Origin of the sequence: Macrococcus brunensis, from assembly GCF_004359615.1 — a bacterium.
Lineage (GTDB): Bacteria > Bacillota > Bacilli > Staphylococcales > Staphylococcaceae > Macrococcus > Macrococcus brunensis.
In genome coordinates, this window is record NZ_SCWA01000008.1 from 1 (window position 1) to 57,671 (window position 57,671).

Here is a 57,671-nt window from a genome sequence, read left to right on the forward strand (position 1 = left end):
TTCTCACCCTGTCTGGTGATGATGGCAGAGAGGTCACACCTGTTCCCATACCGAACACAGAAGTTAAGCTCTCTAGCGCCGATGGTAGTTGGACTTACGTTCCGCAAGAGTAGGACGTTGCCGGGCAAATAGAAAGAGACCTGTCAGGTCTCTTTTTTTTGTATTAATTTATTCATTAAATTCTCTATATCATTTCTGATTGAACCATCTTTTAGCCCTCCGTATCCTAAAATAAGCTGCTGTTTATATATCTTCTGATTGTGTTCAGCATAGTCACTGATTAAACTTACTTCGACATCCTCCGGTTTTACAAGTGGATAGTTGAAAGTGATGACACAGTGCATACCTGCTTGTTCCCCGCTGATTGCTATTTCCTGCTGAAAAGGTTTAAGTGCTTCTAATACCGCATCCAGTTTTTTCTTATAAGCTTTTCTTGTTCTGTTGATGTTACGTTCAAATTCTCCTGACTGCATGAAACGCGTGATGATATATTGAATGTGTCTAGGCACAGTCATATTGGGTTTATGCTTTAGCTCATGATATTTTTTGAGTAGTGGTTCTGGTAGTACGATATAAGCAACACGAATACTGGGGTATATTGATTTTGAAAATGTACTCATATAGATGACTTTCTGATGCGTATCGAGTCCTTGTAGAGCTTTTAGAGGTTGCCCTCTATATCTAAATTCACTGTCATAATCATCTTCTATAATATATCTATCTTGCTTCATAGCCCATTTTAATAATTCTGTTCTTCGCCTTGCTGACAGAACGGCTCCTGTTGGAAACTGATGACTGGGTGTTATATGAACAATATCAGCTGTTTGATGAAGGGCGTCGACGACTATGCCTTCTGCATCTACTTCAACGGGCAGATATGTTTTATTCTCGTACTTAAGTACTTTTCGGATAAGAGGATAACCAGGATCTTCGACTTGATAGGCTGCCTCGGGTAGTATGCGTGTCACAAGGGTAAACAATTGTTCAGTTGAACTGCCGATAATAATCTGTTCGTTGCGACAATTGACGCCTCTTGAATGATAGAGATAACGGCGGATTTGCTCTCTTAAGGCGTATTCACCTTGAGGATGTCCTCGGTCTAAAAGTTCGTCCATTTCAATTTCAAAAGCTTCTTTAGCATACTTTCTGAAAAGGTGATGAGGAAAACCGGAATGATGGCTGTCTTCGATTTTAAATGAAGGCCTGTCCCTCTTCTTTTCGGGTTGTCTATCTTCTATTCTGTTTTCTGGTGCGCTGTTCAGCGTTGCTATCGTTTCTACAAAATAACCCACTTGCGGTTTTGAATAAATAAATCCTTCATCAAGCAGCTGCTGATAGGCAATCTCTATTGTCGTACCACTTAAGTTCAGATGCTGACTTAACTTACGCTTAGAGGGAAGCTTTTCATTCTGTATCAGCTTGCCTGACAGAATATCCTGTTTAATAAACTGATAAAGCTGCTGATAAAGAAAAGTGTCTTCTGTAAACTTATATGTAAGCATTTCCATATGGTAAACTGACCCCTTAATTTTTATTAAAACTGATACTTTTATAATATCAGTTTATTCGCTACATTAGTAGGTGAAATGAAATTGAAGGAGTGTATCAAATGTCTAAAATTTTAGGTTCAGATAAAGTAAAACGTGGTATGGCAGAAATGCAAAAAGGCGGCGTCATCATGGACGTTGTCAACGCGGAGCAGGCTAAACTGGCTGAAGCTGCTGGTGCGGTAGCAGTTATGGCTTTAGAACGTGTACCAAGTGATATCCGTAAAGCAGGCGGCGTTGCACGTATGGCGGATCCTCGTATCGTTGAAGAAGTAATGAACGCTGTTTCTATTCCTGTTATGGCTAAAGGCCGTATCGGACATATTACAGAAGCTCGTGTATTAGAAGCGATGGGTGTGGATTACATCGATGAATCAGAAGTTCTGACACCTGCTGATGAAGAGTTTCATTTAAAGAAAGATGAGTTTACTGTTCCATTCGTATGCGGCTGCCGTGACTTAGGTGAAGCTGCACGTCGTATCGGTGAAGGCGCTGCTATGCTTCGTACTAAAGGTGAGCCGGGTACAGGTAATATTGTAGAAGCTGTCCGTCACTTACGTAAAGTGAATGCACAAGTCCGTAAATTATCAGTGATGAACGATGATGAGATCATGACGGAAGCTAAATTACTGGGTGCACCTTACGAAGTCTTAAAAGAAATCAAAACGCTCGGCAAGTTACCGGTTGTCAACTTTGCTGCAGGCGGTGTTGCAACACCAGCTGATGCTGCACTGATGATGGAACTGGGTGCTGACGGTGTCTTCGTTGGTTCTGGTATCTTTAAATCTGAATCACCTGAAAAATTTGCTAAAGCGATTGTACAGGCGACTACACACTACCAGGACTATAAACTGATCGGTGAATTGTCTAAGGAGCTTGGCGCAGCGATGAAAGGTTTAGATATCAATTCTCTTTCTCTTGAAGAAAGAATGCAGGAACGTGGCTGGTAAGATGAAGATTGGTGTACTCGCGCTGCAGGGTGCCGTTCGCGAGCACCTGAAGCATATCGAACTGAATGGACATGAAGGTATTCCGGTTAAACACGTCGACCAGCTGGAAGACATTGATGGTCTTGTACTACCAGGCGGAGAATCGACAACGATGCGCCGTTTAATGGATTTATATGGTTTCACTGAAGCGCTGCGCAAAAGTGAACTGCCGATGTATGGCACCTGTGCAGGCCTTATCCTTCTCGCTGACGAAATAGAAGGCTACGATGAAGGCCATCTGAAGAAAATGGATATTAAGGTACGCCGTAATTCATTTGGACGTCAAGTTGACAGTTTTGAAGCAGATCTTGATGTAACAGGCATTGAAGAACAGGTCAATGCGGTTTTCATTCGTGCGCCGCACATCGTCTCAGTAGATGATGATGTAGAAGTTTTAAGTGAAGTAGAAGATAAGATGGTAGCAGTGAGACAGGATAAGTATTTGGGTATTTCATTTCATCCAGAGCTGACTGAAGACATCAAGATTATGAAGTATTTCATCGAAGAAATGGTTGCCAAAAACAAGTAGAAATCATCGGCCTCGGCCGATGATTTTTTTGTAGACAACTAGCGGGATTTCCAGGCCGAAGGATGATATAATGTGTCATTATATTTAAAGGAGTTTTGTATAATGAGCTTATCACTCAAAGAAGCTATTGCAATGAGAAAGTCAGTTAAGGAATTTGATCCAAACGTCAAGATTCCACATGAAGAAATGCTTGAAATGATTAAACTTGCTGCTGAAGCACCGTCGTCAGTCAACTTACAGCCATGGCGTTTCGTCGTTGTCGAATCTGATGAAGCTAAAGCCAGTATCAAAGATTTAGTCCGTTTCAATACTCGTCAGTTAGAAACAAGTGCGGCATTCATCCTGGTGCTATCCGACAATCAGCATATCCATGATATGGAGAAAGTTTATGGTAAAAGCGTAGAACTCGGTTATATGCCGCAGGAAGTGATGACAACGAATGTTGCGGCACTAAAAGACGCATTGTCTCAGGCACCTGAGAGCTATATCAGAATGCAAGGTATGATGGATGCCAATTTAGCAGCTATGCAGCTGATGCTGATTGCAAAAGATCATGGCTATGATACAAATCCGATTGGTGGCTTTGAACGTGATGAAGTGATGGACGCATTAAGAATCAATAAAGAACGTTATATACCTGTCATGTTCATTGCGATTGGAAAAGGCACGAAAGCACCTCATGACAGCAGCCGTCATGAAATAGAAGAGATTGTCGCATTTAACAGTGGAGACGCTGAAGGAAAAATAGGCAAATAAAAAAGATGAAGCAGCCGTTGGCTGTTTCATCTTTTTTATTATAAGAAGAATCCTGCGATTGCAGCAGAGATAAATGAGACAAGCGTTGCACCATAAAGTAACTTAAGACCGAAGCGGGCAACAACATCACCTTGTTTATCATTCAATGACTTAATCGCTCCAGCGATAATACCGATAGATGAGAAGTTTGCAAATGACACTAAGAATACTGAAACGATACCAATCGAACGCTCAGATAATTCTCCTTTGCCATTTTTAACCATGTTCTGTACATCAAGCATCGCTACAAACTCATTAGAAACGAGTTTTGTAGCCATAATTGAGCCTGCACGTACGGCATCGTCCCAAGCGATACCTGTTAAGAAGGCAAGAGGGGCAAAGACATAGCCTAGTAAAGTCTGGAAGTTAAATTTTCCTGGCGTAACGGCGTCTACAATACCATTCAGCATAGCGATCAAGGCGATATAACCGATCAGCATCGCACCGACAATAATCGCTACTTTGAAACCATCAAGAATATATTCACCGAGCATTTCGAAGAATGATTGTTTTTCTCCTTCTTCGTTCATGATGACTTCATTTTCTTCTTCATCTGAGACGCGGTAAGGATTAATGATTGAAGCGATGATGAAACCGCCGAATAAATTTAAGACAATAGCTGTTACTACGTATTCGGGTTTGATCATCTGGAAGTATGCACCGACGATAGAGAGTGACACAGTCGACATCGCTGAAGCTGTCAATGTATACAACCGATGTTTAGGAATATAGGGAAGTTGCTTCTTCAGTGAAATAAAGACTTCAGATTGACCTAAGATGGCTGAAGCGACAGCATTGTAAGATTCGAGTTTTCCCATCCCATTGATTTTAGAAATCGCTAGACCTAAGTATTTAATGATGAAAGGTAAAATTCTTAAATATTGCAGGATACCGATTAATGCTGAGATAAAAGTGATGGGTAGTAAGACTTGAGTAAAGAAGTTATTCATGGCCTCACCCTTTTCATTCAAGTTTACCATATTAGGGAAAACAAAATTAACTCCTTCAGCAGCATATGCTAATAAGAAACCGAAGCCAGTTGCAAGTTTATCCACTAACCACACTCCACCTGGCGTTTTCAGCAGCAGGAAAGCTAGCAAAAACTGGATAACAAGCATAATACCGATGTATGGCCACCTGACATTTTTTTTATCTGAACTGACTGCCCAGGCAAGCAGAAGAAAGACGACGATACCGATAGCACCAATAAGATAGTTCATTTTTTTCCTCTTTTCTAGATAGATTAAAACATCATTAAATATCATACTACACTTTTTATGAAAGCGATATACATTTTCGATAGGGTAAACAAATTGTTTGCACTCGTTCTTCATTGTCCCTATAATAAAGTCAAAGATGGTCAAAAGAGGTGAAATCATGAAAAATATGTCTGATATTATAGAGCAGTATTTAAAGCAGTTACTTGAACAGAGTGGGGATGCAGTTGAAATTAAGCGCTCTAAGATTGCTGAGAAATTTGACTGTGTCCCCTCGCAATTGAACTATGTCATCAAGACCCGCTTTACTAATGAACATGGCTATGAGATAGAGAGTAAACGCGGTGGTGGGGGCTATATCCGCATTACGAAGATTGAATCGAACAATCAAGGCGCCTTTATTGATCACTTGAGTGCAATGACAGGACAGCATGTCAGCCAGCAGAAGGCAGAGCATATCATTGACGCTTTATCACATAATGACTTGATTTCAGACCGTGAGAAGCGGCTGCTTCTTGCCACAATTCATCGTGATACATTATATGTAGATGTACCGTATAGAGATTATATCAGAGCGAATATTCTGCAGAGTGTCCTGACAGTTGTTCGCTACCATTAGTGAGGTGCAGCATGAACTATAATGATGAAGAGTTTACAATTAACCAGCTTCTGAAACATCTGCTTAGAGAAGAGCAATCAGAACCGGTATGTCCGAACTGTGGCCTGGCGCTTAATGAAGCGCTGCATATCGGTAAGTTCGGCTGTCATACCTGCTATTCAACATTCAGTGACTATGTGCCGCAGATTGTCGAACGCGTGCAGGCTGGCAACCAGAAACATACCGGACAAGCACCTCTTAAGTCGGCAGAAAAAATTAAGCTGAAGAAACAGATAGAAGCGCTCGAGGCTAAACTCGAAGGATTGGTCGCTGAACAGGCTTTTGAAGAAGCGGTGACTGTGCGCGATGAAATTAAGGCACTCAGAGAAAGGGAGGATTCCGATGCTGGATAAACATTTAAATATGCAGCTTGGAGACTGGATGCAGCAGGAAGACCAGCCTATTATCCTGAGCTCCAGAATTAGACTCGCCCGTAACCTTGAGAATTTTGTGCATCCGCTCATGTATGATGATCAGACAGGTGAGCAGGTGCTGAACGAAGTATCTGCTGTCCTGGCGCCGCAGTTCGATGAAGTGAGACTTGCTGACCTTGATGTCAATGCCAGACAGATGCTGGTCATCAAGCATCTCGTGAGTAAGGAACTGCTAAATCAGCCTTATGGGGCCGTCTTCCTCAATGAAGATGAATCCGTCAGCATTATGATTAACGAAGAAGATCATATTCGTATTCAAGTACTGGGTTGTGACTTATCTCTTGATCAGCTTTATCTGAAAGCCAAAGAAATTGATCAGCAGATAGATGAGAAGATGACGTTATCTTTTGATGAAACGCTCGGTTATTTAACGACCTGCCCGACCAATATCGGTACGGGTCTTAGAGCGAGTGTCATGCTTCATCTGCCGGGACTTTCTATTATGAAGCGCATGACGCGTATTGCGCAGGCAATCAATCGCTTCGGTTACACAATTCGCGGCATATATGGTGAAGGCAGTCAGGGTCTTGGACATGTCTACCAGGTATCCAATCAGCTGACACTCGGTAAGAGCGAGGAAGCAATTATCAGTGACCTGAAGCAGATTGTGGAACAGATTATCGGTGAGGAAGAAGCGATGCGTCAACGGCTGTTTGATTATGATTATATCGAAACATCTGACCGCATCAACCGCAGTCTTGGTATTTTAAAATATGCACGTCTGATCAGTGCAGAAGAAGCAAGTCTGAGACTAAGTGAAGTGAAAATGGGTATAGATATGGGAATCATTCCCACACAGCCTTTTCGATTTAATGAACTGATGATGGCGATCCAGCCCCCTTTTCTGAATACAATCAATGAAGCACTTGAAATAGATGAAAAAAGAGCCAAGATGCTTAGAGAGCATCTTTAAAAGGAGGAAACATAATGTTTGGTAAATTAACAGAACGCGCACAGCGTGTCCTTGCACATGCGCAGGAAGAAGCGATTCGTCTGCAGCATAATAATATCGGAACTGAGCACTTATTGCTTGGTCTTGTCAAAGAACCTGACGGTATTGCAGCAAAAGTACTGGCAGAGTTTGATATTACAGAAGAAAAAATTATCAATGAAGTAGAACAGCTGATTGGTCACGGTACAGGACTTGGCGGTACGATTCAGTACACACCAAGAGCGAAAAAAGTGATTGAATTATCACTCGATGAAGCTCGTCGCCTGAATCATTCATTTGTCGGTACAGAGCACTTATTGCTTGGTCTGATTCGTGAAAATGAAGGCGTTGCAGCACGTGTTCTTGCTAATCTGGACTTAAATATTACGAAAGCACGCGCTCAAGTCGTGAAGTTGCTTGGCAGCCCGGAAATGAGTGCTAAAAATGCACAGGGTTCAAAATCACAAGGGACACCGACACTTGATGGTCTGGCACGTGACTTAACTGTTATCGCGAAAGAAGGAACGCTTGATCCGGTCATCGGTCGTAGCCAGGAAATTATTCGTGTGATTGAAGTGTTAAGTAGACGTACGAAGAACAATCCTGTTTTAATCGGTGAGCCTGGTGTCGGTAAAACAGCGATTGTTGAAGGGTTAGCGCAGGCAATCGTCAATAACGAAGTACCTGAAACTTTAAAAGGTAAACGTGTCATGAGTTTAGATATGGGTACGGTTGTCGCAGGGACTAAATACCGCGGTGAATTTGAAGAACGTCTGAAAAAAGTGATGGATGAAATCCATCAGGCAGGCAATATCATTCTCTTCATCGACGAATTGCATACACTGATCGGTGCAGGTGGAGCTGAAGGCGCAATTGATGCCTCAAATATTTTAAAACCGGCACTGGCACGTGGTGAACTGCAATGTATCGGTGCGACGACACTTGAAGAATATCGTAAGTATATCGAGAAAGATGCGGCGCTGGAACGTCGCTTCCAGCCAGTCACAGTCAACGAACCGAATATCGAAGATGCGATTGAAATACTGAAAGGGCTGCGCGACCGTTACGAAGCACATCACCGTATTAAAATTACTGATGATGCTTTAGTGGCAGCGGTTAAGATGAGTGACCGTTATATCTCTGACCGTTTCCTGCCGGATAAAGCGATTGATTTAATAGATGAGGCGGGTTCTAAAGTACGACTTCGCAACCATACAACACCGCCAAGCCTGAAAGAGATGGAATCAGAGCTCGAACAGATTAAAAAAGAGAAAGATGCTGCTGTTCATTCTCAGGAATTTGAAGAAGCGGCATCCCTTCGTGACAAACAGACAAAACTTGAAAAACAGCTCGACGAAACAAAAAAAGAATGGAAGAAAAGTCAGGGTCAGTCAGAATCAGCTGTTACTGAAGATGACATTGCACAAGTAGTTGCACAGTGGACAGGTATTCCGATTAATAAGATCGCTGAAACGGAATCTAAAAAGCTGCTCAACTTAGAAGAGATTCTGCATAACCGTGTCATCGGTCAGCAGGATGCAGTACAGTCTATTTCTAAAGCGGTACGTCGTGCAAGAGCTGGCTTGAAAGATCCTAAACGCCCAATCGGCAGCTTTATCTTCCTTGGACCAACAGGTGTCGGTAAGACCGAGCTTGCTAAAGCGCTGGCTGAAGCCATGTTCGGCGAAGAAGATGCCATGATCCGAGTCGATATGAGTGAATTTATGGAGAAACATAGCGTTTCAAGATTAGTGGGTTCTCCTCCAGGTTATGTCGGCCATGAAGAAGGCGGTCAGTTAACGGAGAAAGTTCGCCGTAAACCTTACTCAGTGATTTTATTCGATGAAATCGAAAAAGCGCATCCAGATGTCTTCAACATGCTCCTTCAAGTGCTGGATGATGGTCGTCTGACAGACGCACAAGGTCGTACAGTCGATTTCCGTAACACGGTCATTATCATGACGTCTAACGTCGGTGCACAGGAACTGAAAGACAACAAATTTGTTGGCTTCGGTGCAAGTACAACGGGTCCTGATTATGAGACAATCCGTAAAACGATGATGAACGAACTGAAAAATCAGTTCCGTCCAGAGTTCTTAAACCGTGTAGACGATATCATTGTCTTCCACAAGCTTGAAAAAGAACACTTGAAAGAAATCGTTACATTGATGGTCGGAAGCCTGGCGAAACGTCTGGAAGAACAGGATATTCATATCACTTTAACAGATGCAGCGAAAGAAAAAATTGCAGATGAAGGATATGATCCTGAATACGGTGCTCGTCCGCTCGCACGTGCGATTCAGAAGAATATTGAGGATGAGTTATCCGAAGAACTGCTGAAAGGTCAGACACTGGCAGGACAGGATGTCAAAATTGATTATGTAAACGATAAATTTGATATTCAGACTGTCGCAAGATCAGCTGCAGAATAAGATTAAACCCCTGAAGTATATGCTTCAGGGGTTTAATTGTATTACGCATAAAAAGAGTTTAGAATGGAAAGATAAACATACAGGAGGAACTTCATTGGCAAAAACAAAAGTAACATTTGAATGTATGGCTTGTGGCTATCAGTCACCCAAATGGATGGGTAAGTGTCCGAACTGTGGTGCCTGGAATCAGATGGAAGAAGTCATTGAACATAAAGCCAAAGGGCCGAAGACGGCTATTACAGACACTTCTGCTAATCAGAAAGTAGAAAAGCTGAAAGATGTCACAAAAGAAACAACCCCAAGATCGACGACCTATATTAAAGAATTTGACCGTGTTCTGGGTGGGGGAATCGTTCCTGGTTCACTGATTTTAATCGGTGGGGACCCGGGTATCGGTAAATCAACGCTCCTGCTGCAAGTCTGTGCGCTACTATCACAGCATGACAACGTGCTCTATATTTCTGGGGAGGAATCTGTCCGCCAGACCAAACTGCGTTCTGACCGACTTAGTGAAGACGCAGGAGAACTCAGTGTCTATGCTGAGACGAATCTGCAGATTATTCATGAGACAGTCAAGAAAATTGAGCCGAAATTTCTGGTTATCGACTCTATCCAGACGATATTCCATCCAGAAGTCACTTCAGCACCGGGTTCTGTATCGCAAGTCCGTGAATGTACACAGGAGCTGCTTCGCATGGCTAAGTCCATGAACATCGCGACATTCATTGTCGGTCACGTGACGAAAGAAGGTCAGATTGCCGGACCGCGTCTACTCGAACATATGGTGGATACCGTTCTTTATTTCGAAGGCGATACACATCATAGTTACCGCATACTGCGCGCTGTAAAAAACAGGTTCGGTTCAACGAATGAAATGGGTATATTCGAGATGCGTCAAGCCGGTCTGAAAGAAGTACTTAACCCGTCTGAAATGTTCCTGGAAGAACGGACAAAAAATGTGGCCGGTTCTACTATTGTCGCGACGATGGAAGGCACAAGACCTCTACTTGTAGAAGTACAGGCACTTGTGACACCGACGTCATTCCATAATCCGCGCCGTACATCTACAGGCATCGATCAGAACCGTCTCAGTCTATTAATGGCTGTCCTGGAGAAGAAGCAGGGACTCCTGCTGCAGCAACAGGATGCCTATATTAAAGTGGCAGGCGGGGTCAAACTGGATGAGCCGGCTGTCGATTTAAGCGTGGTCATCAGTATTGCTTCCAGCTTCAGCGACAAAGCAACGCGCGGCGATGACTGCTATATCGGTGAAGTAGGGCTGACAGGAGAAGTGAGACGGGTTGCACGTATAGAGCAACGTGTCCAGGAGGCAGCTAAACTTGGTTTTAAACGTGTGATTATCCCCAAAAATAATATCGGTGGCTGGGATTTTCCGCCAAACATCGAAATTTTGGGTATTACTAATATTGCGGAAGCAATTAGAATTGCTTTTAACTAAAGGGAGGTGAACATATGTTAAAACGTTTAATGACACTTGTTTTTATTGTTATTGGTGCTTCACTCGGTATTTTTATGGTGCCGGAAATTACGCGTATCTTTGATCTTAAACTGCATCCCATACTGATGAACACCTATGTTGATGGCCTTTTAGGTATCATTGTCTTCATGTTATTATTTTACTGGCTTATTGATAAAGTCGTGGCGCTGATTGAGAAAAGTGAAGGTTTACTTCTCAAAAGAAACTTGATGGAGATCATCTTTGCGACACTAGGAATGATGATCGGTCTGGCTATTGCCTCTATGATCAGTCTTATTCTTGTTTCGATCGGTTTTTCGCTTCTGCGTAATACGATCCCCATTATTCTGGCAGTTATTCTCGGTTATCTGGGCTTTCAGGTAGGGCTCAAGAAGCGTGAGGAGATTCAGAACATGCTGCCTGAACGATTACAGGGACAGAAACGAAAAGTAAACGATAGTTCTAAACTGCTGGATACATCGGCGATTATCGACGGGCGTATTTTAGAAATTGTGAAATGCGGTTTCCTGGATGGCACGATTATTGTGCCGCAAGGTGTTCTTGATGAATTGCAACTGATCGCAGACTCTACAGACGGCCTCAAACGTGATAAAGGGCAAAGAGGACTGGATATTCTCGAGGCGCTGCGTCAATCTGACCATCCGGTTAAGATTGTTCCAGGACATAAGGAGATTCGTGAAGTTGATCAGCTGTTAGTGAAGATGGCAGCGGAGTCGAAAGCGAGCGTTATTACAACAGATTACAACTTAAATAAAGTCTGCCGTGTACAAGGGATTAAAGTGCTGAACGTCAATGATCTTTCTGAAGCAATCAAACCAGTCGTCCAGCAAGGCGATCGATTTAAACTGCTGATTACTAAGACTGGGAAAGAAGAAAATCAAGGTGTCGGTTATCTTGAAGATGGCACGATGGTTGTCGTCGATCATGCAAAACAGAATATCGGTGAGGAACATCAGGTAGAAGTGCAATCTATACTTCAGACGGCTTCAGGCAGAATTATTTTCACAAAGAAAGTAGCGGATAAATAATGTATACAGTTATTATTCCTGCAGCAGGACAAGGCAAAAGAATGGGCAGCGATAAAAATAAAGTATTGCTTGAGCTGAAACACCGCCCTGTCATCTTTCATACTGTTTCGCGATTTGAGCAGGATACAAGTTGTAATGCGATTTATCTGGCAGCGCGTCAGGAAGAACTGACAGAACTGACAGATATTCTTCAAGGATTCACAAAAGTGAAAGGGCTGGTGATCGGCGGCAGTGAAAGGCAGTACAGTATTCATAATGTGCTGAAGACGATTCCACCCTGCGCTGTTGTGATGGTGCATGATGCAGCTCGTCCCTTTGTTTCACATGAAACCTTGACGCAGCTTTATGACGGGGCCCTTGCAAGAAAAGCGGTTATTGCTGCTGTACAGGTTAAAGATACAATCAAAGTCGTCAATGAGCTGGTCATCGATCACACGCTTGATAGAACGACACTCTGGCAGGTGCAGACACCTCAGGCCTTCACGTATGATCTGCTTCTGGAAGCCTACAATCAGGCAGAACGTGACGGCTTTCTCGGCACAGATGATGCCTCTCTTGTTGAACGTCTTGGACAGCCAGTTTCTGTTGTCGTCAGCGATTATGACAATATCAAACTCACGACGCCGGAAGATTTATATTTTGCTGAAGCGATCATGAAGAAAAGAGGGATAGAATGTTCAGAATAGGATTTGGTTACGACGTGCATCAACTGGTAGAAGGACGTCGGCTGGTCATCGGAGGGCTCGAAATTCCTCATACGAAAGGGCTACTCGGCCATAGTGACGCAGATGTACTGCTTCATGCGATTACAGACGCGATGCTCGGTGCCGCGGCTCTTGGTGATATCGGCAAACTGTTCCCGGATACAGATATGGCATTTAAAGATGCGGATTCAAAAATCTTACTGACGGAATCATATAGAGCGGTTAAAGAAAAAGGGTACACAATCGGCAATATTGATGCGACGATTGTAGCTGAAAAACCAAAGTTCCGTCCACACATTGATGCAATGCGTCAGGTTATTGCAGAATTACTTGAAACCGATATCGATCAGGTGAATATCAAAGCAACAACGAATGAGAAGATGGGTTACCTGGGCAGAGAAGAAGGAATTGCCGCTCAGGCTGTGGTATTATTGAATCAAACTAATTAAATTGGAGTGACATAAATGGATAAAGTAAGAGTCAGATATGCGCCGTCACCAACCGGCTTTCTGCACATCGGGAATGCTAGAACAGCATTATTCAACTATTTATTTGCGAGACATCACGGCGGTGACTTCATCGTCCGTATAGAAGATACAGATACCGCTCGTAATGTGGAAGGCGGCGAAGAATCACAGCTCCGCTATCTTAAATGGTTAGGGCTTGAATGGGACGAATCAGTTGATAAAGACGGCGGCTACGGTCCTTATCGTCAGTCTGAACGTGCGCATATCTACAATCCTATTGTGGAGCAGTTACTCGCTGAAGATAAAGCATACCGCTGCTATATGACATCTGAAGAATTAGAAGCAGAGCGCGAGGAACAGCAGGCACGCGGCGAGATGCCTCGCTACGGCGGACAGCACGCACATTTAACGAAGGAACAGGAAGAAGCCTTCATTGCTGAAGGACGTGAACCAAGTATCCGTTTCCGTGTGCCACAAGGCAAAACTTATACGTTCAATGACATGGTTAAAGGTGAAGTGTCATTCGAATCTGACGGCATCGGTGACTGGGTCATCGTAAAGAAAGACGGCATTCCGACATATAACTTCGCAGTAGCAATCGATGATCACTTCATGGAGATTTCTCATGTTATTCGCGGTGATGACCACATTTCCAACACGCCTAAACAGATGATGATCTATGAGGCGCTCGGTTATGAAATCCCCACGTTCGGGCACATGACGTTAATCGTCAATGAAGAACGCAAAAAACTATCTAAACGAGACGGCTCTATCATTCAGTTTATCGAGCAGTATCATGATTTAGGTTACCTGCCAGAAGCATTGTTCAATTTCATTGGCTTACTTGGCTGGTCGCCAGTCGGTGAAGAAGAGATCTTCTCTAAAGAACAGTTCATTGAAATGTTTGACGAGAACCGTCTGAGCAAATCACCTGCTTTCTTTGATAAAGTAAAACTCGCCTGGATCAATAACCAGTATATGAAAGAAAAAGATCTGGATACAGTCTTCGAAATGACACTGCCTCACATGGAAAAAGCAGAACTTATTTCAGCGAATCCATCAGAAGAAGAATTGAAGTGGGCTAAAAGTTTAGTGGAACTTTACCAGCAGCAGATGAGCTATGCAGGCGAAATCGTCGAACTGTCTGAACTGTTCTTCAAGGATGAATTACAACTGAGTGACGAAGCGACTGAAGTGGTAAACGGTGAACAAGTACCTGAACTGATGCGTGCCTTAAAAGAGAAGCTGAATGAACTTGAAACGTTTGATGCAGCATCGATTAAAGGGGCGATTAAAGCTGTACAGAAAGAAACAGGCATTAAAGGTAAAAACTTATTTATGCCGATTCGTGTAGTGGTCTCTGGACAGACACACGGTCCGGAACTGCCGAACACAATGGAACTGCTGGGTAAAGAGAAAGTACTTGAACGCATCGCACCTTACACAGTATAATAACGATTAGATAGGAAGACAGAGTAAATGATGAATGTCCAGTAGAGAGCGTCTGGCTGGTGAAAAGACGTGGCAGGATTGATTGAATGCACCTTCCGTAACTAACTTCATACTTAAATGAGTGAATGGCTCTGCCATTTGAAGAAGAGTGGAACCGTGTTGATGACAGACACCTCTGACGTTAAATCGTCTGAGGTGTCTTTTTATTTTAAGGGGATGGTGAATCATGTTCGCAAGAATTAAAGAGGATATTGCGATGGTATTTGAACAGGATCCGGCGGCGAGAAGCAGTGTCGAAGTGTTCCTGACTTATTCAGGTCTGCATGCAATCTGGTGGCACTTGGTCGCCCACAAACTTTATAACAGAAAACGCTTCTTCTCTGCCCGAGTCATCAGTCAGATATCCAGATTTATGACAGGTATCGAGATACATCCTGGTGCTAAAATCGGACGCAGACTGTTTATTGACCATGGTATGGGTATTGTAATCGGGGAGACTTGCACCATTGGCGATAATGTGACGATTTATCAAGGCGTCACGCTCGGTGGAACGGGTAAAGAATCAGGCAAACGACATCCCGATATCGGCAATAACGTCTTGATTGCAGCAGGCGCTAAAGTACTTGGGAATATTCAGGTCGGCAATAACGTCAACGTAGGCGCAAACTCTGTCGTGCTGAGAAATGTCCCTGACTACTGTACGGTTGTCGGGATCCCGGGCCATATCGTCAAGCAGCACGGCAAACGTGTAGGTAAGAGCTTTGACCATACAAAATTACCAGATCCATTGTATGAGAAACTAAAAGAACTTGAACGCCATATCGACGGCGTGAAGAATGGAGAGATTATTGATGATTACATTATATAATACGCTGACCCGTAAGAAGGAACCGTTTGTACCACTTGAAGAAGGCAAAGTGAAAATGTATGTCTGCGGACCGACCGTCTACAACTATATCCATATCGGTAATGCACGTCCTGCTATCAGTTTTGATGTAGTCCGTCGTTACTTTGAATATAAAGGTTATGAGGTCAATTATGTCTCAAACTTTACAGATGTGGACGATAAATTAATCAAGGCAGCGAAAGAACTGGGTTCAACGGTTCCTGAAGTCGCTGACCGCTTTATCGAAGCATACTTTGAGGATACACAGGCACTGAACTGCAAGCCTGCAACGGCGCATCCACGAGTGATGGATCATATGGATGACATCATCGTCTTTATCGACACGCTGATTGATAAGGGCTATGCATACGAAAGTGGCGGTGACGTTTACTTCCGTACGAGAAAGTTCGACGGCTACGGTAAACTCAGTCAGCAGTCTATCGATGAGCTGAAAGTCGGCGCGCGTATTCAGCAAGGTGAACTGAAAGATGATGCCCTTGACTTTGCGCTCTGGAAAGCGGCTAAACCAGGTGAAATTAAATGGACAAGTCCATGGGGTGAAGGGCGACCAGGCTGGCATATAGAATGCTCAGTAATGGCACGTAAGATGCTCGGCGATACGATTGATATCCATGCGGGCGGCAGTGACCTCGCATTCCCGCACCATGAGAATGAAATCGCGCAGTCAGAAGCACATAATGATAAAACATTTGCGCGTTACTGGATGCATAACGGTTTCATCAATATCGATAACGAGAAGATGAGTAAATCGCTCGGTAACTTTATTCTAGTACATGACATCATCAAAGAAGTAGACCCGGATGTGCTTAGATTCTTTATGATCAGTGTCCACTACCGTAACCCGATCAACTACAACATGGAGCTTGTGGCGAGCGCGAAAGCAGGTCTTGAACGTATTCAGCATGCTTATCAGGCGTTAAAAGAACGTCAGGCGATGTCTGTTGATATTGCTGATGATCAGACTGTTATTGAAGACATCAATCAGATTCTTGGCCGTTTTGAAGAAGCGATGGACGACGATTTCAATACCGCAAATGCAGTGACAAGCTGGTATGAGCTCGCTAAGCTTGCAAATGTCTATAATCAACGTACGACAACCGATCAGGCCGTGATCAGCCGCTTTATCGAAGTATTCGAGGCAATCAGCGGCGTCCTCGGGGTAACGCTCGATAAAAAAGAAGAACTGCTTGATGCGGATATCGAAGCACTGATCGAAGAACGTCAGACAGCAAGAAAGAATAAAGACTTTGCCCGTGCTGATGAAATCCGTGACTTGCTGAAAGACAAGAACATCATTCTTGAAGATACAGCGCAAGGCGTGAGATTCCGTCGTGGCTAATCAGGCGCATCTATATAATCCGCTCACTTTAGCCTATTTAGGTGATGCTTTGCTTGATCTGCATATCAGAACGCATGTCATCATGAAACTGCAGGCGAAGCCGAACACGTTACATCGTGCATCGACGTTCTATGTCTCAGCAAAGAGTCAGGCACAGACATTCGATGCCCTTGTCGCTGAAGCGTACTTTACGGAAGCGGAGCACGACGTCCTGATGAGAGGACGGAACGCAAAGAGCCATACGAAAGCTAAAAATACAGATGTTCTGACTTATAAGAAGAGTACAGCACTTGAAGCGGTCATCGGCTACCTGAAACTTTCAGGAGAAGAAGAACGGCTTCAGGCTCTGCTTGATAAAATAGTTGAACTCTGCGAGGAGAGAGAACCGAAATGAATGAAGATATCATTGTAGGTCGCCATGCGGTCAAAAGTGCAGCGCAGTCTGACCGTGAAATCAATAAAGTATATATTCAGGAAGGCATCAATAAACAGCAGATTAAACCGATTCTGGATATTTTAAAAGAACGTAAAATCATGGTGCAGCAGGTCCCTAAAAATAAACTGGACCAGATGAGTGACGTGCCTCACCAAGGCATCGCAGCACAGATTTCACCATACGAATATACAGAACTCGAGGATTTCCTGGAGACTGTTCAAGGGAAACTATCTACGCTGATGATTCTGGATGGACTGGAAGATCCGCATAATCTGGGTTCTATTATACGAACTGCTGACGCAATCGGTGTTGATGGTGTCATCATTCCGAAGCGCCGTTCTGTCACACTCAATTCTACAGTCGTTAAAGCATCGACGGGTGCAATTGAACATGTACCTGTTATGCGCGTGACGAATCTTGCGCAGACAATTGACAGACTGAAAGAAGCAGGATTCTGGGTCTGCGGTACAGATGCCAAGAAGTCTGTTGACTATCGTCAGATGGATGCGGGGATGCCTCTTGCTATCGTCATAGGCTCTGAAGGCGAAGGGATGAGCCGATTAGTGAAAGATAAATGTGATTTTCTTGTCCATCTACCGATGATCGGACATGTGAACAGCTTAAATGCTTCAGTTGCAGCGAGTCTTCTGATGTATGAAGTTTATAGAAAGCGCACACCGCTTGATTGATGAAAACACATTATACGATCATCGACGGTTATAACGTCATCGGTCAAAGCGAGGAACTGAAGGAAGTGGCAAAGGAATCGCTGGAAGAAGCCCGCAAGACGCTCTTGCTCTGGCTCGTGAACTATAATGCTAGACAGCAGACGAAACTGATGTGTGTCTTTGATGCCTACAATACAAATGGCGTGGAATCAAAGGAGTACTTTCACGGTATTCATGTCATCTACTCAAAGAGAGATGAAACAGCAGACGCTGTCATTGAACGACTCGTCTATGATCTGTATGATAAGCACATCACGCGTATCACTGTCGTAACGAGCGACTTATCCGAACAGCATACGATTTTTGGGTCAGGTGCCCTCAGGATTTCTTCAAGAGAATTTCTCCTTGAATTACAGGAAGAGAAAGTACTGCTGGAACGGGAATTACTAGATATCAACGAAGATAAACCACGCATACGCATCTCTATTGATGAAGAAACAAAAGAGCGCCTTGAAGCATTAAGAAGAGGGTATAAGTAAATATTTTATCTTAATGGTAACAATTGTAAAAGTGTATTCAGCATTGTAGAATAAAAAGAAAAAAGAGGTATTCTGTGGATATTCTACTGCTGTATATTTTTGAAAACCCTGCTGATTATCATGCTGAAAGTGATGAAAGTCTTGTCTCAAAAATCAATACGGGCAGTGAAGCAGCCTTTGAAACATTGACGGCCCGTTTAAAGCCTCTTATTCTACATTGCAGCAGCCGTTATCCGCATCTAGATAAACAGGAAGTCTATCAGGATGCGCTCATTCTGCTGTACCATTCAGCGCTAAAATTTAACGAAGAAAAATGCGGTAGTTTCAGACCCTACTACTTAAAGGTCCTGCACTACCGATTGATTGACTGGGCGAGGAAAAACCGCCAGTATCGTTTATCCATCAGTATGCAGCAGCCCATCCATGAACAGGTCTCTGAACAGACTCTGGAAGAAACACTTAGTGACTTAAAGCCTTCACCTGAGAGTGATAGTATTTATAAGGAATTATGGTTGCTCATCAATCCGGTTACGCTCGGCTTAAGTCCATTTGAGTATAAGCTGCTAAAACACCTGCTCGACGGACGGGATCTCGTTGAAGTAATGGAGCAGGAAAAGAAGTCAGAACGCGTTGTCAGAAACGCGCATGCAAGACTCAGAAGAAAGGTTCTCTCCCAGTTGATGCGTTGACAATTAATTCTTTAGGTTTTATATTAAATAAGATTAAGGTGAGTTAAAGTGAAAAAAGTAGCGATGAACTGTTCGAGATGCGGCAGCAGAAATTATACGGCGACAAAACAGGATTCAGCAGTAAGGCTGGAACTGAAAAAATACTGTAAGACTTGCGATGCACATACGATGCACAAAGAGTCAATTTAGGAGGCAATATCATGCAGAAAGAAAATTTCTTCCAGGGTGTCATATCAGAGATGAAAAAAACGACTTGGCCGACCGGCAAAGAAGTCGTTCGTGATACAACAATCGTTGTACTTACGGTTTTATTCTTTATTTTATTCTTTTATGCAGTCGATTTAGGTATCACAGAACTAATCAAGTTAATTAATTAAGGAGGCACATCATGTCAGAAGAAAGTAAAAAGCATTGGTATGCGGTTCATACGTATTCCGGGTACGAAAATAAGGTCAAAGATAACTTGGAAAAACGTCTTGAATCCATGAACATGCAGGATCAAATCTTCCGCGTTGTGATTCCTGAAGAAGAAGAAACAACGATTAAAGATGGTAAACGTAAAACATCACTCAAAAAAACATTCCCAGGGTACGTATTAGTAGAACTTGTGATGACAGATGAATCATGGTACGTCGTGCGTAATACACCAGGTGTAACAGGTTTTGTCGGGTCAGCAGGCGCAGGTTCTAAGCCAAACCCATTATTGCCGGAAGAAGCGAAATTTATCCTGAAATCAATGGGTATGGCAGAGAAGACCATTGATGTTGAACTTGAAGTGGGCGAACAGGTCCGTATTACAACAGGTCCATTTACTAATCAGGTAGGCGAAATCAAAGAGATGGATGCTGAAAAATATAAGTTAACGGTTCTTGTTGAATTATTCGGCCGTGAGACACCGGTTGAAGTAGAATTTGATCAAGTTGAAAAATTATAATAAAAAATTAAAATATACACTTGAAAAATAGTTTGAGAAATGATATTATCTTAGGGTCGTGTCTAAACACGATTGTTGAGTGGGAGGGTAAATCTCATACCCTGTGACCACATCACGATACTATAGGAGGTGCACATCGTGGCTAAAAAAGTTATTAAAGTTGTTAAATTACAAATTCCTGCAGGGAAAGCGAATCCAGCACCACCAGTTGGTCCAGCATTAGGTCAAGCGGGTGTGAACATCATGGGATTCTGTAAAGAATTTAACGCACGTACACAAGAACAAGCAGGTTTAATCATTCCAGTTGAAATTTCTGTATTTGAAGATCGTTCATTTACATTTATTACTAAAACTCCACCTGCAGCAGTCTTACTGAAAAAAGCAGCTAAAGTTGAAAAAGGTTCAGGCGAACCTAATAAAAATAAAGTTGCTACAGTAACAGAAGACCAAGTGCGTCAAATTGCTGAAGAAAAAATGGAAGACTTAAACGCAGCAAGCGTTGAAGCAGCAATGCGTATTATCGCTGGTACTGCTCGTAGCATGGGCTTTGAAATTAAATAATTAATTGTTTTAAGAAAAGCAGACGTCTGACGTCTGCTCTTGCGTTGTTAATGTGGGAGGAAATTCCGCTAAAACCACTAAAGGAGGAGAAATACAATGGCTAAAAAAGGTAAAAAATATCAAGAAGCCGTACAAAAAGTTGATGCTCAAAACTTCTATTCAGTAGAAGAAGCAATCAAACTTGCAAAAGAAACAAGCACAGTAAACTTCGACGCTTCAGTTGAAGTTGCATTCCGTTTAGGAATCGACACTCGTAAAAATGACCAGCAGATCCGTGGTGCAGTTGTTCTGCCAAACGGTACTGGTAAAACTCAACGTGTCTTAGTATTCGCTAAAGGTGAAAAACTTAAAGAAGCTGAAGCAGCAGGTGCTGACTACGCTGGTGATACTGAGTACATCAACAAAATCAACCAAGGTTGGTTCGATTTCGATGTTATCGTTGCAACACCTGACATGATGGGTGAAGTGGGTAAACTTGGACGTGTCTTAGGACCTAAAGGTTTAATGCCTAACCCTAAAACAGGTACAGTAACAATGGACGTAACAAAAGCGGTTCAGGAAATCAAAGCAGGAAAAGTTGAATACCGTGCTGAAAAAGCAGGTATCGTTCATGCGGCGATCGGTAAAGTATCATTTGATGAAGCTAAGTTAGTTGAAAACTTCAACACACTTAAAGATGTTTTAGCAAAAGCTAAACCAGCATCATCAAAAGGTGTTTACTTCAAAACTGTAGCAGTTTCTACTACTATGGGCCCTGGTATCAAAATTGATCCAGCTGAAATCCGTAACTAATTCATATTGACAAATATCAGATTACACGTTATAGTGTAATCTGTATTTATAACCTAAGACAGCAGGGGCCATGTGCTTAATCATCCTGCCGAGGTGAAAATTGACTTGAATCTTCAAGCACTTTTTACCATGGGTGAAAAGTGCTTTTTTAATTTATTAAAAAAGCACGAAAATCTTAATGGAGGTGTCAGAATGTCTAAAACAGTTGAAATCAAACAACAAAAAGCGGATTTGATCACTGAACAATTTAAAAATTCAGTATCTACAATCATCGTTGACTATCGTGGATTAACAGTTGCTCAAGTAACTGAACTGCGTAAACAACTTCGCGAAGCAGGCATCGAATTCAGAGTATACAAAAATACTTTAGTTCGTCGTGCAGCTGTAGCAGCAGGTGTTGAAGGAATTGAAGAATTCTTAACAGGCCCTAACGCAATCGCATTCTCTAATGAAGAAGTTGTAGCGCCAGCAAAAATTATTGCTGAATTCGCTAAAGAAAACGATAAATTAGAAATCAAAGCCGGCATCATCGAAGGTAAAGTGACTTCTGTTGAAGAAGTTAAAGCAATCGCTTCTTTACCATCAAAAGAAGGTCTTATCTCTATGGTACTTTCAGTATTACAAGCACCAATGAGAAACTTCGCTTATGCTGTTAAAGCAGTAGGTGAACAAAAAGAAACTGGTACAGAAGCAGCAGCTCCTGCAGCTGAAGAAGCACCAGCAACTGAAGAAACAGAAACAGAAGCATAAACAAAACTAAAACAAAAAATGGAGGAAATAAATCATGACTAAAGAACAAATCATCGATGCAATCAAAGAAATGTCAGTATTAGAATTAAACGACTTAGTTAAAGCTATTGAAGAAGAATTTGGTGTAACAGCAGCAGCTCCTGTAGCAGCAGCTGGTGCAGCTGGCGGCGCTGCTGAAGCAGAACAAACTGAATTCACAGTTGAATTAGTATCTGCTGGCGCTTCAAAAATTAAAGTTGTTAAAGCTGTTAAAGAAGCAACTGGCCTTGGCTTAAAAGAAGCTAAAGAAGTAGTTGATAACGCTCCTAAAGCAGTTAAAGAAGGCGTTTCTAAAGACGAAGCTGAAGAATTAAAAGCTAAATTAGAAGAAGCTGGCGCAACTGTAGAAGTTAAATAATTACCACTTCCATGAAAAAACCCGTTATGATAATAACGGGTTTTATTTTTATATAAAGGAGTGCAGCATGAGCCATTATTACAGTGAAGAACAGGATGTCGTATCAAACCCTGTCCATTTTACTTATACATATGAAACGCATGAACTGAAACTGAAGACTGACAGCGGGGTATTCTCAAAAGGCAGCATCGATTTCGGATCAAATGTGCTCGTCCGTGCTTTTCTGCAGGAAGACAGACGTTACTCAAAAATTCTGGACGTTGGTTGTGGTTACGGTCCGATTGGTCTCATGATTGCGAGTGTCTACACAGACAGTGCTGTTCATATGGTAGACGTTAACGCACGCGCCCTTAGTCTGGCAGAAGAAAATGCGAGCAAGAATCATATCGATAACGTCAACATCTACAAAAGTGATGCACTCAGTCAGGTTGAAGAAACTTTTGATGCTATCCTGACAAACCCGCCCATTCGTGCCGGCAAGGAAGTCGTCAACCAGATCCTTGATCAGAGTTATGAGCGGCTGGAAGACGCAGGTGCCCTGTATGTCGTTATTCAGAAAAAGCAGGGCATGCCATCAGCGAAAAAACGGATGGAAGGTTTATTCGGCAATGTAGAAGTCCTGACGAAAGATAAAGGTTATTATATATTAAAGAGTGTAAAAGGTTGACTGGAAAGTTGCCGTCTGTTATAGTAATAGAATGTTAAATTTTAAATTCAATAAGTATGTACTTTTCTAGCTCGTATTAGCAAGATGAAGATAGTCATATATTTCGAAAATGGAGTTAATATGGATTCCGTTTTCTTTTTGTCTTATGAGCTGGTGAGTCATTACAATCTTTGAGGGGTGAATCTGTTGACAGGTCAACTTATCCAGTACGGAAGACATCGTCAGCGTAGAAGTTACGCGCGTATCTCCGAAATTTTAGAATTACCGAACTTAATCGAGATTCAAACGAAATCTTATGAGTGGTTCCTTGAAGAAGGACTTCTTGAAATGTTCCGAGACATTTCTCCAATTGAAGACTTCACAGGCAATCTGTCATTAGAGTTTGTAGACTATAGACTTGGCGAACCTAAATATGACTTAGATGAAGCGAAAAACCGTGATGCGACTTATTCTGCGCCGCTCCGCGTTAAAGTTCGTCTGATCATTAAAGAAACAGGAGAAGTAAAAGAGCAGGAAGTATTCATGGGTGATTTCCCGCTGATGACTGATACAGGAACGTTCGTTATCAATGGTGCAGAACGTGTTATCGTATCTCAGCTTGTCCGCTCACCATCTGTTTACTTCAATGATAAAGTAGATAAAAACGGTAAAGTAAGTTTCGGTGCAACTGTCATTCCTAACCGTGGTGCTTGGCTTGAATATGAAACAGATGCGAAAGATATCGTCTTTGTTCGTATTGACCGCACACGTAAGTTACCTATTACTGTCCTTTTACGTGCATTAGGTTTCTCAAGTGATCAGGAGATCATAGACTTATTAGGCGACAATGAATATTTACGCAATGCGCTTGATAAAGACAATACTGATTCAGTTGAGTCTGCCTTACTTGAAATCTACGAACGTCTTCGCCCGGGCGAACCACCTACAGTAGATAATGCGAGAAGCTTACTGTATTCTCGTTTCTTCGACCCAAAACGCTATGATTTAGCGAGCGTTGGTCGCTATAAAATGAACAAAAAATTACACTTAAAACACCGTCTGTTCAACCAGACACTTGCTGAACCGATTGTAGATATCGAAACAGGCGAGATTGTGGCTGAAGAAGGTACACTTCTTGATCGTCGTAACCTCGATCAGATTATTGATGTACTTGAAAACAATGCCAACCTCAAAGTTTATGAACTTGAGAATGGTCTTTTAGATGAGCCGATTGAAATCCAGTCAGTTAAAGTCTATATCCCTGGTGATGAAGAAAAACGTACGACGACCATCATCGGTAATGCGTTCCCAGATGATGAAGTGAAAAGTATCACACCTGCTGATATTATTTCTTCAATCAGCTATTTCTTCAACTTATTACACGGTGTCGGTTTCACTGATGATATCGACCACTTAGGTAACCGTCGTCTTCGTTCAGTTGGCGAATTACTGCAGAACCAGTTCCGTATTGGTCTCTCTCGTATGGAGCGTGTTGTACGTGAACGTATGAGTATTCAGGATACTGAATCTATCACACCACAGCAGCTCATCAACATCCGTCCAGTGATTGCTTCTATCAAAGAATTCTTTGGTAGTTCTCAGTTATCACAGTTCATGGACCAGGCAAACCCGTTAGCAGAGTTAACGCATAAACGTCGTCTTTCTGCATTAGGACCCGGTGGTTTAACACGTGAGCGTGCTGGTATGGAAGTCCGTGACGTTCACTATTCTCACTATGGTCGTATGTGTCCGATTGAAACACCAGAGGGTCCGAATATCGGGCTGATCAACTCTTTATCTTCTTATGCGCGTGTCAATGAGTTCGGTTTCATTGAAACACCGTATCGTAAAGTAGATATCGAAGCGAATCGTGTAACAGATCAGATTGACTACTTAACAGCAGACGAAGAAGATGCTTACGTTGTGGCACAGGCGAACTCACGTCTTGATGACGAAGGTCATTTCCTTGATGATGAAGTTGTCTGCCGTTTCCGCGGAGATAACACAAAAATGGCTCGTACACGCATGGATTACATGGACGTATCACCTAAACAGGTTGTATCAGCAGCGACAGCATGTATTCCGTTCTTAGAAAACGATGACTCTAACCGTGCCTTAATGGGAGCGAACATGCAACGTCAAGCAGTGCCGTTAATGAATCCGGAAGCACCATTTGTCGGAACAGGTATGGAACACGTAGCAGCCCGTGACTCAGGTGCGGCAGTTGTTGCGAAGTATAAAGGACGTGTTGAACACGTTGAAGCCCGTAAAATCAAAATCCGTCGTATCGTAGAAGAAGGCGGTAAAGAAATCGAAACAGATTTAGATACTTACAAATTATCTAAGTTTGCTCGTTCAAACTCAGGGACATGTTACAACCAGCGCCCTATCGTAGCAGTAGGCGACGTCGTAACGAAAGGTGAAATCTTAGCAGATGGTCCTTCTATGGAACTTGGCGAGATGGCACTTGGACGTAACGTCGTAGTCGGTTTCATGACTTGGGACGGTTATAACTACGAGGATGCTGTTATCATGAGCGAGCGTCTTGTAAAAGACGACGTTTATACTTCTATCCATATTGAAGAATATGAATCAGAAGCGCGTGACACTAAACTCGGACCTGAAGAAATCACACGTGATATTCCAAACGTTTCTGATAATGCACTTAAAAACTTAGATGATCGCGGTATCATTTATGTTGGTGCTGAAGTTAAAGATGGTGATATCTTAGTGGGTAAAGTAACGCCTAAAGGTGTGACTGAATTAACAGCTGAGGAACGTTTATTACATGCGATCTTCGGTGAAAAAGCCCGCGAAGTCCGCGATACTTCATTACGTGTGCCTCACGGTGCCGGCGGTATCGTGCTTGACGTTAAAGTCTTCAATCGTGAAGATGGCGATGAATTATCTCCTGGTGTTAACCAGTTAGTTCGTGTTTATATCGTTCAAAAACGTAAAATCCACGTTGGGGATAAAATGTGTGGTCGTCACGGTAATAAAGGGGTTATCTCCCGTATCTTACCTGAAGAGGACATGCCGTTTATGCCAGACGGTACACCGATTGACATCATGCTTAACCCACTTGGGGTACCATCACGTATGAATATCGGACAAGTACTTGAATTACATTTAGGTATGGCTGCGAAAAACTTAGGTCTTCACGTTGCTTCACCAGTATTCGATGGTGCGAACGATGAAGACGTATGGTCAACAATCGAAGAAGCAGGCATGGCACGTGACGGTAAAACCGTTCTTTACGATGGCCGTACAGGTGAACCATTCGATAACCGTGTTTCTGTAGGTGTTATGTACATGCTGAAACTTGCTCACATGGTAGATGACAAACTTCACGCACGTTCTACTGGACCATACTCACTTGTTACGCAGCAACCGCTGGGTGGTAAAGCGCAGTTCGGTGGACAACGTTTCGGTGAGATGGAAGTATGGGCACTGGAAGCATACGGTGCTGCTTACACATTACAGGAAATCCTGACTTACAAATCAGATGATACAGTCGGCCGTGTGAAAACTTACGAAGCTATCGTTAAAGGTGAGAACATTCCGAAACCAGGTGTTCCAGAATCATTCCGCGTATTAATGAAAGAGCTTCAAAGTTTAGGACTCGACGTTAAAGTAATGGATAACAAAGACGAAGAAATCGAAATGCGTGACCTTGAGGATGACGATTATGCTGATACAAAAATCAACTTAAACATGCCTCAGGAAACTGAAGTGACTGAGAAGTAATTCTGACGATGTGCCTTAAAGAAGAGCGTAGCCTCTTCTTTAGACACTTTTAATATAAAAACTTGAGGAGGTAGGGCTTTGATTGATGTAAATAACTTTCATTACATGAAGATAGGTCTCGCTTCACCTGAAAAAATCCGTTCATGGAGTTTTGGTGAAGTTAAAAAGCCAGAAACAATTAACTACCGTACATTAAAACCAGAGAGAGACGGTTTATTCTGCGAAAAGATTTTCGGACCTACTAAAGACTGGGAATGTAGCTGTGGGAAATACAAACGTGTCCGCTACAAAGGAATGGTCTGTGACCGTTGTGGCGTAGAAGTAACGAAATCTAAGGTTCGTCGTGAACGTATGGGTCACATCGAACTTGCAGCGCCAGTATCACATATCTGGTACTTCAAAGGTATTCCGAGCCGTATGGGTCTTTTACTCGATATGTCTCCTCGTTCACTTGAAGAAGTCATTTACTTTGCTTCTTATGCAGTGATTGACCCAGGTCCGACAGGTCTTGAGAAAAAATCTTTACTGTCAGAACGTGAATACCGTGAGTATTATGATAAATTCCCAGGTCAGTTCACTGCTAAGATGGGTGCAGAAGCCATCAAAGATTTACTGACAACAATCAATCTTGATGAGGAACTGAAATCTTTACGTGAAGAACTGGAATCAGCAACAGGTCAGCGTTTAACAAGAGCGATCAAACGTCTTGAAGTAGTGGAATCATTCCGTAACTCAGGTAATGATCCATCTTGGATGATTTTAGACGTACTGCCGATCATTCCACCGGAAATCCGTCCCATGGTTCAGCTTGACGGTGGTCGTTTCGCGACAAGTGACTTGAACGATTTATATCGTCGTGTCATCAACCGTAACAACCGTCTGAAACGTCTTCTTGATTTAGGCGCGCCTGGCATCATCGTTCAGAATGAAAAACGTATGCTGCAAGAAGCAGTAGATGCTCTGATTGATAATGGTCGTCGTGGTCGTCCGGTAACAGGACCAGGTAACCGTCCACTTAAATCTTTATCTCATATGTTAAAAGGTAAACAAGGTCGTTTCCGTCAGAACTTACTTGGTAAACGTGTTGACTATTCAGGTCGTTCAGTTATCGTCGTAGGTCCAAACCTTAAAATGTATCAATGTGGTCTTCCTAAAGAAATGGCTCTTGAATTATTCAAGCCGTTTGTGATGAAAGAACTTGTAGAACGTGAGATCGCTACAAACATCAAGAACGCTAAAGGTAAAATTGAGCGTATGGATGCTGAAGTATGGGACGTATTAGAAGACGTTATCCGTGAGCACCCAGTTCTTTTAAACCGTGCACCGACGCTTCATAGATTAGGTATCCAGGCCTTCGAACCCACTCTTGTAGAAGGACGTGCGATCCGTCTGCATCCGCTTGTAACAACTGCTTACAACGCCGATTTCGATGGTGACCAAATGGCCGTTCACGTACCATTATCTAAAGAAGCGCAGGCTGAAGCGCGTATGCTGATGCTTGCTGCACAGAACATCCTGAACCCGAAAGATGGTAAACCAGTTGTTACACCGTCTCAGGATATGGTCTTAGGTAACTATTACCTGACGCTTGAGCGTCGTGGTTCTATTGGCGAAGGACGTATCTTCAAAGATACAAATGAAGTCATCAAAGCTTATACAAATGGTTTCGTTCACTTACATTCAAGAATCGCAGTGAGCGCATCATCATTCAATAATCCGACATTTACAGATAAGCAGAATACACAACTTCTGATTACAAGCGTCGGTAAAGTTATCTTCAATGAAATCATGCCGGAATCGTTCCCATTCATCAACGAACCGACACTGACAAACCTTGAAGAAAAAACACCTGAACAGTACTTTGTTGATGCAACAGATATTCCAGAAGAAGGATTACTGAAATATCTGGAAAACACACCGCTTGTTAAACCATTCAACAAAAAGTTCTTAGGACAAGTCATTGCTGAAGTCTTCAATCGCTTCCACATCACTGATACATCAATGATGCTTGATAGAATGAAAGACTTAGGTTTCCGTTATTCTTCACGTGCGGGTATCACAGTAGGTGTATCTGATATCGTGGTATTACCGGATAAACAACAAATCATCGGTGAAGCAGAAGAAAAAGTCGATAAAGTAACGAAACAGTTCACACGTGGTTTAATTACTGAAAGCGAACGTTACGCTGCAGTTATCGATATCTGGACAAAAGCAAAAGATGAAATCCAGTCTCGCCTGATGAACTCTCTTGATGATCTTAACCCGATCTTCATGATGAGTGACTCTGGTGCCCGTGGTAACGCATCTAACTTTACGCAGCTTGCGGGTATGCGTGGTCTGATGGCCAACCCGGCTGGTCGTATCATCGAGTTACCAATCAAATCTTCATTCCGTGAAGGTCTGACAGTACTTGAATACTTCATCTCTACTCACGGTGCTCGTAAAGGTCTTGCCGATACAGCCCTGAAAACAGCTGACTCAGGTTACTTAACACGTCGTCTTGTAGACGTGGCACAAGATGTCATCGTCCGCGAAGCAGACTGTGGAACAGACCGTGGTCTTTTAGTCTCAGCTATCCGCGAAGGTTCAGAGTTAATCGAACCATTCATCGAACGTTTAGAAGGACGTTATTCTCGTGAGACATTACGTCATCCAGAAACAAAAGAAATCCTTGTTAAAGCAAACGAACTGATCACACCTGAAATCGCAAAAGCAATTGTGGATGCAGGTATTGAAGAAATGCATATCCGTTCAGCCTTCACATGTAACACACGTCACGGTGTATGTGAAAAATGTTACGGTAAAAACTTGGCAACAGGTGAAAAAGTGGAAGTCGGCGAAGCAGTCGGTACAATTGCTGCACAATCTATCGGTGAACCAGGTACACAGCTTACAATGCGTACCTTCCATACAGGTGGGGTAGCCGGAGCCGATATTACACAAGGTTTACCGCGTATCCAGGAATTATTCGAAGCGCGTAACCCTAAAGGTCAGGCGATCATCTCTGAAATCAACGGTGAAGTCGTTGAAATCAATATCGTTAAAGACCGTATGCAGGAAATCAAAGTTAAAGGTGAAAACGAAGTACGTCCGTACTTAGCACCAGCGACAGCTCGTCTGAAAGTAGAAGTCGGTACAAAAGTCAGCCGCGGTGAAGTGATGACTGAAGGTTCTATCGAGCCTAAAGAATTACTTGCTGTAGCAGGCCTGAATGCGACGCAAAGCTACCTGCTTAAAGAGGTACAGAAAGTTTACCGTATGCAGGGTGTAGAAATTTCAGATAAACACGTTGAAGTAATGGTTCGTCAGATGTTACGTAAAGTCCGCATCATTGAAGCAGGCGATACGAAACTCTTACCAGGCGCACTTGTCGACATCCATGTCTTCACAGATGCCAACCGCGAAGTCTTCAAAAACAGAAAACGCCCAGCGACAGCGAAACCAGTCTTACTGGGTATCACAAAAGCATCACTTGAAACAGAAAGTTTCTTATCTGCTGCATCATTCCAGGAAACAACTCGTGTGTTAACAGATGCTGCAATCAAAGGTAAACGTGATGACTTGCTCGGTCTTAAAGAGAACGTTATTATCGGTAAATTAATTCCTGCAGGTACAGGTATGAGACGTTATTCAGGCGTTGAATACGAAAAAGATGCTCCGGAATTTGAACCAGAAGAAGCGTTTGTGACTGAATAATAAAGAGGAAGCCTATCAATCTTTAGATTGATAGGTTTTTCTTTTTAATAAAGCCTAAAAATGGGTATATAAATTGTATAAGATTAAATGGTGTTAAGATATAGACATAGATTACAGATGACCGTTTTGGTATAATAGGTAACAAAGAATGTGTTGTATATGAGCGTCGACAAATCGTATAAACGGATCCATAGTGGATTCGTTTTTTGTCTGTCAATCCAGCAGCAAGTGAAGAGAGGACGAATAATATGAAAAATAATAAGAATAAGTTTCAACACCTTGCTGCGGGTACAAGTTCTCTGCTGATTGTTTCAGCAATGCTATTAAACCAAGCGGCTGGGGTGAAAGCGGCTCCAAATGAAAATAGAACGACAAGTACGAATTTATCTTTATTTGATCCATTAAGTACGAACGCCGAAATTGCAATGAAAGCCATACAAGGGAACGTCATGCTCGATGATAATAAAGATGGCTTAGGAGACTATAACTTAAGATATTCAGAAGTGCTCTTACTAGATAGAAAAGGAAATGTTATACGTTCTACGTGGACGGATGATACAGGATTTTATCAGTTTATTAACATACCAACAGGAGATTACACTTTACGTTTTCCAATTGCTATTATAAATGATGAACCGGACCGGCCGATACGCTATCAGATTGTAGATGTACCTATCTATATCAAAAGTTATGATATTAATATTTACAATCTTGTATTAACAGAACCAGATTCTCTGCCTCCAGTGGAAGTACCGACAACCGAGGCACCAACGACCGAGGCACTGACAACAGAAGCACCTACGACCGAGGCGCCAACGAGCGAGGTACCAACAACGGAAGCACCGACGACGGAGACGCCGACGAGCGAAGTACCAATGACTGAGGTATTAACAACAGAGACGCCAACAACAGAAGAGCCGACGAGCGAGGTACCGACGAGCGAGGTGCCAACGACGGAGACACCAACGACAGAAGAGCCGACGACGGAGACGCCGATGACGGAAGCACCAACGACGGAGTCACCAACGACAGAAGATCCGATGACTGAGGCACCAACGACCGAAGCACCAACAACGGAGACGCCGACAACTGAGGTACCGACGACCGAGGTATCGACAACAGAGTTACCAATGACGGAAGCGCCAATAACCGAAACACCAACAACGGAAGAGCCGACGACCGAGGAACCAATAACCGAGACACCAACAACAGAAGCACCAACAACAGAAGCACCAACGACCGAGGCACCAACAATGGAGACGCCAACAACGGAAGCGCCGACAACAGAAGCGCCAACGACCGAAGCGCCGACGACAGAAGCACCTACGACTGAGACGCCAACAACAGAAACACCGACGACCGAAGAATCGATAACAGAGTTACCGACGACTGAAACACCAACAACTGAGGAGCATTCAAATCATAACTCTGTTCCAAAATCTGAAGATCCAGATATTGATTCTAATAGAAACAATGTTGTTGAAGACCCCTTAGAAGTATCACCGCCATTTATTGATCGTTCAATATCAGATTCAGCTGAAATATTATTTCCATCTAGTGATATAAACACTTATGACGGTTCTGTTGATATTATTCCAGATATTAATTCATCTTCTAACAGTTATTCTGTTGTTTATAACAATGGTGATCGCAATGATAAAGTGCAGTCAGTTCAGATTAAAGAGGTTGCTAAAGGTAAAGTAAGTAGAGAAGAACCTGCATCATCTGTAGAGCAGAATAAGCGTTTAGAAGAGAAAAAATCTGATGACAAAAAAGAATCTAATCAGCAGACAGGTACGGATTCAAAGAATGATTTAAAAGAGATGCCTGTCATTCCGGTGGCTGTTCTGGCAGATGATGTGGGTGGTAAAGAATTAAGAGGGCTTCCTACTTTTATTTCTGGTTTTGGCGGTTCGTTGTTAATATAGATTATTAATTGACTGGAAGGAGGAGATAGTAATATGGAAGTGAATGAACGTGTTTTCAAGATGTATCTATATTTAAAAGAGAATAGTTTTGAGCGTAATCAAGTTGCTGATCTCCTCGATATTACTTCCAGACAGTTAACGCGTCTACTGAACAAATGGCAGGATGAGGGGATACTTTCCTATACGAGTGGTAGTGGGAGAGGGAACGCTTCTGAGCTGCATTTTAATATCAATGTAGAGCAGGCATTTATTAATCATTTTCTAAAAAACTTTCATAAGTACGATATTCCAGCACTTCAGGAGATACTAAACCTGGATATGAGTGAAAGTGCTCGTAAGGTTCTTCGTGTCTGTATTGATGAGAATCTATATAGTAAAGAAGAAGAGGGATATAAACGTTCATATTATATCGATTATCTGTATCGTATTCCCGAACGGATTCATCCCCTCGAAAAAATGGATGTAGCATTAGCAACTATTTTAGTAAATGTAGGAGAACGTCTTTACGAAGATGAAGGGAATGCAATCAGTAGCCAACTTGTGTTATTCGATGAATGGCAGGGGAACGATTTTATTATCCATCTTCAGCGTAATACGCGTTTTTCTAATGGTGATTTGCTTCAATCTTATGATGTTCAATATTGTCTGGAACAGCTTAGTGTACATAAAAAGTTACCGGCTATTCAGTTGATTGAAACACCTACACCCCTCAAGATAGTCATACATTTTGAAGAGAAGATAGAGCATATTAAATTAATTCTGAGTCAGGATTTTGCGACTCTGTATAAGCTGATAGACGCTCAAATACTTTTTACAGGTCCTTATCGTATCTTTTCGGTTGATGATACAGCAGTCAGACTTACTATGAATGATTATTACAGACAAAGTCGACCAGATATAACGGATCTTATTTTTACAAATGATCGTGACTATTATCAGGATTATACTGTTAAGCACGATTATCATATTCTTGATGACCAATCATATTCAAGTATAGATTTTATTTTATTTAATCCTCAACCGTCACTCAGTTTTGAGGAACGTCAGTACATTGCGCAGCTTATTAATCATCCGGATATTGAAAAAAGAGAAATGTCTCGTCCGATTAAAATGCTGAAAATCAAGGAATCTAATGAGTGGGTAACCCGGTTTATAGAAACGCTTCAGCAGTCTGTAGCCATCGATATTATAGAAGTGCCATTCAGCACCTATATTGAGGAACCCCTTCATACTTTTGGCGTTGATATGACCATAATGAATGAAAGGCTCGTAGAAGCACGGCTTGGTTATTATCTGCTGACAGAAGGTAAATTCAGTGAATGGTATAGCGAGGAGCCGGAGAGTAAACAACTGCTGGATATTTATACAAGTAAGCATGAAGGATACTGGCCTTATTTTGAAAAAAGGTTCCGACAGTCTCTTAGAGAAAACGCCTGGGCAAAGGCAATTAAGGGCTCGACTAAACAAATTTACTTGCCAAGCACTTATAAAGAAATCGAAACGACACTCGGTGGTATTCCTTCTTATGCCTCAATCAAGCGAGTAAGCGAGGTGAATCGTCATGATTGATAGGCGTTTACTCGAAGTTGAGAACTATATTGATCATGTTCAAAGTGATTACCGGTTAAATGATTTAGCAGAAAAGCTGCAGATATCTGAAAGACAACTGGTTAGACAGCTGAATAACTGGCAGGAAGCGGGGTATATAGAGTACATTCCAGGAAAGGGACGCGGGAATAAAGTCGAAATTATCATGAAGCAGAGTGTTGAACAGGAAACGCTGAAAGATATTCTGTCCAGACTGAATGAATTATCTATGGAAGAAATTCAGACTTATATCGATTTCCCATGGAGTTCTAAGTCTGTACATGAAATCAAGAAACTGCTTCGCTCTTATCTTGTAGATGAAGAAGCGGTTTATACAGAATATCTGCCTTCTTTGCCTGAATCGATTCACCCTGCTTTTATTGCGACCAGTATAGAGGCACAGATTGCCTATCAGCTTTTTGAGAGTTTGTATCGAGTGTCTAAAACAGGGGAAATCAAACGGAATTTACTGCGCTATGATGAATGGCAAGACAATCAACTGCATTTATATTTGAAAAAAGATATTTATTTTTCTAACGGTACACTTTTAACAAGTGTTGAAGTAAGGAATACTTTAAAAAAATTAATGACTGACAGCTTATATACTTCTTTATTTACGATTATTGAAGGGATCACTATCGTCAGTGATGACTACTTAATTTTAAGTTTTAAAGCTAGACCTAAGTTTTTCGAGTATACTTTAGCGAGCCGATATAGCGCCATTTATAAGGAACTTGGGGAAAATCAGATTGTTGGGACGGGACCTTATTATATAGAAGAAAAGTCAGAGAATTCTCTAACGCTGCTTTCTAACGGTTACTATAGAGCGGGGCATCCTGATCTTGAGAAGATGAAGTTAGTCACAGGTAAACCGATATATTCTAAGGCTAAGCAGGCTTATCCTGTCTCTGCAGGATACGACTTTCTTCTTTTTAATCCCCATAAGAAATTGTCTATTTCTCAGCGCCGTTGGATTACTGATATATTTACCTATCTACTGGCTCAGAATATAGACTTTAATAATGTGAGCTTAAGAAGGCTGTTTACAGTACCGGCAACGTTACCAGAAAAATCTTCAAGTCCGCATTTTATAGAGCCATTGAAAGTGATTGTCTCAGAAATGAACAAACTCTTTTTTATGAAGATGAAAAAACTATTGTCTACATATCAGGTTGAGCTTTTATTGATAGAGTGGAGCGATCTGGATTATCTGAATAATCATCTACTAAATACAGATGCCGATTTTATCTGGATGTACGAGCACTATCAAACAATACAGCCTTTTAAAACGATCGATCTCTTAACGCAATGTAAACTACAGGAGTGGTATGCCGTATTACCGGAGGCTCGTCAATTTTTAAAGGATACGAAATACAAACCGAATGACTCACAGAAATATATTGCCCAGCAGTTTGTGAGAAATCTGGAAAAGAAAAAACTGATGGTCCCTTTATTTGAAAATAATAGAGTGATTGAAATGCCGATGAATATGAAGAATATTCATCAACTTGCTTATGGCACACTGGATTATCATTCAATGGTAATAGATAGCTGATTGTCACCAGCAAATCAATGATGTTTACTTTAGAGCTATTGCAGTTAGTGATAGTTCTAAAGTGATATAATTGATGAAAATAATTCATTGTGAATTGTTGACACAGCTACAAAAGGGTGTTAATATAATTAAGGTTGATGCAGAAGCACTTTGGAGGATTTTCATGTCTAATGAAAAAGTTCATTCTAATCAATATGTAGTGGGTCTGAAGCAGACGCTGAAGGCATTAAAGGAACACCGTGCAGAATCCATTGTGATTGCGCAGGATGTTCAAATCCACTTATTAACCGATGTGCTGTTACAAGCACACATGCAACAAGTTCCAATAGAATTCAGCGAATCTCGTCGAGAACTCGGGAATCGATTTGGAATTCAAGTGAAAGCGATGATCGCTGCTTACTTGAAACATGGTTTGTAAGCCATTATTCTTACAAAATTTTTATTTACTCTAAAAATGAACCACCTGGATGTGTGGAATTAAAGAACAGAGAGGAGGACATACAAAATGCCTACTATTAACCAATTAGTTAAGAAGCCTCGCACTTCTAAAATTAAAAAATCAACTGCACCTGCACTGAACAAAGGTTATAACAGTCATAAGAAAAAATCTACTGATGTTGCATCTCCACAAAAACGTGGTGTTTGTACTCGTGTAGGTACTATGACACCTAAAAAACCTAACTCAGCGTTACGTAAATATGCACGTGTGCGTTTATCAAATAATATCGAAGTCAATGCTTACATTCCTGGTATCGGCCACAACTTACAAGAACACAGTGTTGTACTTATTCGTGGTGGACGTGTAAAAGACTTACCGGGGGTACGTTACCATATTGTACGTGGTGCGTTAGATACTTCAGGTGTTGACGGTCGTATGCAAAGCCGTTCATTATACGGTGCTAAAAAACCTAAAGCTAAAAAATAATCGATTTTACTAACTGAATTATTTCATTTATGTAAATATCAATGTCATTGCTAGACATTAAAACAGTGAATAAATATACTTGGAAAGGAGGACATACACATGCCTCGTAAAGGTCCTGTTGCAAAAAGAGACGTATTACCGGATCCAATTCACAACTCTAAATTGGTTACTAAATTAATCAACAAAATCATGCTTGATGGTAAGCGTGGTACTGCTCAAAAAATTCTTTACTCAGCATTCGACTTAGTTCAAGAACGTTCTGGTCGTGATGCAATGGAAGTTTTTGAAGAAGCGATCAACAACATCATGCCTGTTTTAGAAGTTAAAGCTCGTCGTGTTGGTGGTTCTAACTACCAAGTACCTGTAGAAGTACGCGCTGAGCGTCGTACAACTTTAGGTTTACGTTGGTTAGTAAACTACTCTCGCCTTCGTGGAGAGAAAACAATGGAAGAGCGTTTAGCTAATGAAATCTTAGATGCTGCTAACAACACTGGTGGTGCTGTTAAGAAGCGTGAAGATACTCATAAAATGGCAGAAGCAAACAAAGCGTTTGCTCACTACCGCTGGTAAGATGAAAGTAACCAATCGCAGCAAAGACTTCAGTCTTTGCATGCTTTTGGTGTCTTTCTAAATATAAACCCAATTCCTGGAAGGAGAAAGAATACCCATGGCAAGAGAATTCTCTTTGAAGAACACTCGTAATATCGGTATCATGGCTCACATCGATGCTGGTAAAACGACGACTACTGAACGTATTCTTTATTATACTGGCCGAATCCACAAAATTGGTGAAACACATGAAGGTGCTTCACAAATGGACTGGATGGAGCAAGAACAAGAACGTGGGATCACAATCACTTCGGCTGCAACAACAGCTCAGTGGAATGGTCACCGTATCAACATCATCGATACACCAGGTCACGTAGACTTCACTGTTGAAGTTGAACGTTCACTTCGTGTACTTGACGGTGCTGTTACTGTACTTGATGCACAATCAGGTGTAGAACCTCAGACTGAAACTGTATGGCGTCAGGCGACTACATATGGTGTACCTCGTATCGTATTCATCAACAAAATGGATAAAACAGGTGCAAACTTTGACTATTCTGTAGGTACTTTACATGAACGTTTAATGGCTAACGCTCATCCTATTCAAATGCCTATCGGTGCGGAAGATGAATTCAACGCAATCATTGATTTAGTTGACATGAAACTTCACACTTATACAAATGACTTAGGTACAGATATCGAAGTAACAGAAATTCCTGAAGAATTCTTAGAAGAAGCTCAAGCAAAACGCGAAGCTTTAATCGAAGCGGTTGCTGACTTCAATGAAGAATTAATGGAAAAATATCTTGGCGGAGAAGAAATCGGTACAGATGAACTGAAAGCCGCTATCCGTCAAGCAACTTGTGATGTTGAATTCTTTCCAGTATTAGCTGGTACAGCATTCAAAAACAAAGGTGTTCAATTAATGCTTGATGCAGCAATTGACTACTTACCATCACCATTAGATGTTAAACCTATCGTTGGTCACGCTGTTGACGACGAAGATGAGCAAATCGTAGCTAAACCTGATGATGCTGAACCATTCGCAGCATTAGCGTTCAAAGTTATGACTGACCCATTCGTAGGTAAATTAACATTCTTCCGTGTGTATTCTGGTACATTAAACTCAGGTTCATATATCCAGAACGCAACGAAAGGTAAACGTGAACGTGTAGGTCGTATCCTGCAGATGCACGCGAACTCTCGTGAAGAAATCTCTACTGTATATGCGGGTGACATCGCTGCTGCTGTTGGTCTTAAAGATACAACAACAGGTGATACTCTCTGTGACGAAAAAGTTCAAGTTATCCTTGAATCTATGGAATTCCCAGAGCCAGTTATCCATTTATCAGTAGAACCAAAATCTAAAGCTGACCAAGATAAAATGACTAACGCTTTAGTTAAGTTACAAGAGGAAGACCCTACATTCCACGCGCATACTGATCCTGAAACAGGACAAGTTATCATCGGTGGTATGGGTGAGCTTCACCTTGACATCTTAGTAGACCGTATGAAACGTGAATTTAAAGTTGAATGTACAGTTGGTGCGCCAATGGTATCTTACCGTGAAACGTTCAAAACAGCTGCTGCAGTTCAAGGTAAATTCTCTCGTCAATCAGGTGGTCGTGGTCAGTACGGTGACGTACACATCGAATTTACACCTAACGAAGTTGGTAAAGGTTTCGAATTCGAAAACGCTGTAGTCGGTGGGGTTGTTCCTCGTGAATACATTCCATCAGTTGAAGCGGGTCTTAAAGACGCAATGGAAAACGGTGTACTTGCTGGATATCCATTAATCGACGTTAAAGCGAAATTATTCGATGGTTCTTACCATGATGTCGATTCATCTGAGATGGCCTTCAAAGTAGCTGCATCACTTGCACTTAAAGAAGCTGCGAAAAAATGTGATCCAGTTATCCTTGAACCAATGATGAAAGTTGAAATCGTAATGCCTGAAGAATACATGGGAGATATCATGGGTGACGTTACAAGTCGTCGTGGACGTGTAGAAGGTATGGAAGCACGCGGTAACGCTCAAGTTGTTCGTGCATTCGTTCCTCTTGCTGAAATGTTCGGTTATGCAACTAACTTACGTTCTAACACTCAAGGACGTGGTACTTACTCAATGGTATTCGACCACTATGAAGAAGTTCCAAAGTCAGTTTCTGAAGAAATCATCAAGAAAAACAAAGGCCAATAAGCTTTAAGTTATCTAGTTTGATTTTTACAGTAAAATGCTTTATAAATGAGTTATAGCTTTACCTCATGAGGGTGAGAATCCCTCATGAGATATATATAAACTTATATCTAAGGAGAGATTTCAAAATGGCTAAAGAAAAATTCGACCGTTCGAAAACCCATGCCAATATTGGTACAATTGGTCACGTCGACCACGGTAAAACTACCTTAACAGCTGCTATCGCAACTGTATTAGCAAAAAAATTAGGTGGGGAAGCTCGTTCTTACGACCAAATCGATAACGCACCTGAAGAAAAAGAACGTGGTATCACAATCAATACTTCTCACATCGAGTATGAAACTGAAAAACGTCACTATGCACACGTTGACTGCCCAGGTCACGCTGACTATGTTAAAAACATGATCACTGGTGCTGCACAAATGGACGGCGGTATCTTAGTAGTATCTGCTGCTGATGGTCCAATGCCACAAACTCGTGAACACATCCTTTTATCTCGTAACGTAGGTGTACCTGCACTTGTTGTATTCTTAAACAAAGTTGATATGGTAGACGACGAAGAGTTATTAGAATTAGTAGAAATGGAAGTTCGTGACTTATTATCTGAATATGACTTCCCAGGCGACGATGTACCTGTAATCGCTGGTTCAGCATTACGTGCATTAGAAGGCGACGAAGCTTACGAAGAAAAAATCATCGAACTTATGGATGCTGTGGATGAGTACATCCCAACTCCAGAACGTGACTCTGAAAAACCATTCATGATGCCAGTTGAGGACGTATTCTCAATCACTGGTCGTGGTACAGTTGCTACAGGTCGTGTTGAGCGTGGACAAGTTAAAGTTGGTGAAGAAATCGAAATCATCGGTTTAACTGAAGAGCCATCAAAAACAACTGTAACAGGTGTTGAAATGTTCCGTAAATTATTAGATTACGCTGAAGCTGGTGACAACATCGGTGCGTTACTTCGTGGGGTTTCTCGTGAAGACGTACAACGTGGTCAAGTATTAGCTAAACCAGGTACAATCACACCACATACAAAATTCAAAGCTGAAGTTTACGTATTATCAAAAGAAGAGGGTGGACGTCATACTCCATTCTTCACTAACTACCGCCCACAGTTCTACTTCCGTACAACTGACGTAACTGGCGTAGTTAACTTACCAGAAGGTACTGAAATGGTAATGCCTGGCGATAACGTTGAAATGAACGTTGAACTTATCTCTCCTATCGCGATTGAAGACGGTACTCGTTTCTCAATCCGTGAAGGTGGACGTACAGTTGGATCAGGTGTTGTATCAGTAATCGAAAAATAATTCATTCTAAATGAATTGCAAAAAGCCGAAGAGGACGCTCTTCGGCTTTTTTTATTTAAGTTCATTTATATTTTCAACGATGGTTAAGAATGTCTGAATGCCATATAGCAGTCCTTTTTCATCGATATCAAATTTGGGATGATGGTGCGGGTAGTGGGCGTTCATTTCTTCATTCATGACACCGGTATAAAAGTAAGTACCTGGTCTTTCTTTTAAGAAATAACTGAAGTCTTCACCACCAAGCGAAGCAGGCTGAAGTTTAACTTCTTCAGCAAAACCAGCGGCTGCTACACGTTCCATTAACCATTCTGTTTCTTTAACGGGATTAACTAGGGCAGGATAACCATCTTCGTACTGAAGGTCAATGGTGACTTGATAGCCCACTTCAACTGCTTGAATCAATTGTGTCATGCGCTCTTTTACTTTTTCTTTAATTGTATCCTGGTAAGTTCGGACAGTGCCGGACAAGTAAGCATGATCTGCGATGACATTAAAAGCATCTCCTGCTTTGAATTCTCCAACAGTCACAACAGCGGTTTCAATCGGATCAACTGAACGTGAGACAATCGTCTGGAACTGACTGATTAAGCTGCTGGCAGCGATGATAGCATCATGTGTTTCATGTGGGGCTGCACCATGTCCACCTTTCCCCTGGACCTTGATGGTAAAACGGTCTGCATTCGCATAAGCAGGTCCCGGGCAGAAGGCAATAGTACCAGTCGGTAAGTAGCTTGCTGTATGTGTACCGAAGACATAATCGACGCCTTCCAGTGCGCCTGTCTGAATCATGGACAGCGCGCCACCGGGAATCAGCTCCTCGGCATGCTGATGAATAAGGACGATATTACCGGCTATTTTGTCACGGTTATCTGTAAGTATTTTAGCGGTAATCAGAAGCATAGCAGTATGAGCATCGTGACCGCAGGCATGCATGACACCTGGCACTGTCGACTTATATGGCACTTCTTTTAGATCCTGTATCGGCAGCGCATCAAAATCAGCACGAAAAGCGATGGTCGGGCCCGGCGCGGTTCCTTTTATTCTGCCTAATACACCATTTCCGCCGACGTCACGTGTGACCTCTATATCAAGTGCTTCTAAATATTCTGCGATATAGCGTTTCGTATTATCTTCATGGAATGACAATTCCGGATGCATATGCAGGTGTCGTCTGATAGCAATCAGTTCTTCTTCATAGTCTAGGATGTTCCAGTTCATTCGCTCGCCTCCTTCTTGAAATAGTCTTCTACAGACTGCAGAAAGACTTTGACTGCATTCATCATACCTTGTTCGTCTATATCGAACTTAGGGTGATGATGCGGAAAATCTGCTTTAAAGTTCTCGTTACGAGTACCTGTATAGAAAAACGCTCCGGGTACTCGTTGCAAGTAATAGGAGAAGTCTTCGCCGCCAAGAGAAGGTTCAAGTTCAACAAGTTCGGTCACGCTATCGATTTTTCTGGCAGCGTTGACGATTGTCATCATCTCTTTTTCAGTGTTGACGACAGGAGGATAGCCTTTTAAGTATTTAAGCTCATAAGTAATACCTGTAGTCGTCACAAGACCTTCTAAACAGCGTTTAAGTTCTGAATACATCAGATTCTGTGTTTCTGCATCGAATGTACGAATCGTGCCACCGATTTTGGCGCTATCTGGAATGACATTATTCTGTTCGCCCGCATTAAACATTGTGATAGAGAGGACAGCAGGAGCAGTGGGTTTTGTCTTACGGGACACGATATACTGCAGGTCATTGCAGAGACGAATAGCAGCTGCGATCGGGTCGATTGTCGTATCAGGATGAGCAGCATGCCCCCCGCGACCTTGCAGTGTAATCCAGAAGTCGTCAGGAATACCTGTCACTGTGCCTACTTTATAGCCAATCTGGCCGACTGGCAGGCTGCTTGATACATGCTGGCCGATAATCGCATCTACGCCGCGCAGACAATCATCCGCTATCATCTGAATAGCACCGCCGGGGTCTACTTCTTCAGCATGTTGATGGATGAAAACAATATTACCGGGTATTTCGTCGCGATGCTGACTGAGAATCTTTGCAGTGATGAGTAATACCGCTGTATGAGCATCATGACCACAGGCATGCATGACACCAGGGACTGTAGACTTATAAGGAACTTCTTTTTCATCCTGGATGGGCAGTGCATCAAAGTCAGCACGGATGGCGAGTGTCGGTAACGACGGATCTTTGATCATCCGTCCGACAACTCCTCTGCCCCCGACACCTGTTTCGACTTCGATACCGAGAGCCGTGAGATAATCAGAGATGTAAAGGAGTGTTTTCTCCTCCTGAAAAGAGAGTTCAGGATGCATATGTAAATGACGACGGATTTTGATCAGTTCGTCATTATATTGTTCAGCGTTGTTGATCAACATTGAGCAGACCTTCTTCCATTAAGATTGATAGAAACATTTTAAGACCACTGGCAAGAGATGCTTCGTCGATATCGAACAGCGCATGGTGATGGGGCGGATAGTCCGGTGAACCTGCGCCTGTCAGAAAGAAAGCACCCGGCTTATATTGCAGGTAATAAGCATAGTCTTCACCGACCATCATCGGTTCTGTTTCTATAAAAGGCAGATTCAGCCGTTCAGCTGCCTGGCGGATGATTTCGTATTCCCTGTCATGGTTAGTGACAGAGGGATAGCCGTCCATATAGTTGAAATGGTACGTGATACCCATCGATATCTTAAGACCCTCCAGAATATCTGTCATCGCTTTTTTGATCTGCTGCTTCACTTCATCACGGAATGTGCGGACTGTCCCTGTACAGTAAGCTTCCTGACTAATGATATTAAAGGCCTGACCGGCTTTTACTTTACCGACTGTTACAACAGCAGGATCTACAGGATCAATCTGCCTGGAAACAATGGTCTGCAGCTGGCGGATGAGTTCAGCCATTGCGACGATTGCATCGATAGTGGTGTAGGGTTTAGCGCCATGGCCACCTTTACCAGTCAACGTAATCTCGAATAAATCCGGACTCGCCATCAGTGCACCAGGACGGCAGTGAACTTCATGTGTTTTGAACTGACTCCAGAGATGCTGGCCATAAATCGCATCGACACCTGCGAGTGCACCGTCCTTCACCATAGGCTCAGCCCCGCCCGGAGCCAGTTCTTCAGCAAACTGAAAAATCAACACAACATTGCCGTTAAGTTTGGCAATATGTTCATTCAGGATAGACGCCAGAGAAAGTAAAATTGAAGTGTGGCCATCATGACCACAGGCATGCATAACGCCTGGCACGGTCGATTTATACGGGACCTCCTTTAGATCCTGTATCGGCAGTGCATCAAAATCAGCACGAAAAGCAATTGTTCTATCGCCATTGCCCTTTATTTCAGCGACTATTCCGTTTCCTCCGACATTCTCTCTAATATGAAAATGAGAAAGTTTCTGCAGATGTTTCAATATGTATTGATATGTTTCAGTCTCCTGGAAAGAGAGTTCAGGATGTTGATGTAAATATCTTCTCTGTTCAATTAGAGCGGACAATTGATTTTCAACAACTTGATTTATTTTCATATTTCAGCTCCCGTTTTCTTTAAATTCTAGCAAACCTCCAGGCAGAATAAAACAACTGTATTTTAAATAATCTGAATCGTCTAAGAAAAGTGTACATAAGAGATACAAGCAGCATGGTTAGAAATTTCTGAAAATAGTGTTGACATTAAATCTGCTGTCCTTTAATATTCATATTAACCAAAAACTAAATAGTTCTTATCAAGAGTGACTGAGGGATTAGGCCCGATGACGTCCAGCAACCTGTCCGATGGAAAAGGTGCCAATTCCTACAGTACACATGTACTGAAAGATAAGTAGAGATACTGATGGCGACGTTTTTCCTGTGAACAGGAGAAACGTCTTTTTTTGCTTCTTGATGATGAACAAGGGGGAAATTATGAATTTTGATGAGTATTTCTTAATGGATGAACAAGCAGTCAGCGATTATATCAAATATAAGACAACTCTGTTTGAGACTGATGAACTGTTTGTAACGGAGATTGGTGACGGCAATTTAAACTATGTTTTTAGAGTTTCAGATGGAGATCGTTCTGTCATCGTTAAGCATTCTGGGCACACTGCGCGGATCTCAGATGAGTTTGTTCTGTCAACAGACCGCACGATCAGAGAAGGACACTTGATTCAGGCGCATAGCCATTACGTTCCTGATCTTGTACCTCAAATCATCCTGATTGATCCGATTATGAAATGTGTCATCATGGAGGATTTAAAAGACTATACGATATTACGGACAGCGCTTCAGGACGGACAGACATTTCCGTTTCTAGGGCAGGAGCTCGGGCGCTATTTAGCAGAGACTTTAATCCGGACTTCAGATTTTGTGATGCCCGCTAAAGAGAAAAAAGCACTGCAGAAAGAAATGATCAATCCGGAACTCTGTGAGATTACTGAAGATCTCGTCTATACAGAACCTTTTTATAATAACTTCAATCGTAATGAGCTGTCTGAAGACTTAGCGAGAGTAGTAGACCGCATCGTCTATCAGGACCCTGCTCTTAAATCAGCAGTTGCGCAGGCGAAGCTGAAGTTTCTGAATAAAGCAGAGAGCCTGATTCATGGTGACCTGCATTCCGGCTCAATCTTTATCAACTCGTCAGGACTTAAAGTCATCGATCCTGAATTCGGTTTCTTTGGCCCGGCTGGTTATGACCTCGGCAATATTATTGCCCATCTGTTCTTTGCCCATACGTATGCCTCATCATCAGGACGAGTCGACCAGGCCCTCTGGATAGAGCAGACGCTTGAAGAAGTGCTTCAGACATTCCGGTCTCAGGCGCTCACTATTTTACAGCAGGAGACAATAGATGTGGCTTTGCGTGATTCATCTATTTTTGCAGGATTTATCAATGAAATCGAAAAAGATGCTTACATTGTCGCAGGACTGGAGATCATCCGCCGCATTGTAGGTATTGCCAAAGTTACAGATATTACGAGCTTACAGGATGACCGCATTACAGCCGAAACGCAGCTTCTGCTGTTCGCAACTTTCTTAATCAAACATCCTGAGCAAGTCAGAGCTTTTTCCTCGCTGTTCACGCTGTTTGACAGTAGCAAGGAGTCAGTCGCATGAAAACTATCTCGTACAAAGACGGCAAACTGACGCTGCTGGATCAGACACAGCTGCCTCATCAGACGACATACATCACTTATACAGAACATGAGAAAATTGCTCGCGCCATTGAAGATATGGTGGTCAGAGGAGCACCTGCTATCGGTATAACAGCTGCTTATGGCGTCGCAGTAGGCGCACGTGAATATCAACGTGGTTCTTTCAAAGAACATATGACACGTGTTATCGAAAGACTGCAGCATACACGGCCGACTGCTGTTAACCTGCACTGGGCACTGAAACGGGTTCATGCAGTAGTCACTGATCATCCTGCTGAAACGATTCAGGCGCTTGAACAGGAAGCAGAAAGAATCTTTGAGGAAGACCAGGCAATCAACCTGGCGATTGGACAGCATCTTAAAAGATTAGTAACAGAATCATCAGCTTTTCTGATTCACTGCAATCCTGGACGCCTTGCCACCAGTGATTACGGTACAGCGACAGCACCTTTCTATCTGGCCCACGTGGAAGGTGTGAAGTTTAAAGTCTATAGCGACGAGACCAGACCAAGACTACAGGGTGCTTTGACAGCCTACGAACTATCAGAAGCAGGTATTGATGTAACGGTCATCACAGATTCAACAGCCGCGACATTGATGCAGCAGGGGAAGATAACAGCAGTATTTGTAGGATGCGACAGAGTGGCAGCGAATGGCGATGTCGTCAATAAAATCGGGACATTGCCGCTTGCGATAGCCGCTCACTATTTTAAAGTGCCTTTTTATGTGGCGGCACCCACACCAACGTTTGACCTGACGATAGAAGACGGCAGTCATATTCCGATAGAAGAACGTCATGCGACTGAAGTGACACATATTCGTGAGCAGCCGGTCACAATCGAAGGGACTGTCTACAATCCGGCGTTTGACGTCACACCAGCCGCGCTTATTACCGGCATTGTCACAGAACACGGGGAAATCGAACCTACTTATGAAGCAATTAAGAACTTATTCAGCAAAGGGGAAAAAGAATGAAACGAACACTTGGGATATTAATGACTGCAGGTATACTGCTTGCAGGATGTGGTCAAGAAGAGAAAACAGCAACTAGCGCAAACAAAGAAGTAGCGGGTAAGAAAATTGCAGTCATCAGAAACCTGGCGAGTGATGACCATACGAAACAATTTATTGATGGCGCTAAAGCTGAAGGAAAAGCATTGGGCCTGACAGTGGACACTTTTCTGTCGAACGGCAATGATGCTAAGTTTCAGCAGCTGGTCGATCAGGCAGTTCTGAAGAAGTATGATGGTATCATACTTTCACACGGAAAAGAAGATTACAGCTACAACCTAGTTAAAAAAGTAGCTGATGCAGGTATTAAAGTCGTTACTTTTGATACAAAGTCAGATCAGAACGGCAAAGTACTGGATCACGTAGTCGCAACAAGTCAGGATGACCATGCACTGGCGGAACTGTCACTCGATGCGCTGATCGAAGACAAAAAACAACCGGTCAAAGTACTGAAGTTATGGGTAGGACCCGGGTTCCTGCCACTGGATAGAAGAGAAGAAGTATTTAAGGATTATGTAAAAGAAGGCAAAATTAAAGTCGTTGAAACAGTAGGACCGACAAACTTTGAAGATGTGTCAGGTGATGTTAAGAAAAAGACAGCTGCAGTTTTAGCAAAATATAACAATAAGGATATCGATGCTGTCTGGGGCGCTTGGGATGAAATGACAAAAGGTGCTTACTTAGCCATCAAAGAAAAACAGGCTGTGTTACCGATTTATTCAATCGATATCTCAAACCAGGATATTAACTTCCTGAAAGAACTGAATAGCAACTGGAAGACGACGGCTGGTGTCAATCCAAGAGTGATAGGTATTACAGATGTCAGACTGCTGGCGAAGCAGCTGAATAATGAGAAAGTACCTCAGACCTATGAATTCAAACCTGTTCAAGTGAAGCAAAGTGATCTGAAGAAGGATTCGACAATGGAGAACCTGTCGCAGACGATTCCTTCGTTTGGCGACACAGGACTATTCCAGTCTGAGTGGATGAAGGAGAAGAAGTAAGTGGAGTACCGAACTGAAGACCTCTGTTTGACACTGTCCGGACAGAAGATACTGAATGATATTTCACTCGACTTTAAAACAGGACAGATTCATGCAGTCATCGGGAGTAATGGGGCAGGAAAATCATCGCTTATGAAAGTGCTGAGCGGTCATTACCCTTATCAGACAGGGAAACTATTCAAAGACAACAAACACGTTAAAGACTTCAGTCACGATATTGCTTATGTGGCGCAGGAGGTTGATGAAGTCCTGTTCAATGACCTCACTGTTTATGATAATTTGATCGTTCATGACTTAAAGTCAGGGTTTGTCTACAGGCGGAGGCGTTATGATGAACTGAAAAAATGGATCGAACAGTGGCAGCTGGACCTGTCACTCGACCAGTTAGTCAGGTCGCTGACTTTATCCCAAAAACAGATTATCGTGATTTTAAGAGCTATTCTCCAGAACAAGAAACTCATCGTGCTGGATGAACCAACTGCAAGTCTCAGCCAGAAAGAAGTCAGCGAGTTATTTAGAGAACTGGAACGCCTGAAAGAAGAAACAGCGATTATCTTTATTTCGCATCATATCCATGAACTGCTCGCAGTGGCTGATGAAGTCATCGTTCTGAGAAACGGTGAAGTTTATGACAGAAGACCTGTAGACGACTGGACAGAAAAAACACTTGCTGCAAGTATTACAGATCAGGCGGCTCTGTCTAAAAGGTTACCGGTACAAAAGGGAGAAGAAATCCTCAGCATTAAAGGTATCAGTGAAGAAATGCTGACTGATATTTCGCTCGATATCTATAGCGGAGAAGTTGTGGGAATAGCAGGACTGGTCGGTGCCGGAAAAAGTGAGCTGGCTGATTATCTTTTTCGTCAGACAAAGGGACTTGCTGCCTATGTGCCGGAAGAACGGCAGAAACATGGGCTCGTCATGGATCACAGTATCAATGATAATGTACATTTTGCTTCTGCACCGTTCATCTATAAAAACGAGAAAGACGTTACGCACACACTCGCAGAAGCGGTTACTTTAAAATTTGGGCGTGTAACGGATACTGTTCAGACGTTATCAGGGGGGAATCAGCAGAAAGTCGTGCTCATGCGAGGTCTGAAGAAACAAGCGCAGCTCTTTATCTGTGATGAGCCCATGACAGGTATAGATGTCGGTGCAAAACAGGATATCTTTCGCAATCTGGAAGCCTTGAAGCACGAAGGCAAAGGAGTCATCTATCTGTCATCTGACTTTAGAGAACTCTTAACGATAGCAGATCGGATCTATGTGATGAATAAAGGTCGTATTGTCGCTGAAAGACCTTCTGCTGAATGGACCGAACAGGAACTTTTATATATTGCATCTGGAGGACAATAACATGAGAATCAAACAACTGGGACTCCCAGCTGTCATCGTGCTGTTGCTGATTATTTTTACAGTGACTGCACCTCACTTTTTATCGATGAATAATATCACGAGTATTGTAAGTGGGATGGTCATCGTGACGATAGTGGCAATGGGCCTGACTTATAGTCTGAGTGTAGATGGTTTCGATTTATCGGTAGGTTCTACCGTCACACTCAGTAATACACTTATTATTTCACTTTTCGTCTGGCATCAGCTGTCACTTGGTTTATCCATCCTTGTCACACTGGTTTGTATCATCGGCGTGGCACTGCTGAACTTACTGCTGATTCTTTATTTCAAAGTACCGGACCTTTATGCGACACTTGCGACCATGTTTATTGTCGAAGGAATTGCGCTGACTTACTCTGAGGGCGGATCTATCAGTGTGGGTATGTCAAGACAGGACGGCAGTGCAACGTCAGGACAGATTCCGGCTGATTTTTCAGCGTTAGCTTCTCCTCTATCACTGATTATGATACTTCTGATTATTGGTGTTATTGCCTATCTCTTATTACATCGGACAAATCCTGGACGCATTATGTATATGATTGGCTCTAATAAACAGGCGGCAAAATTCAGTGGCATCAAAGTACATCGTCACATCGCGGTAGCTTACATCATCTCTGCCTTACTGGCAGGTATCAGCGGCATTCTGCTTGCAGCACAAGTATCTTCTGCACAGATTAATTCAGGAGCAGGCTATCTGATGACTGCAGTAGCGGCTGCATTTATAGGGGCGACAGCATCAGCCAGTCATAAACCGAATGTGATAGGTACCATTCTCGGTGCACTTTTGATTGCAGTACTTGAAAATGGACTCGTTATGTTATCAGTCCCGTACTATGCACTGAATATTGTAAAAGGGTGTGTACTTGCCATTGCACTTATTTTAAATTATCAGCAGTTCACTAAAGGAGGTCGTCATCGTGTCTGAAATCACAGCCACTTATTTTTTCAAGGGGAAAGTTGCAGATCCTAAGCCATTTGCAGAGAAGCTCGCTGTCGGTCTGACGGTCGGCAGCTGGACAGAGCTGACAGAACTTGATCAGCAGCATCTTGCTGCCTATAAAGGTCGGGTTGTTCAGGCAGAACAGCAGCCGGACGGACTTTACATTAAAATTGCCTATCCGGATAAAAACGTTACGCCTGACTTTTCTTCTATTTTGACGACCATATTTGGCAAGTTATCGCTGGATGGTGCGGTTAAACTTATCGATATTGATTTAGGGGATTATACTAGACATTTCCCGGGTCCTGCTTTCGGTATTGAAGGTATACGTCGTCAGCTGGATGTTGAAGCACGACCACTTGTGATGAGTATTTTCAAAGGTATCATCGGACGTAATTTAGAATTTTTCAAAGAGCAGCTTCGTGCTCAGGCACTCGGAGGTGTGGACGTTATTAAAGATGATGAAATTCTCTATGATGTCCCTGAGCTGCCATTTGAAGAGCGTATCAGTGCTGCAGCGGCTGTACTGAAGGAAGTTGAAGACGCGACGGGACATAAAGTTCTGTATGCAGTCAATCTCTCGGGACCTGTCTTCCAGCTCAAGGACAAAGCCATGCGTGCTAAAGAATTGGGCGCTACAGCTATTCTTTTCAATGTTCATGCTTATGGACTGGATGTTCTGAAAGGAATCAGAGAATTGAACATCGGTCTGCCGATTCTTGCACATCCTGCTTTTGCCGGTGCACTTGCGGGTAGTGACAGCTATGGTATCAGCTATCCGCTCCTTATCAGTAAGCTTGCACGGTTAGCAGGAGCCGATCTGATATTATTTCCGGCGCCCTATGGTTCTGTTCCACTTGATGAGCAGGAAGCAGAAAAAATTGTGCAGGCAGCCCGCTCAGAAGCTGCTGTGCCGCGCGCGTTTCCAGTCCCTTCTGCGGGCATTCATCCGGGGCTGGTCAGTCGTCTGATTGATGACTTCGGTCATGATATTGTTATCAATGCAGGAGGCGGGGTCCATGGTCATCCGGATGGTGCTGCTGCCGGAGGACGAGCATTTTTTGAGGCGATCGACTTATATGAAGGTAAAGCGGCAGGTACAGCATATGAAAAGGCGGTGAAACAATGGGGTACATCATAGCCTGTGATTTTGATGGCACGGTAACGGCTAGTGATACCATTATCGCTATTATGCAGCGTTTTGCGCCGACAGACAGTCAGGCGACTTTAAGTCGTATTCTGGACAGAACACTATCTATTCAGGAAGGTGTCACCACTCTTTTCAATCTGCTGGATACTAGTAAACGGCAAGCGATTGTTGAGTTCGTCCGCCAGGAAGTCAGTATCAGACCGGGTTTTCAGACCCTTCTGGATAAAGCACAGGAGCTGGATATTCCGTTCTATATCATCAGCGGTGGGATGCATTTTTTTATTGATCCTATTTTGAGTGATTTCACCGGCATAGAAGCGGTCTACGCCAACAACGTGGATTTCAGCGGTGAGAAAATGCTTGTGGAATGGCGCTATCCATGTGATGACGTGTGCGCATCGGGTGAGTGTGGGACCTGCAAACCATCCATCGTCAGAACGCTCGGCAGCCATCAGGTCATTGCTATTGGTGATAGTGTAACCGATATTCGGCTGGCTGAAGTCGCTGATATTTTGTTTACGACTGATAAGCTGACTACTTATGCAGAAGCAGAAGCTATTCCGCATATACCGTTTCAGACGTTTTATGACATAGTCGAACAATTAGAGGAGGTGGTCAGATGACGTGTGATACGCTGCATAACCTGACAATCGTTAAAGAACGACTGGCGGCCCGCGGATTATTTCCCGGGACAAGTGGTAACCTCGGGATCAGAAATGACGACGGTACATTGTATGTCACGACAAGTGGTGTTGATAAATATATTACGAATGACCGAAGTTTTGTTCACGTTTCAAAAGAAGGTAAGCCTCTTACTGAACTCAAGCCTTCTCTTGAAACAGTACTTCACGTCGAGATATTCAAAAGAACAAAGGCACGTACTTCTATTCACATCCATACAGTCAGCAATAACGTCATATCTGAAATATACGGGAACCAGGGTAAGATTGTCTTCCGTAATCAGGAACTGATCAAAGCATTTGGTTTATGGCATGAGGAAGACGTACTCACTATTCCGATCATCGATAATCCAAGTGATGTGAGCCATCTTGCAGAACTTCTGGTTCCACACCTGACAGCGGATCATGGTGCAGTGCTGATTCGTAATCACGGTATTAATGTCTGGGGCAGGACCAGTACAGAAGCAATGAAGTTATTTGAAGCTGCTGAATTTTTGTTTGATTACCAGCTGCAGCTGAATGCAGCACAATATTATATTAAAGGGGAGAAGTAACATGGCATATTTAGTATTGCAGAAGACACAGGAAAAAATTGAGAATCAGGACAAAGTAAGCGCATACCTTGAGAAAAATGAAGTCATCTATGAGCAGTGGGACACATCAAAATTACCCGACAATCTAAAAGAGAACTATGCACTGACTGATGAAGAAAAAGAAGAGATTCTGACAACTTTTAAATCTGAAATTGATGATATCAGTAAGAGACGTGGTTACAAGGCAAGTGATGTTATCAGTTTATCTTCTGCTACGCCTAATCTGGATGAACTGCTGACTAACTTTCAGCGTGAACATCATCATACAGATGACGAAGTACGTTTTATTGTAAGTGGAAACGGCGTCTTTGTCATTGAAGGATCAGAGCAGTTTTTTGAAGTTCATCTGAATCCGGGTGATCTTATTTCGGTACCACCGAACGTCAGACATTACTTTACACTTGATACGAGCCGTCAAGTTGTAGCTGTCAGAATATTTGTGGATGAGGCAGGATGGGTTCCTGTTTACGAAAAGTAAGAGGCAGAGCATTCAAGTGAATGCTCTTTTTTTATTCCCGTCACTATTTCAGTTATAATGAACCATATCAAGGATATTGGAGGATTAGTTATGAGCGATATTAAAGTGATTGAACGAGAAGAACTGAAAGAAAAGCCGCAGGGACCGATCGGTTTCGGTCAGCTGTTCACTGATTATATGTTCACGATGGATTACAACAAAGAAGAAGGCTGGCACAACGCGGTGATCATGCCTTACCAGAACATTGAAATCTCGCCAGCAGCACAAGTTCTGCACTACGGACAGGCAGTTTTTGAAGGAATGAAAGCATACCGTCAAGGTGACGATATCATTCTCTTCAGACCAGATGAGAACTTCAAGCGAATGAACAAATCCAATGCCCGTCTCAATATTCCTGAAGTGGATGGAGAGTTTCTGTTAGATGCCCTGCAGCAGCTTGTCCGTCTTGAACAGGACTGGATTCCATCTGGTCAGGGTGAATCGCTATATATCCGTCCATTTGTCATCGCTACAGAGCCTTATCTCGGTGTCCATGCAGCGACAGAATATAAATTCATGATTATTCTGTCACCAGTCGGCGCTTATTACGGAGACGACCAACTGATGGCGACACGGATTTATGTAGAGGATGAATATGTACGGGCAGTACGTGGTGGAGTCGGTTTCGCTAAAGTGGCTGGTAACTATGCAGCGAGTCTTGCAGCACAGACGCGTGCTTCAGAACTCGGTTATCATCAGGTCCTCTGGCTGGATGGTGTAGAGCAGCGCTATATTGAAGAAGTCGGCAGTATGAATATCTTCTTTGTTATAAACGGTAAAGTCGTGACGCCTGAACTGAACGGCAGCATCCTGCCAGGTATCACTCGTAAATCGATTCTACAGCTGGCTGAGTATCTTGGTTATGAAGTGGAAGAAAGACGTATTGCGATTGAAGAAATTCTGAGTTCTGAATATGTCTCTGAAATATTTGGCACCGGGACAGCAGCAGTGATTTCACCAGTCGGTTCTATTCGCTATAAAGATCAGGAAGTTGTGATCAATGACGGCGTAACAGGACCTGTGACGCAGCGACTTTACGATGAATATACAGCGATTCAGGAAGGTAAAAAAGAAGACCCATTTAACTGGTGTCTGAAAATTAAATAGAGGTGACATATGACTGAACTCATTATATTTGATAAAGATGGCACGCTGATGGAGCTTGGGAGTGTCATCGTTAAACTCGCAGATGATCTGATTAATGAGTTTTCATCGCGTTCCAATATCCACATACCAAAGTCAGAAATCAAGGATGCTTTTGGCCTCATTGATGATCAGCTGGATAAAGTGCTGCGTGCTGATAGTGTGAAATCGATTGTTGAACGTCTGCGTGTATTGCCGGAAGGAGAAAGAATGGCTGACTGGACGCTCAGCCAGATGGAACATCTTTCGACTGACAATGAAGTCGATGATATAGAAATTATCGAAGGCGGGAAAGATACACTGAAGCGCTTAAAAGAAGCGGGCTATCAACTGGCGATTGTGTCTGCAGATGATCAGTATTCCATGGATTTATTCATCAATAAGTTTGAACTGTCACCTTACTTTGATCTCATCGTCACAAGTGACAATACAGAGCATCAGAAACCGCAGAAAGCACTCATCGATGAGATTATGGATAAACTGAATGTCACTGCGTCCGAGACCGTGATGGTGGGTGACACGGAAATGGACGTTATGCTCGGCAGAAATGGTCAGGTCAAGAAAGTGATTGGCGTACTGAGCGGCTCCGGCGACAGACAGGACCTGCGCGATGCTGATCTGATTTTGAACAGTGTCAGTGAGATTCATATAGACCAAATAAAATAGACCGCATATGCGGTCTATCTTTGTTGTGAAGCACGATGTGCATGAATCACTTTGCCGATTTTTTCGATTACAGGGTCGAGTGAGTCAATATCACCGAAGACATCGTATTCATCGATATGAATGCGGACGACTGGGCAGGCATTGAAGCCGTCAATCCATTTCTCATAACGGGCAAATAAAGCACGCCAGTATGCTTCATCTGTCTCAATCTCCATTTGACGGCCACGTTCAGAGATACGACGTATGACTGCTTCATAATCGCATTCAAGATAAATCAGACAGTCAGGACGAGGGAAATAAGGTGTCATGACCATTGCCTCGTAAAGCTGGCGATAAGTTTCGAAGTCTTCAGCAGTCATTGTGCCACCTTCTTCGTGCATCTTCGCAAAGATGTCGACATCTTCATAAATAGAACGGTCCTGGATAAAGCCGCCACCATATTCAAACATGCGTTTTTGTTCCTTGAAGCGTTCAGCAAGGAAGTAAATTTGCAGATGGAAGCTCCAGCGGTCAAAGTCCTGATAAAATTTCTCGAGATAAGGGTTGTTATCTACTTTCTCAAATGAAGTTCTGAAATTCAGCTTTTCAGCCAGTGCTTTTGTCAGCGACGATTTGCCGACGCCGACTGTACCGGCGATTGTAATGATGGCATCATTGGGTATGTTATACATGGTTTTCTCCTAACAAAGTCGTGATTTGTGATAATATTCTGTCATAATCTTCAGGGCGATGAACAAAATCAAGGTCTGTTGTATCGATAAAGAGAGCATGAGTCGTCGACTGATAGACATCATGATAATCTTTGATCAAGGTCAGTAAATAATCATCAGTAATGGACATCTCGAAGTCACGGTCACGTTTTTTGATGCGTTCCTTAAGGACAGGTAGTTCAGCTGTCAGGAAGATAGTGACATCAGGTCGTCGTAAATCTTCGGTCATGACATCATAAATTTTCTCGAACATCGCGTATTCAGTGGTGTTTAATGTGTTTCTGGCAAAGACTTTATTCTTTAGGATGTGATAGTCGCTGATGACAGAGCGGTCAGCGAGGTCGTTAATTTGTTTATAGCGGTTACAGAGGAAGAACATCTCCGTCTGAAAACTCCATTTATTGATGTCTTCATAGAAATCACTGAGAAAAGGATTTTCTTCTACTATTTCATATAACGTCTCCATCTGAAGAGTTTCTGACAGCATACGTGTGAGCGAGCTTTTGCCAACACCAATAGGGCCTTCAATAGCTATATATAATGACATAATTTTCTCCTACCGATAAAATGTATATGTATTGTAACACAAATCGAATTAAGGTGGTCTACGATGAATCATGAAACTTTTATGAAACAGGCGCTGGATGAGGCGCTTAAAGCTGAGGCGATAGGTGAGGTCCCGATTGGGGCAGTCGTCGTGCACCACGGTGAAATCATCGGCCGTGGACATAATCTCAGGGAGACTGAGCAGAATCCGACCTATCACGCTGAAATGATAGCTATCAATGAAGCAGCTGAACATTTAGGCTCCTGGCGACTGGAAGACTGCACTATCTATGTGACGCTTGAACCGTGTGTGATGTGCGCAGGTGCGATCGTCATGAGCCGGATTCCTGTTGTCGTCTACGGCGCGACTGATCCAAAAGGCGGATGCAGTGGCAGTCTGATGAACCTGCTGACTGAACAGAGGTTCAATCACCGGGCGACCGTTATCAAAGGCATCTGTCAGGAAGAATGCAGTGTGATCTTAACGGAATTCTTCAGAAATATACGCAAAAATAAGGTAGCCAGACATAAAGGTGTAGTAAACTTGGAAGTGGCAGCACAAGAAGAGGAGATGAAAGAATGATCAGACTTATCGCAACAGATATGGACGGAACATTACTCAATTCAGGGCACGAAATCTCACAGGAGAACATCGAGGCCATCCGCTATGCACAGAGTCAAGGGGTGACAGTTGTCATCGCCACGGGACGCGCTTTTTACGAGGCGAATATGCCTGTCAAACCAACCGGACTGACGGTTCCCTACATCTGTCTGAACGGTGCAGAAATAAGAGACGAACAGTTTAATATCACGCATACCTCTCATTTAAATCCAGAACAGATCGAAGAAGTGACCGGTGTTCTGCGTAAATATGATATCTTTTATCAAGTCTATACGAACTTCGGTATCTACACAGAAGACAAAGAAAAAGACTTGCAGATTTATCTCGACATTGCCATGCAGGCCGGTAACGAGCCTGATGAAGAAAAGATACGCGAAGGAATCGAAAAGCGTCTTGAACAAGGGACTTTAAAAGAAGTAGATGACTACAGCATGATATATGACCGCGAAGGTGAGCTCGTCATGAAACTGCTTGCTTATACAAGTGATCATGGTAAATTAATGCAGGCTAAAAGTGAACTGAAAGCGTTCAGCAGTCTTGCGGTTTCAGCATCTGCCCGAAACAACTTAGAAATCACACATGCAGATGCCCAAAAAGGAGTCGCACTGAAACGAATCGCTGAACAGCTGGAAATTCCACTGTCAGAAACGATGGCACTTGGAGACAATCTGAATGATGTATCGATGCTTGAAGTAGCA

General features: G+C 42.7%; 56 protein-coding genes, 1 rRNA gene, 1 riboswitch and 1 other annotated feature (1 of these 59 running past the window's edge). Of the genes, 50 read left to right on the forward strand and 7 right to left on the reverse strand.

Going from position 1 to position 57,671, the window contains the following annotated elements:
- Window positions 1–11: 11 nt before the first annotated feature.
- Window positions 12–126 (forward strand): 5S ribosomal RNA (rrf, locus tag ERX27_RS05400).
- Between the two features lie 17 nt (window positions 127–143).
- Here rrf and pdxR read toward each other — a convergent pair.
- Window positions 144–1,508: a MocR-like pyridoxine biosynthesis transcription factor PdxR gene (gene pdxR, locus ERX27_RS05405; protein ID WP_243715868.1), complete on the reverse strand. Its 1,365-nt coding sequence runs from the start codon at window positions 1,506–1,508 to the stop codon at window positions 144–146.
- A gap of 101 nt (window positions 1,509–1,609) precedes the next feature.
- On the opposite strand from pdxR, the gene pdxS reads away from it, so the two are divergent.
- The 3 genes from pdxS (at window position 1,610) to ERX27_RS05420 (ending at window position 3,821) form a co-directional block, all read left to right on the forward strand.
- Window positions 1,610–2,497 (forward strand): pyridoxal 5'-phosphate synthase lyase subunit PdxS, encoded by an 888-nt coding sequence (gene pdxS / locus ERX27_RS05410; RefSeq protein ID WP_133431817.1) that lies wholly within the window; start codon window positions 1,610–1,612, stop codon window positions 2,495–2,497.
- 1 nt (window position 2,498) lies between these two features.
- Window positions 2,499–3,065: a pyridoxal 5'-phosphate synthase glutaminase subunit PdxT gene (gene pdxT / locus ERX27_RS05415; protein ID WP_133431914.1), complete on the forward strand. Its 567-nt coding sequence runs from the start codon at window positions 2,499–2,501 to the stop codon at window positions 3,063–3,065.
- A 102-nt stretch (window positions 3,066–3,167) separates the two neighbouring features.
- Window positions 3,168–3,821 carry a nitroreductase family protein gene (locus ERX27_RS05420; RefSeq protein WP_133431818.1) on the forward strand — a complete coding sequence of 218 codons (654 nt, stop codon included), beginning with the start codon at window positions 3,168–3,170 and terminating at the stop codon, window positions 3,819–3,821.
- 38 nt (window positions 3,822–3,859) lie between these two features.
- Here the strand turns inward: ERX27_RS05420 and ERX27_RS05425 are convergent, their stop codons facing one another.
- Window positions 3,860–5,080 carry a NupC/NupG family nucleoside CNT transporter gene (locus ERX27_RS05425; protein WP_133431819.1) on the reverse strand — a complete coding sequence of 407 codons (1,221 nt, stop codon included), beginning with the start codon at window positions 5,078–5,080 and terminating at the stop codon, window positions 3,860–3,862.
- Between the two features lie 157 nt (window positions 5,081–5,237).
- On the opposite strand from ERX27_RS05425, the gene ERX27_RS05430 reads away from it, so the two are divergent.
- The 33 genes from ERX27_RS05430 (at window position 5,238) to tuf (ending at window position 40,839) form a co-directional block, all read left to right on the forward strand.
- On the forward strand, window positions 5,238–5,696 hold the full coding sequence (locus ERX27_RS05430; protein ID WP_133431820.1) for a CtsR family transcriptional regulator: 459 nt from the start codon (window positions 5,238–5,240) through the stop codon (window positions 5,694–5,696).
- Between the two features lie 11 nt (window positions 5,697–5,707).
- A complete protein-coding gene (locus ERX27_RS05435; protein ID WP_133431821.1) occupies window positions 5,708–6,088 on the forward strand; it encodes a UvrB/UvrC motif-containing protein in 381 nt (126 codons plus the stop codon).
- Window positions 6,078–7,082 (forward strand): protein arginine kinase, encoded by a 1,005-nt coding sequence (locus ERX27_RS05440; protein ID WP_133431822.1) that lies wholly within the window; start codon window positions 6,078–6,080, stop codon window positions 7,080–7,082. Before ERX27_RS05435 ends, ERX27_RS05440 begins: the two co-directional genes overlap by 11 nt.
- Window positions 7,083–7,093: 11 nt before the next feature.
- Window positions 7,094–9,532: an ATP-dependent Clp protease ATP-binding subunit gene (locus ERX27_RS05445; RefSeq protein ID WP_133431823.1), complete on the forward strand. Its 2,439-nt coding sequence runs from the start codon at window positions 7,094–7,096 to the stop codon at window positions 9,530–9,532.
- Between the two features lie 94 nt (window positions 9,533–9,626).
- Window positions 9,627–10,991: a DNA repair protein RadA gene (radA, locus tag ERX27_RS05450; RefSeq protein WP_133431824.1), complete on the forward strand. Its 1,365-nt coding sequence runs from the start codon at window positions 9,627–9,629 to the stop codon at window positions 10,989–10,991.
- A 14-nt stretch (window positions 10,992–11,005) separates the two neighbouring features.
- Window positions 11,006–12,058, forward strand: coding sequence for a PIN/TRAM domain-containing protein (locus ERX27_RS05455; RefSeq protein ID WP_133431825.1), 1,053 nt, complete (start codon window positions 11,006–11,008; stop codon window positions 12,056–12,058).
- A complete protein-coding gene (ispD, locus tag ERX27_RS05460; RefSeq protein WP_341777586.1) occupies window positions 12,058–12,744 on the forward strand; it encodes a 2-C-methyl-D-erythritol 4-phosphate cytidylyltransferase in 687 nt (228 codons plus the stop codon). The genes ERX27_RS05455 and ispD overlap by 1 nt, the downstream gene beginning before the upstream one ends.
- Window positions 12,732–13,211 carry a 2-C-methyl-D-erythritol 2,4-cyclodiphosphate synthase gene (ispF, locus tag ERX27_RS05465; RefSeq protein WP_133431827.1) on the forward strand — a complete coding sequence of 160 codons (480 nt, stop codon included), beginning with the start codon at window positions 12,732–12,734 and terminating at the stop codon, window positions 13,209–13,211. Before ispD ends, ispF begins: the two co-directional genes overlap by 13 nt.
- A 15-nt stretch (window positions 13,212–13,226) precedes the next feature.
- Complete coding sequence (gene gltX / locus ERX27_RS05470; RefSeq protein ID WP_133431828.1) at window positions 13,227–14,681, forward strand: glutamate--tRNA ligase; 1,455 nt, start codon at window positions 13,227–13,229, stop codon at window positions 14,679–14,681.
- A 226-nt stretch (window positions 14,682–14,907) separates the two neighbouring features.
- Entirely contained in the window at window positions 14,908–15,549 is a 642-nt protein-coding gene (gene cysE, locus ERX27_RS05475; protein ID WP_133431829.1) for a serine O-acetyltransferase, read from the forward strand.
- Window positions 15,533–16,927, forward strand: coding sequence for a cysteine--tRNA ligase (gene cysS, locus ERX27_RS05480; protein WP_133431830.1), 1,395 nt, complete (start codon window positions 15,533–15,535; stop codon window positions 16,925–16,927). Before cysE ends, cysS begins: the two co-directional genes overlap by 17 nt.
- Window positions 16,920–17,321: a Mini-ribonuclease 3 gene (locus ERX27_RS05485; protein ID WP_133431831.1), complete on the forward strand. Its 402-nt coding sequence runs from the start codon at window positions 16,920–16,922 to the stop codon at window positions 17,319–17,321. Before cysS ends, ERX27_RS05485 begins: the two co-directional genes overlap by 8 nt.
- The gene (gene rlmB, locus ERX27_RS05490; protein ID WP_133431832.1) at window positions 17,318–18,052 is read left to right on the forward strand and encodes a 23S rRNA (guanosine(2251)-2'-O)-methyltransferase RlmB; all 735 of its coding nucleotides are present in this window, start codon (window positions 17,318–17,320) and stop codon (window positions 18,050–18,052) included. Before ERX27_RS05485 ends, rlmB begins: the two co-directional genes overlap by 4 nt.
- Window positions 18,052–18,570: an NYN domain-containing protein gene (locus tag ERX27_RS05495; protein WP_133431833.1), complete on the forward strand. Its 519-nt coding sequence runs from the start codon at window positions 18,052–18,054 to the stop codon at window positions 18,568–18,570. Before rlmB ends, ERX27_RS05495 begins: the two co-directional genes overlap by 1 nt.
- A 74-nt stretch (window positions 18,571–18,644) precedes the next feature.
- On the forward strand, window positions 18,645–19,259 hold the full coding sequence (locus ERX27_RS05500) for a sigma-70 family RNA polymerase sigma factor (RefSeq protein ID WP_165983100.1): 615 nt from the start codon (window positions 18,645–18,647) through the stop codon (window positions 19,257–19,259).
- A gap of 48 nt (window positions 19,260–19,307) precedes the next feature.
- Window positions 19,308–19,448 carry a 50S ribosomal protein L33 gene (gene rpmG, locus ERX27_RS05505; RefSeq protein ID WP_208001760.1) on the forward strand — a complete coding sequence of 47 codons (141 nt, stop codon included), beginning with the start codon at window positions 19,308–19,310 and terminating at the stop codon, window positions 19,446–19,448.
- Between the two features lie 11 nt (window positions 19,449–19,459).
- Window positions 19,460–19,636, forward strand: a complete 177-nt coding sequence (gene secE, locus ERX27_RS05510) for a preprotein translocase subunit SecE (RefSeq protein WP_420827898.1) — start codon at window positions 19,460–19,462, stop codon at window positions 19,634–19,636.
- An 11-nt stretch (window positions 19,637–19,647) separates the two neighbouring features.
- Window positions 19,648–20,193 carry a transcription termination/antitermination protein NusG gene (gene nusG, locus ERX27_RS05515; protein ID WP_133431835.1) on the forward strand — a complete coding sequence of 182 codons (546 nt, stop codon included), beginning with the start codon at window positions 19,648–19,650 and terminating at the stop codon, window positions 20,191–20,193.
- Between the two features lie 138 nt (window positions 20,194–20,331).
- Window positions 20,332–20,754, forward strand: coding sequence for a 50S ribosomal protein L11 (rplK, locus tag ERX27_RS05520; protein ID WP_133418118.1), 423 nt, complete (start codon window positions 20,332–20,334; stop codon window positions 20,752–20,754).
- A gap of 96 nt (window positions 20,755–20,850) precedes the next feature.
- The gene (gene rplA, locus ERX27_RS05525; protein ID WP_133431836.1) at window positions 20,851–21,546 is read left to right on the forward strand and encodes a 50S ribosomal protein L1; all 696 of its coding nucleotides are present in this window, start codon (window positions 20,851–20,853) and stop codon (window positions 21,544–21,546) included.
- A gap of 34 nt (window positions 21,547–21,580) precedes the next feature.
- Window positions 21,581–21,705, forward strand: a sequence feature (ribosomal protein L10 leader region).
- Window positions 21,706–21,738: 33 nt separating this feature from the next.
- On the forward strand, window positions 21,739–22,296 hold the full coding sequence (gene rplJ, locus ERX27_RS05530; RefSeq protein ID WP_133431837.1) for a 50S ribosomal protein L10: 558 nt from the start codon (window positions 21,739–21,741) through the stop codon (window positions 22,294–22,296).
- A gap of 34 nt (window positions 22,297–22,330) precedes the next feature.
- Window positions 22,331–22,693, forward strand: a complete 363-nt coding sequence (rplL, locus tag ERX27_RS05535; protein WP_133431838.1) for a 50S ribosomal protein L7/L12 — start codon at window positions 22,331–22,333, stop codon at window positions 22,691–22,693.
- A 67-nt stretch (window positions 22,694–22,760) separates the two neighbouring features.
- Complete coding sequence (locus ERX27_RS05540; protein WP_133431839.1) at window positions 22,761–23,360, forward strand: class I SAM-dependent methyltransferase; 600 nt, start codon at window positions 22,761–22,763, stop codon at window positions 23,358–23,360.
- A 186-nt stretch (window positions 23,361–23,546) separates the two neighbouring features.
- A complete protein-coding gene (gene rpoB / locus ERX27_RS05545) occupies window positions 23,547–27,086 on the forward strand; it encodes a DNA-directed RNA polymerase subunit beta (protein ID WP_133431840.1) in 3,540 nt (1,179 codons plus the stop codon).
- A gap of 78 nt (window positions 27,087–27,164) precedes the next feature.
- Entirely contained in the window at window positions 27,165–30,782 is a 3,618-nt protein-coding gene (rpoC, locus tag ERX27_RS05550) for a DNA-directed RNA polymerase subunit beta' (protein WP_133431841.1), read from the forward strand.
- 248 nt (window positions 30,783–31,030) lie between these two features.
- Window positions 31,031–32,710, forward strand: coding sequence for a hypothetical protein (locus ERX27_RS05555; RefSeq protein ID WP_133431842.1), 1,680 nt, complete (start codon window positions 31,031–31,033; stop codon window positions 32,708–32,710).
- A gap of 33 nt (window positions 32,711–32,743) precedes the next feature.
- Window positions 32,744–34,279 (forward strand): SgrR family transcriptional regulator, encoded by a 1,536-nt coding sequence (locus ERX27_RS05560; RefSeq protein ID WP_133431843.1) that lies wholly within the window; start codon window positions 32,744–32,746, stop codon window positions 34,277–34,279.
- Window positions 34,272–35,852: an ABC transporter substrate-binding protein gene (locus tag ERX27_RS05565; protein WP_133431844.1), complete on the forward strand. Its 1,581-nt coding sequence runs from the start codon at window positions 34,272–34,274 to the stop codon at window positions 35,850–35,852. The genes ERX27_RS05560 and ERX27_RS05565 overlap by 8 nt, the downstream gene beginning before the upstream one ends.
- A 163-nt stretch (window positions 35,853–36,015) precedes the next feature.
- Window positions 36,016–36,270, forward strand: coding sequence for a ribosomal L7Ae/L30e/S12e/Gadd45 family protein (locus tag ERX27_RS05570; protein ID WP_133431845.1), 255 nt, complete (start codon window positions 36,016–36,018; stop codon window positions 36,268–36,270).
- Between the two features lie 87 nt (window positions 36,271–36,357).
- The gene (gene rpsL / locus ERX27_RS05575) at window positions 36,358–36,777 is read left to right on the forward strand and encodes a 30S ribosomal protein S12 (protein ID WP_133431846.1); all 420 of its coding nucleotides are present in this window, start codon (window positions 36,358–36,360) and stop codon (window positions 36,775–36,777) included.
- Between the two features lie 99 nt (window positions 36,778–36,876).
- The gene (rpsG, locus tag ERX27_RS05580; RefSeq protein ID WP_133418109.1) at window positions 36,877–37,347 is read left to right on the forward strand and encodes a 30S ribosomal protein S7; all 471 of its coding nucleotides are present in this window, start codon (window positions 36,877–36,879) and stop codon (window positions 37,345–37,347) included.
- Between the two features lie 97 nt (window positions 37,348–37,444).
- Window positions 37,445–39,526 carry an elongation factor G gene (gene fusA, locus ERX27_RS05585; protein ID WP_133431847.1) on the forward strand — a complete coding sequence of 694 codons (2,082 nt, stop codon included), beginning with the start codon at window positions 37,445–37,447 and terminating at the stop codon, window positions 39,524–39,526.
- Window positions 39,527–39,651: 125 nt separating this feature from the next.
- Window positions 39,652–40,839 (forward strand): elongation factor Tu, encoded by a 1,188-nt coding sequence (tuf, locus tag ERX27_RS05590; RefSeq protein WP_133431848.1) that lies wholly within the window; start codon window positions 39,652–39,654, stop codon window positions 40,837–40,839.
- Window positions 40,840–40,890: 51 nt separating this feature from the next.
- Here the strand turns inward: tuf and ERX27_RS05595 are convergent, their stop codons facing one another.
- From ERX27_RS05595 to ERX27_RS05605, 3 genes are read right to left on the reverse strand one after another with little or no spacing between them, the layout of a single operon-like run.
- Complete coding sequence (locus ERX27_RS05595) at window positions 40,891–42,057, reverse strand: M20 metallopeptidase family protein (protein WP_133431849.1); 1,167 nt, start codon at window positions 42,055–42,057, stop codon at window positions 40,891–40,893.
- Entirely contained in the window at window positions 42,054–43,232 is a 1,179-nt protein-coding gene (locus ERX27_RS05600) for an amidohydrolase (protein ID WP_133431850.1), read from the reverse strand. Before ERX27_RS05600 ends, ERX27_RS05595 begins: the two co-directional genes overlap by 4 nt.
- A complete protein-coding gene (locus ERX27_RS05605) occupies window positions 43,213–44,385 on the reverse strand; it encodes an amidohydrolase (RefSeq protein WP_133431851.1) in 1,173 nt (390 codons plus the stop codon). The genes ERX27_RS05600 and ERX27_RS05605 overlap by 20 nt, the downstream gene beginning before the upstream one ends.
- 192 nt (window positions 44,386–44,577) lie before the next feature.
- Window positions 44,578–44,681, forward strand: a riboswitch (SAM riboswitch).
- An 80-nt stretch (window positions 44,682–44,761) separates the two neighbouring features.
- On the opposite strand from ERX27_RS05605, the gene mtnK reads away from it, so the two are divergent.
- The 11 genes from mtnK (at window position 44,762) to ERX27_RS05660 (ending at window position 55,095) form a co-directional block, all read left to right on the forward strand.
- Window positions 44,762–45,955, forward strand: coding sequence for an S-methyl-5-thioribose kinase (gene mtnK / locus ERX27_RS05610; RefSeq protein ID WP_165983101.1), 1,194 nt, complete (start codon window positions 44,762–44,764; stop codon window positions 45,953–45,955).
- Complete coding sequence (gene mtnA, locus ERX27_RS05615) at window positions 45,952–46,968, forward strand: S-methyl-5-thioribose-1-phosphate isomerase (protein WP_133431853.1); 1,017 nt, start codon at window positions 45,952–45,954, stop codon at window positions 46,966–46,968. The genes mtnK and mtnA overlap by 4 nt, the downstream gene beginning before the upstream one ends.
- The gene (locus tag ERX27_RS05620; protein WP_133431854.1) at window positions 46,965–48,008 is read left to right on the forward strand and encodes a sugar ABC transporter substrate-binding protein; all 1,044 of its coding nucleotides are present in this window, start codon (window positions 46,965–46,967) and stop codon (window positions 48,006–48,008) included. The genes mtnA and ERX27_RS05620 overlap by 4 nt, the downstream gene beginning before the upstream one ends.
- On the forward strand, window positions 48,009–49,367 hold the full coding sequence (locus ERX27_RS05625; RefSeq protein ID WP_133431855.1) for a sugar ABC transporter ATP-binding protein: 1,359 nt from the start codon (window positions 48,009–48,011) through the stop codon (window positions 49,365–49,367). It begins immediately after the preceding gene.
- 1 nt (window position 49,368) lies between these two features.
- Window positions 49,369–50,331: an ABC transporter permease gene (locus ERX27_RS05630; RefSeq protein WP_133431856.1), complete on the forward strand. Its 963-nt coding sequence runs from the start codon at window positions 49,369–49,371 to the stop codon at window positions 50,329–50,331.
- Entirely contained in the window at window positions 50,324–51,487 is a 1,164-nt protein-coding gene (locus ERX27_RS05635; RefSeq protein ID WP_243715869.1) for a 2,3-diketo-5-methylthiopentyl-1-phosphate enolase, read from the forward strand. Before ERX27_RS05630 ends, ERX27_RS05635 begins: the two co-directional genes overlap by 8 nt.
- The gene (locus ERX27_RS05640; RefSeq protein ID WP_133431858.1) at window positions 51,472–52,119 is read left to right on the forward strand and encodes an MtnX-like HAD-IB family phosphatase; all 648 of its coding nucleotides are present in this window, start codon (window positions 51,472–51,474) and stop codon (window positions 52,117–52,119) included. The genes ERX27_RS05635 and ERX27_RS05640 overlap by 16 nt, the downstream gene beginning before the upstream one ends.
- Window positions 52,116–52,730: a methylthioribulose 1-phosphate dehydratase gene (mtnB, locus tag ERX27_RS05645; protein WP_133431859.1), complete on the forward strand. Its 615-nt coding sequence runs from the start codon at window positions 52,116–52,118 to the stop codon at window positions 52,728–52,730. Before ERX27_RS05640 ends, mtnB begins: the two co-directional genes overlap by 4 nt.
- 1 nt (window position 52,731) lies before the next feature.
- Window positions 52,732–53,247 carry a 1,2-dihydroxy-3-keto-5-methylthiopentene dioxygenase gene (locus ERX27_RS05650; RefSeq protein WP_133431860.1) on the forward strand — a complete coding sequence of 172 codons (516 nt, stop codon included), beginning with the start codon at window positions 52,732–52,734 and terminating at the stop codon, window positions 53,245–53,247.
- A gap of 90 nt (window positions 53,248–53,337) precedes the next feature.
- Entirely contained in the window at window positions 53,338–54,393 is a 1,056-nt protein-coding gene (locus tag ERX27_RS05655; RefSeq protein WP_133431861.1) for a branched-chain amino acid aminotransferase, read from the forward strand.
- A 9-nt stretch (window positions 54,394–54,402) separates the two neighbouring features.
- Entirely contained in the window at window positions 54,403–55,095 is a 693-nt protein-coding gene (locus ERX27_RS05660) for an HAD family hydrolase (protein ID WP_133431862.1), read from the forward strand.
- 14 nt (window positions 55,096–55,109) lie between these two features.
- On the opposite strand, the gene ERX27_RS05665 is transcribed toward ERX27_RS05660, so the two are convergent.
- Together ERX27_RS05665 and ERX27_RS05670 are read right to left on the reverse strand one after the other, a co-directional pair.
- Window positions 55,110–55,766 carry a deoxynucleoside kinase gene (locus tag ERX27_RS05665; RefSeq protein WP_133431863.1) on the reverse strand — a complete coding sequence of 219 codons (657 nt, stop codon included), beginning with the start codon at window positions 55,764–55,766 and terminating at the stop codon, window positions 55,110–55,112.
- The gene (locus ERX27_RS05670; protein ID WP_424960613.1) at window positions 55,759–56,352 is read right to left on the reverse strand and encodes a deoxynucleoside kinase; all 594 of its coding nucleotides are present in this window, start codon (window positions 56,350–56,352) and stop codon (window positions 55,759–55,761) included. Before ERX27_RS05670 ends, ERX27_RS05665 begins: the two co-directional genes overlap by 8 nt.
- A gap of 63 nt (window positions 56,353–56,415) precedes the next feature.
- Here ERX27_RS05670 and tadA point away from each other — a divergent pair, with 63 nt between their 5' ends.
- Complete coding sequence (tadA, locus tag ERX27_RS05675) at window positions 56,416–56,934, forward strand: tRNA adenosine(34) deaminase TadA (protein ID WP_133431865.1); 519 nt, start codon at window positions 56,416–56,418, stop codon at window positions 56,932–56,934.
- On the forward strand, window positions 56,931–57,671 hold the 5' portion of the coding sequence (locus ERX27_RS05680) for a Cof-type HAD-IIB family hydrolase (protein WP_133431866.1). Its footprint extends 129 nt past the window's final position; 741 of the gene's 870 nt are visible here — the first part of the coding sequence; the start codon lies at window positions 56,931–56,933; the stop codon falls past the right edge of the window. The genes tadA and ERX27_RS05680 overlap by 4 nt, the downstream gene beginning before the upstream one ends.

Excerpts from the sequence above, each read along its gene's own strand:
- pdxR (WP_243715868.1), bottom strand. The coding sequence starts at position 1,508 with ATGGAAATGCTTACATATAAGTTTACAGAAGACACTTTTCTTTATCAG.
- pdxS (WP_133431817.1), top strand. The coding sequence starts at position 1,610 with ATGTCTAAAATTTTAGGTTCAGATAAAGTAAAACGTGGTATGGCAGAA.
- pdxT (WP_133431914.1), top strand. The coding sequence starts at position 2,499 with ATGAAGATTGGTGTACTCGCGCTGCAGGGTGCCGTTCGCGAGCACCTG.
- ERX27_RS05420 (WP_133431818.1), top strand. The coding sequence starts at position 3,168 with ATGAGCTTATCACTCAAAGAAGCTATTGCAATGAGAAAGTCAGTTAAG.
- ERX27_RS05425 (WP_133431819.1), bottom strand. The coding sequence starts at position 5,080 with ATGAACTATCTTATTGGTGCTATCGGTATCGTCGTCTTTCTTCTGCTT.
- ERX27_RS05430 (WP_133431820.1), top strand. The coding sequence starts at position 5,238 with ATGAAAAATATGTCTGATATTATAGAGCAGTATTTAAAGCAGTTACTT.
- ERX27_RS05435 (WP_133431821.1), top strand. The coding sequence starts at position 5,708 with ATGAACTATAATGATGAAGAGTTTACAATTAACCAGCTTCTGAAACAT.
- ERX27_RS05440 (WP_133431822.1), top strand. The coding sequence starts at position 6,078 with ATGCTGGATAAACATTTAAATATGCAGCTTGGAGACTGGATGCAGCAG.
- ERX27_RS05455 (WP_133431825.1), top strand. The coding sequence starts at position 11,006 with ATGTTAAAACGTTTAATGACACTTGTTTTTATTGTTATTGGTGCTTCA.
- ispD (WP_341777586.1), top strand. The coding sequence starts at position 12,058 with ATGTATACAGTTATTATTCCTGCAGCAGGACAAGGCAAAAGAATGGGC.
- ispF (WP_133431827.1), top strand. The coding sequence starts at position 12,732 with ATGTTCAGAATAGGATTTGGTTACGACGTGCATCAACTGGTAGAAGGA.
- gltX (WP_133431828.1), top strand. The coding sequence starts at position 13,227 with ATGGATAAAGTAAGAGTCAGATATGCGCCGTCACCAACCGGCTTTCTG.
- cysE (WP_133431829.1), top strand. The coding sequence starts at position 14,908 with ATGTTCGCAAGAATTAAAGAGGATATTGCGATGGTATTTGAACAGGAT.
- cysS (WP_133431830.1), top strand. The coding sequence starts at position 15,533 with ATGATTACATTATATAATACGCTGACCCGTAAGAAGGAACCGTTTGTA.
- rlmB (WP_133431832.1), top strand. The coding sequence starts at position 17,318 with ATGAATGAAGATATCATTGTAGGTCGCCATGCGGTCAAAAGTGCAGCG.
- ERX27_RS05495 (WP_133431833.1), top strand. The coding sequence starts at position 18,052 with ATGAAAACACATTATACGATCATCGACGGTTATAACGTCATCGGTCAA.
- secE (WP_420827898.1), top strand. The coding sequence starts at position 19,460 with ATGCAGAAAGAAAATTTCTTCCAGGGTGTCATATCAGAGATGAAAAAA.
- nusG (WP_133431835.1), top strand. The coding sequence starts at position 19,648 with ATGTCAGAAGAAAGTAAAAAGCATTGGTATGCGGTTCATACGTATTCC.
- rplA (WP_133431836.1), top strand. The coding sequence starts at position 20,851 with ATGGCTAAAAAAGGTAAAAAATATCAAGAAGCCGTACAAAAAGTTGAT.
- rplJ (WP_133431837.1), top strand. The coding sequence starts at position 21,739 with ATGTCTAAAACAGTTGAAATCAAACAACAAAAAGCGGATTTGATCACT.
- rplL (WP_133431838.1), top strand. The coding sequence starts at position 22,331 with ATGACTAAAGAACAAATCATCGATGCAATCAAAGAAATGTCAGTATTA.
- ERX27_RS05540 (WP_133431839.1), top strand. The coding sequence starts at position 22,761 with ATGAGCCATTATTACAGTGAAGAACAGGATGTCGTATCAAACCCTGTC.
- ERX27_RS05555 (WP_133431842.1), top strand. The coding sequence starts at position 31,031 with ATGAAAAATAATAAGAATAAGTTTCAACACCTTGCTGCGGGTACAAGT.
- ERX27_RS05560 (WP_133431843.1), top strand. The coding sequence starts at position 32,744 with ATGGAAGTGAATGAACGTGTTTTCAAGATGTATCTATATTTAAAAGAG.
- ERX27_RS05565 (WP_133431844.1), top strand. The coding sequence starts at position 34,272 with ATGATTGATAGGCGTTTACTCGAAGTTGAGAACTATATTGATCATGTT.
- ERX27_RS05570 (WP_133431845.1), top strand. The coding sequence starts at position 36,016 with ATGTCTAATGAAAAAGTTCATTCTAATCAATATGTAGTGGGTCTGAAG.
- rpsL (WP_133431846.1), top strand. The coding sequence starts at position 36,358 with ATGCCTACTATTAACCAATTAGTTAAGAAGCCTCGCACTTCTAAAATT.
- rpsG (WP_133418109.1), top strand. The coding sequence starts at position 36,877 with ATGCCTCGTAAAGGTCCTGTTGCAAAAAGAGACGTATTACCGGATCCA.
- fusA (WP_133431847.1), top strand. The coding sequence starts at position 37,445 with ATGGCAAGAGAATTCTCTTTGAAGAACACTCGTAATATCGGTATCATG.
- tuf (WP_133431848.1), top strand. The coding sequence starts at position 39,652 with ATGGCTAAAGAAAAATTCGACCGTTCGAAAACCCATGCCAATATTGGT.
- ERX27_RS05595 (WP_133431849.1), bottom strand. The coding sequence starts at position 42,057 with ATGAACTGGAACATCCTAGACTATGAAGAAGAACTGATTGCTATCAGA.
- ERX27_RS05600 (WP_133431850.1), bottom strand. The coding sequence starts at position 43,232 with ATGTTGATCAACAACGCTGAACAATATAATGACGAACTGATCAAAATC.
- ERX27_RS05605 (WP_133431851.1), bottom strand. The coding sequence starts at position 44,385 with ATGAAAATAAATCAAGTTGTTGAAAATCAATTGTCCGCTCTAATTGAA.
- mtnK (WP_165983101.1), top strand. The coding sequence starts at position 44,762 with ATGAATTTTGATGAGTATTTCTTAATGGATGAACAAGCAGTCAGCGAT.
- mtnA (WP_133431853.1), top strand. The coding sequence starts at position 45,952 with ATGAAAACTATCTCGTACAAAGACGGCAAACTGACGCTGCTGGATCAG.
- ERX27_RS05620 (WP_133431854.1), top strand. The coding sequence starts at position 46,965 with ATGAAACGAACACTTGGGATATTAATGACTGCAGGTATACTGCTTGCA.
- ERX27_RS05630 (WP_133431856.1), top strand. The coding sequence starts at position 49,369 with ATGAGAATCAAACAACTGGGACTCCCAGCTGTCATCGTGCTGTTGCTG.
- ERX27_RS05640 (WP_133431858.1), top strand. The coding sequence starts at position 51,472 with ATGGGGTACATCATAGCCTGTGATTTTGATGGCACGGTAACGGCTAGT.
- mtnB (WP_133431859.1), top strand. The coding sequence starts at position 52,116 with ATGACGTGTGATACGCTGCATAACCTGACAATCGTTAAAGAACGACTG.
- ERX27_RS05650 (WP_133431860.1), top strand. The coding sequence starts at position 52,732 with ATGGCATATTTAGTATTGCAGAAGACACAGGAAAAAATTGAGAATCAG.
- ERX27_RS05655 (WP_133431861.1), top strand. The coding sequence starts at position 53,338 with ATGAGCGATATTAAAGTGATTGAACGAGAAGAACTGAAAGAAAAGCCG.
- ERX27_RS05660 (WP_133431862.1), top strand. The coding sequence starts at position 54,403 with ATGACTGAACTCATTATATTTGATAAAGATGGCACGCTGATGGAGCTT.
- ERX27_RS05665 (WP_133431863.1), bottom strand. The coding sequence starts at position 55,766 with ATGTATAACATACCCAATGATGCCATCATTACAATCGCCGGTACAGTC.
- ERX27_RS05670 (WP_424960613.1), bottom strand. The coding sequence starts at position 56,352 with ATGTCATTATATATAGCTATTGAAGGCCCTATTGGTGTTGGCAAAAGC.
- tadA (WP_133431865.1), top strand. The coding sequence starts at position 56,416 with ATGAATCATGAAACTTTTATGAAACAGGCGCTGGATGAGGCGCTTAAA.